Source organism: Pseudoalteromonas ruthenica, assembly GCF_008808095.1.
GTDB lineage: Bacteria > Pseudomonadota > Gammaproteobacteria > Enterobacterales > Alteromonadaceae > Pseudoalteromonas > Pseudoalteromonas ruthenica.
Genome location: NZ_CP023397.1, coordinates 519042 through 576311, shown reverse-complemented (window position 1 = coordinate 576311; position 57270 = coordinate 519042). Strand labels below are relative to the sequence as shown.

The window sequence follows — 57270 nt, the reverse complement described above, 5'->3', positions numbered from 1 at the left end:
ATCTTGACCATTGGTTTTTTCCACCGCGATATTAGCAGAGAATTGCCCTAGTGACGTCGCTTGATACAACTGCCCTGTTAATTGCTGGCGAGCATTCTCACCTATGCCAACACTCAAGGCATTGTTATCGTCACTTAGGATAATATTCATCACCCCTAAAAACGCATTGCTGCCATACAATGCAGAGCCAGGACCGCGAATAAACTCTACTCTTTCAATTAACTGCGCCGGAATATAAGGTGTGTACACTGAAGCTTTACCGAAGGAAACTTCATTTAAGCGCTCACCGTTAATCATCACTAGAATATTGCCACTGTCCAAATGCACGCCGCGCGCATGCTCTTTTGGCACGGCCCCGACCCAGTCGCCCCGAGTCAGCTGCATGCCGGGCACATAATTCATTAATTGATAAGCGTTGTGGACACCCAACTGGGCAATTTGTTGGCGGGTAAATAAGGTCACCGAAGAAGGGGCCAGAGATTGGCTTTCTGCACTTTTTGATGCGATATCCACTTGAACATCAAGCAGTTGTTCAAAGCTTAGAGAAAAGAGCTCATCGCTGCTCGCTTGTTCAGCCAAGGCTGGAAAGACAAACGAGCCTACGAGCGTAAAATAGAAACAAAAACGGAACATCGCACATACGGTGTAAATCACTCATAAATTAAATAATTACACCATATTTACATAAAAACAAATGTAGTTTCACGCCAAGGTGTGTTTATGAGGCGGAATGCGCCGCTGCAAGCTTACTGGCTTTACGCGCTTTAATGTATTTATAGATACCAATGAGTGACGCCGCTATCCAGAAAATTTCGATAACGAAGCTGGCCAAGTTAAAGTTATAACAAAGGCTTATTAGCAATAAAATGGCGCCTGATAGGTTCATTAGGTTGTAACCTAAGCCCGTTGCAGGCAGCTTATTCAACTGCAACAAAAAGAATGCACCTACCACTAAAAAGGTGCCCGACATGCCAATAACATCGAACAAAATATCCATTGTTTACTCCAGATGAAAACCAAACCGGTCGAGCTTAACAGTGGCCATTCATACACTTTAAGGACAAATGCCCGTATCTTTTGCTGGCTTATTTCATAAATACTTTTTGGCCGATCATTTTCAATGCGGGGGTGCCCCTGATCATAGTCTCTCGTGCGAAAACCTGCTGACATTGCGGACAGGTGGCGAGCTGCTCAGTGAAGTCCTCAGTTATGCGTTCGATAAAACATTTAATAAGCGCGCCCTTGCCGCCTTTGCGGTATTTGTAGAGTTTAGTGCGGCACTGCGAACAATGAATATTCACGGTGCGAACGGGGCCCTTTTTGTTCGGTTTAGCCATGCGCCCTCCCTTAAGACAACACAGCCTAGTCTACCATTGTCAGGCGCGATGCTCTAATGCCATAAGCCCAGAATAAGCCCCATCAAGGTAAACTGCACAGTATGGTATCCGGCATTAACTAAAAACAGCTTTAGAGGTCGCTGCTCGAAAACATAGCTAATCCCAAAGGACGTAGCCACCCACCCTAAACCCGCAGCAAAGCCTGCACCTACCGCAAACCCGAGCTCGGGCCGAGGGCCTAAAAATAACGCAAAGATAAAAGCAGCCAAAAGAGAGAGTATAAAGGCGATGGTAAAGACCTTTCCCATTGCCGCATTTTGCAAATCTATGTCCGTTAACCCGCACCCATCTAACCAAGCATTTTTAAACATCAGTGGTGAATACCACACGCCACCTAAGATAAACGTGGCAAGGGCTGCAATTAGCACCGCGATAAAATTAAAATCTGCAAAATTCATAGCGTGGCTCACAAATAATACACCCTACTAAGCGTAGCTTGCGAACACCGTACCAGCAAAATTCGTGCGTTGCTCACTGGAGTGCGACATATTGCCGCACTGTGGCGGTTTGTTATTGCACCTCGTCCCTAAGCAATTGAAAATTCAGACATGCTTTTCAATTCTCAGTGGATATTATGAAGATAAAATCAGCCCTTGGCGCAACCATCACCGCACTTTTCGCAGTCAATAGTCAGGCCATGGAAGTGATCACCGTGCACTCGCAACACCATGATACGGGTGCTCGTTTAATGCAAATACCGGCACAAAAGTTTGCAACCGACACAGCCGATTGGCTCGATGGTGTTGTTGGTGCGGGTGTAAACAAAAATGGCCCGATAACAGGTTTAGCGCAATACCGAGGTATGTTTGCCCAACGCATTAATGTCGCCAGCAATGGCCTCAACTTCAGTGGTGCAGGCCCCAACTCAATGGATACACCACTCAGTTACACCCCTGCCATCATCATTGCAAACATGGACATCTATCGCGGTATTGCCCCGGTCAGTGCCGGTATCGACACGCTTGGCGGGGCCATTGACGTAAACATGCGCCGCGCTGAGCTCGATAGCCCATTGACTGTTAATGGCCGCATCAATGCACAAGATAATGGCTCAGGGTTCAATGCTAGCCTCGCTGAGGGCGCTGGTAATAGCCAATTTGCTTGGCTCGCCTACGCAGATACGCGCAACAGTGATGAACAAGAGGCCAAAGAAGGTGCTATTCCGAACAGTGATTACCAGCGTCACCAGTATGGTGTGCTTACCACGTCGGCCCTAAATCAAGGGCGCCTCTTCGCCAATATTCATCGTACCGATACCAAACAAAGCGGCACAGCCGCGCTGCCTATGGATATTGATTACATCGACACCACACGATTTGAGGTATCGGGTGAGCACGAAATCAGTGACACAACGCTATTATGGGGTATGGGCTTTCAAGATGGCGAGCATGGTATGGATAACTACCAACAGCGCGCCCTCAGTACCGCGCAAAAAGCACGTTATACCCTGGCTTTAGGACGCAGTACCAGTCTCTTTGCCCACATACAAACAGGGGCTTGGCTATGGGGCTATGATGGCAGTATCAACCGTCATGATGCGGACATCACTAATCCAAACAATGACGCATTTTTCGTGGAAAACTTTAATAATGTTGCTGATGACCGCCATAGCCTATTCACCGAGTACACGTTTAGCCACCGCAAGCTCAACACAACAGTAGGCGCACGGTTGAAATACAATGTTGCCAATGCCGATAAAGTAAGCTCCACCATGGCCATGATGATGCCAGCGGTTGCAACCTTACAAACTCGTTTTAATGATGCAGACAAAAGCGTCAGTGATACCACCTTCGATGTGGTCATCAATAATCGCTATACGTTGAATTCACACTCAGACCTCAGTTACGGTGTCGCTATCAAAGAGCGGGCTGCGAGCTATCAAGCGCGTTATTTATGGCTTCCCATGCAAGCAACCGGGGGCCTTGCGGATGGTAAAACCTATGTCGGTAATATCAACCTTAAACCTGAAACGGCGTACCAAGCGAATGTGGGTTGGTCATACACCTGTGAGCGGCTCTCGATAAAGCCTCAGCTATTTTATCAACGAATTGATAATTACATTCAAGGCATCCCCAGTGAAGACAGTGTGGTGAATATGGTGGCGATGATGATGTCTGGGCAAGGCGCGCTTCGCTTTAGTAATATTGATGCTCACCTTTACGGGGCTGATATGAGCGCCGAGTATCAACTCTCTCGGCAGTGGCAAGTTAATGCTCAGATTAGTTATGTGCGCGGTAAACGCAGGGATGAGGTGAATGACGATCTCTATCGTATCAGCCCACTTAACGGCCAATTAAGTGCCCATTACTATGCCAATGATTACCAAGTGGCTGCGCGTTGGCGCTTCGCCCAGTCGCAAACGCATGTGTCGCACTATAACAACGAGCTGAGCTCACCCGGCTATGGTGTCGTTGATGTGAGTGTAGATTATGATATCAACAGCCATTGGCAGTTCAATGCAGCGGTTAACAACCTTTTTGATCATAGCTATGCGCCACATCTCAACGGCATAAACCGTGTTGATGGCCGGGAGTTAGATAAAGGACAACGTTTACAGGCACTGGGCCGTACTCTCCATCTAGGTGTTAGTTTCTCTTTGTGATAGCTACCAAAGGCCACGTTGTTATTGGCCTTTTTTCTTTTCTAAAGTCTCCTCAGCGAGGTTAATTTGCCACCGGTTTTTTCTGCAACTTACGTTGCAAGGTACGTCGGTGCATGTTGAGTTGGCGCGCTGTTTGCGAAATGTTGCCATTGTTGCGCGTCAGCACCGCTTGAATATGCTCCCACTCCAAACGCTCAGGAGACATGACCTCATCGTCGTGCGAAACGTGTGAATGCACAATATCATCCTCCAAAGTGGCTAGTAAAAGTGCCATAGACACAGGCTTAGCGAGGTAATCATCAGCGCCGAGCTTCACTGCTTTGACTGCAGTGGCAATACTGGCAAACCCAGTCAGCAATATGATGCGCGCACTCGGCAGCAAAGAGCGCAGCGGTGCAAGCAGCTGCAGTCCAGACTCATTATTTAAATTCATATCCAAAATAATGTGGCTGGGGCGTAACTGTCGTGCTTGAAACAGCGCACTTTGCACACAATCAGCATGTGCCTGCGCTTGGGTGTGCGCTTCTAGGCGCCTCATGAGTGTTCGCGCAAAGGCCAGGTCATCTTCAATCAGTAACAGCTTCATAGCGCCTCTTAGGAATAGTGATATCAATGCATGCACCGTGTTCATTGTTGGCCAATGCCAAAGTGCCACCAATGCGCTCTATCGTGGCGTTGGTTAGCCACAGCGCCACACCAAAACCATCGCTACTCGCTATCACTGCGCTGCCCAAGGAGGCCTGCATCTCAGCGCTAAACCCTCGGCCTTGGTCCTCAATTCGCCAATGAAGAGCAGAGTCAGAGTCGCGGATGGTAATCGTGATACGCTCTGCCCCAACCTCTTCGTTTGCCCGCACAGCATTGGCCAATACGTTAATCACAGCGGCACTCAACAATGGGTCACTAATAATTTCAATATGTTCACCTTGATGTGGGAGCTGACAATGCAGTTGCTGAGACGGATAATTCAGCGTGAAAGCTTGGCGGATCTCATCAACGAGCTGTAATAGCGGCTGATAATGAGGCGCTCTTTCATGAGCATCACGCAGCTGCTGTGCCCGAGCACGAAACAAATCCAACTGCCGCTGACACTGTGCCAAAGGCACCGCCATATCATCAACCACAGGCTGTAATGTCGGATTGTCGGCGCTTAGCTCCCTTGCTTCATCATGCAACAGCGCCAAATTTGCAAGCGGTGTGGCTAGTTGGTGAGTCGCTTGCGCTGCAGCGCTGCCCAAAGACACAAGCTGCTCAGCGCGAAGCTGCTCTTCTCGGCTTTGGGCAATAGCGCGCTGTTGTTTTGCCAAAGTGCGAGACAATGCGCTAACCAGAGTGGCGACCACAACGGCACTGAGTACAAAGTTTATCCACATGGCGATAAAATGGTGGCGCATTTGCATGCCCTGCTCACCTTGATGATGCAATGGCATCATCATCACTAAGGCCGAATAAGCAGCAATTGCAATAACGGTTAATAACACCGTTAAACGCCCAGGTAAGGTCACAGCAGCAATCATAACCGGCAACAGCAGCAATGACACAAAGGCATTGGTCGCCCCGCCACTGTGCATAAGCAGCAAGGTTAAAAACAGGATATCAGCTAATAATTGCCACACTACGGTGGCGGCGCCCACCGGTGCGCGACTGTGGATGCGTCGTCGTAGCAACACCACACTCAGCAGCTGAAATAGCGACTCCACGGCGATGATGCTCAACAGCGGCAAAAGTGCTAACGCAAAATCAAGTACATAGTAAGCAATGAGCACCGCCAGTAACTGCAGTGCAATGGCGACACTGCGTAGCAATAACACACGGCGAATGCTGGATTGTAATAGCAGGTCCAAAATAACAGCGCTAAGGGGTGAAGAATAATGAAAGTCTATCGTTATTCTGGCGCTGAGAAAAGCACAGAGTGGGAGACTACGGCGACGTTACCGGTTTAACTGGAAGGCCTCACAAGGCGTGCCTTGGTGGTAAACTAAACGCCAATCTTGGTTGCTATTCAGACACCATATCGACATCCTTACAGAGTAGTGCCATTGCCCTCCTTTGATGCGTCTGAGCGCACCTCGGTAAGAGAGCTGGGCGACATCATCGCACAGCATACGCCCTTCAAAATCTTGATTGTGAAAGGTGGGTTTTCGTCCCTTGGCTTGCTCTTTTGGTAGCCGAGCAAGCACATTGTCCTTATCAAAGCGCCGGCCGTCGGCCGACACCTCGATAAAACGTTCATCAAGCAACTCATTTAATCGCGAGGCATTGCTGCGCACCTCTTCGCTCATTAAAGTTCTTTCTAACTCAATTAGTTGCGCCAACGTTTGCGCTTTAATCTTGCTCATGATGTTTGATGACTTTCCCTTCTTTCATGACAAAGGTCACTGCGCTTAGTTGCGAAATATCCTTTAATGGCGACTGCGCAACAGCAATTACATCAGCGTAGTATCCGTTTTGTAATTTGCCAACTTCCTTGCTCATATTCAATAGCTTAGGTGCTTGTTCTAAACTAGTCGCCAACGCTTCACGGGGCGACATACCATACTCGACTAACAATGCAAATTCGCGGGCGTTATCTCCATGGCGGGATACCCCTGAGTCGGTACCAAACGCGATATTCACGCCTTCATCTAAAGCCCGTTGGAATGATGCTTTCACCACCGGGGCGACCTGCGTTATTTTGTCTACAATTGCCTGAGGAACCTTATCATTGTGCTTCACTTCCTCACTCACAGAGATCCCCGCTAACAATGTCGGCACTAAGTAAGCGCCCGTACTTTTAAACAGCGCCACCGTTTCGTCATTAGCATAAGAACCGTGCTCGATAGAATCGACTCCGCTGCGAAGTGCAGCTGCAACCCCCTGGGCGCTGTGTGCGTGAGCTGTCACAGGGCGACCAAGATTATGAGCGGTATCAACAATCGCCTTCATTTCCTCATCGGTCAGTTGCTGATTGAGCCCCGCTTGAGTGTTACTCAATACCCCGCCAGTGGCCGTGATTTTGATAACTTGTGCCCCGGCTTTTACAATCTCGCGCACCGCCCGTGTGCAATCATCGGCGCCATTGCACACGCCCATGCGTGGAGCAAACGCATCAAGTACCTCTTGTCTATACCCATGTAAATCACCGTGGCCGCCTGTTGGAGTCACCGCCTCACCTGCAGCAATAATACGTGGCCCCTGTATTACGCCACTTTCTACTGCTCGTTGCAGCGGAAAAATCACCTCGTTATAACTGCCCAAATCACGCACGGTAGTGAACCCCGCATTGAGGGTATTGCCAAGAAATTGCGTTGCACGTAACGCCTGATCGGCCTCGACCTCCTTCAACCACCTTTCAGGGTCAGCCTGGGGATCACGTTCAAAACTAATATGCACGTGCAAATCTATCAGCCCCGGCATTACAAATTGTTCTTTAAGGTCAATAATATGCGCGTCGGCCAAGCCTAACGTTTGAGCACTAACATAGCCTTCATGAATACCCTGGACACGTCCGTCTACTACTTCGAGGGTTTGCCGCTCGAGAACATCGGCATTGGCCGCTGGGAGTATTTTACCGGCATAAATCAATGTACTTTGCGCCCAAGCGCTTGCGCTTGATAACGCCAATAGTAAGCTTGCACATGTGGTGAGTTTCATTGTTTTTCCTTGGTTATTATTTTCTTTTACCTGAACATACTTTGCCGGTGCAAACCAGTATAACTCGACCAAAACGCTGCATTTTGGTATAAAGTTGCCATAGCAAAGAGATCGGGCCAGATGAATAAACAAACGTCCGACGCAGCAACCTTAGGAATTTTTATGCACTATGCAGAGATCACTGGCTGGGGCAAATGTATCCCACCAGCACGCATTACTAACGATGACATTGCCACCGTGGTTGATACCTCAGATGAGTGGATCAGCTCTCGCACCGGTATTAAAGCCCGCCATATTAGCCACGTAAGCACTGCCGAGCTTGCAACCGTGGCCGCTCAACGCGCGTTAGATTGTGCTGGCGTTGACGCCGAGCAGCTTGATCTCGTGCTGGTTGCCACTTGCACACCGAGTACCATGGTCGCCAACACAGCCTCGGAAGTACAACAACGCCTAGGCGCCAAAGGGGCCGCAACCTGTGACAGTAACGCCGCCTGCTCTGGTTTTTTATATGCGCTGCAAATGGCCACGGCTCAAATCCAGGCAGGCATGATTAAAACCGCTGTTGTAGTCGCCGCCGAGCGCATGCTGTGGTATGTCAATTGGGCCCTGCGTGACAGTGCGGTGTTATTTGGTGATGGCGCCGGTGCGGTGGTACTGCAAGCCAGTGAGCAACCATTAGGGTTACTCGCGAGCAAAAGTGGCTGTGACAGCAGCGACCGTTCAATTTTGCATATTAGTAACTTTGGCACCAACGTGAATAAATACCAGACCATTGGCGGGTCTGATTTAAACTTTGTTGGCCCGGAAATCTTCAAACGTGCCGTCAAAGGCATGAGTGTAGCCTGCGACGATGTGTTGAGTCAGGCACAACTTAGCCTCGATGACATCGATGTATTAGTACCACACCAAGCGAACTTACGAATTATCCAATCAATTCAACAGCGCTTAAAAGTAGACGATGACAAAGTGATGGTTAATATCGATGAATACGGCAATACCTCCGCAGCAACCATTGCCATTGCCTTGTGTGAGGCTGTCGAAAGAGGGATGGTCAAACCTGGCGCGAATATAATGTCAGCCGCCTTCGGCGCTGGCCTGACATGGGCAGCCAGTTACATAAAGTGGGGTGAGCGTGTAACTCCAGTGCGTGACAGTCAAGCGGCTTTACCTGAGTGCTCGCAAACTGGGTTAGAGCTCATTGCCGAGGCGGTAACGGCCTGCCAACAAGGGTAACGCGACTATGGGCTGCAATGGCGTCCCAATTACTTTAAAACTTTCATAAATACCGCTATGGTTACCTTGAGCGTGAGCTATATAGGAACAGTGTTATGGCTAAAGACGGTTTGAAAGTAGATATAGAGCGCCACCAGCAGCGCATCTATATCGCCTTAGTACTGACCGGTACGTTGAATCATGAGCATTATCAACTACTGACGCCATTATTCGCTTCGGCCTTGGCTGATATTGACGAGCCCATTGTCGATGTTTTCATCGACGCCAGTCAGCTAGACGGTTTTACGACACGAGCTATGTGGGATGACTTCAAGTTAGGGGTTATTCATCGTAAGCAATTTAAACGCATAGCCTTGTACGGCCATAAGCGGTGGCAAAGCTTCGCGGCAAGTGTTGCAAATTGGTTTGTTAGTGGCGAAGTTAAATATTTCGACGACCCTCGCGCGGCAATCGCCTGGTTATCTGAACATTAAAAAAGGCCGCTTACGCAGCCTTTAGTGTAACTTTTTTTGCTTAGCTACCAAAGCGCTGTTGCAACATAGTGTATGCAGCACGAATACCAAAGGCCTCACCACCTACCGGGCGGCCTGGTAGTGCGCGCACATTCCACGCCATAACATCAAAGTGTACCCAAGGTGTTTCTTTAGCAACAAACTCTTGCAGGTAAAGCGCTGCGGTAATGGCGCCGCCAAATGGCCCTTGTGAGCAGTTGCTCATATCCGCCACGTCGCTTTTCAACAAGTTTTTATACTGAGCAAACAGTGGCATACGCCATACTGGATCTTGGCTTTGATAGCCAGCCTCTGTCAACGCCTGAGCGATGCCATCATCGCTACTGAAAAAACCGGGTAACTCGGTGCCAAGAGCAATTCGCATAGCGCCGGTGAGGGTGGCGAAATCGATAATAAGATCGGGGTTATCTTGCTGCGCTTCATCAAGCGCATCGCACAACACTAAGCGACCCTCGGCATCGGTATTGTCAATTTCAACGGTAATGCCTTTACGAGTTTTAACCACATCACCTGGGCGAAACGCATTACGTGATACCGCATTTTCGACTGCAGGAATTAACACCCGTAGCTGCACGTTTAACCCAGCTGCCATAATCATATTAGCAAGGCCCAATACATGCGCCGCACCGCCCATGTCTTTTTTCATTAAACGCATGCCCGCCGCAGGCTTTAAATCTAAACCGCCGGAGTCAAAGCATACGCCCTTGCCTACCAAAATGATTTTAGGCGCTTTTTTATCGCCCCAGCGCAAATCAAGCAATCGCGGCTTGTTTTCGCTCGCACGACCGACCAAATGAATGGTCGGATAGTTTTGCTCTAATAGCTCATCACCGATCCACTGTGAAAATTGGCCATCGTAACGCTCAGCTAAGTCGCTCATGACTTCACTTAAGTGTTGAGGCATCATATCCGCCGCAGGCGTATTAACAAGATCGCGCACTAAGTTTGTCGACTCAACACTGGCTACCAGCTCATTGAACAACGCCTTATCGGTTATGAGTAAACGCGCTTTCGGTGCATTCGTTTGTTTATACCCGGTGAATTGATAGCCACCGAGCGCAAAACCCAGGGCAATATCACGTTCGTTGGCGCAGTCCGTCAGTTGATAATCGCCCTCTGGCAACTTGTTCACACTGTCTCCAGCGGCCCACACACTTTGCTCATTATCGCTGACTAAGACTGCCAGTTTAGGTTCGCCATTGTCGGTATTTGGCACAACACATAGACCTTGACCTCCACCGAGTGAACGCAATACCCAAGTTCGGGTAAAGTCATCCTGTTGCTCAGACCATGTCTCTAAGTTGTTTTGATTGATAACATAAAAAGGGATTGGCGCGTTATCCTTACGCGGCGTATTTACCAAAAGATTCATTGCAGACTCATCGTTGGTTGCTGATAATATCCAGCATATCAAGTTCGCCTTATAATTGGTATAGGATGAGTAATGGCGTCTTCACTTTCCAGCCGACGGTTGTTTTTTGCTCTGGGTTTAAGCAATGAGGCAAAGTCTTCACTCGCGCACTGGTTACAACACCATGTCATTGCCGATAAAGCCTTTACGCAACCACGAAACTGGCACTTAACCCTGTTATTTCTTGGCAGTACCTCTTTGAATACAGAGGCTGCGCTGATTAAAGAAGTGAGAGCCCTGCAGCTTAGGAAGTTTAACTTAAAGGTGGCTGACATCGATTGGTGGCCCAGTAATGGCATTTTTCACCTTCGCCCCATCTCACCACCTGATGCGTTATTCACACTGCACAATGACCTCAAAGAGATAGCACAAAAACATCATATTGAAGATCCGCACCGGCGCTATCGCCCCCACATCACCCTAGCAAGAAACTGCAAAGCGATGCCCACAGTTGCTCAACCGATGCCAGCTTTTGATATGCAAGTGCATAGTTTTACATTGTTTGAGTCGACCCGTGATGAGCAAGGCTTGGTCTATCGCCCGATTGAATATTTTACGCTGTATTAGCGTGCTTTTAAGCAAATACATTGAGACTCTGAGGATGGCACACTATGCTAAAGGTAACCGGTTCCCTACATCGCATTACCAGTCAGAACCACGACTTTGAATTATCTATTTTCAAGGATCCATCATGACGCGATTTATTTACTTTCTTTTACTTTTTTCTTTCGTTGCCCACGCAGAAAATGTGCATGTCGGCGATTTCGGCGCCACAGCCGATGATCAACAAGATGACAGCGTAGCGATACAAAGCGCCCTCGACTCACTGGCCAAAGGTGACACGCTAATCTTTGCTGAGGGCACGTACGATGTGTGCACCACCTTAGTGTTGCAACACAGTGAGCAAATCACTTTGCGCTCTTTTACACAGAGTAAATTAAAAAAGTGTGCAAACTTTTCTGGAGAATACTTGCTTTACGTTAAACCAGCGCAAGACTTCACCCTGAGCTCGTTACATTTTCAAGGGCTCCATAACGGTCACCAAGTTAGCACCTGGGGCAAACAAGGTGTGTATATCGCCTCGGCTACAAACGTAAAAATTATCGGCAATGAGTTTAGCAACTTTGGTGATGCCGCTTTGCGCGTGACCTCTGGGCCTGAAGCCGATTATTTCACCACCAATACCCGTGAAGTCATGATCGCCAGCAACCGCTTTAGTCAGTGTCGGCAAGTGACAACAACACAAGCACAGACAAACTCTTACGTGGGAGGGGTGAATGATATTGTGGTGTTGGACAATGAATTTGAGAGTTGTACCCTTAAGCTTTCAACTCGTGCGCCAGCACAAACTGCGAATGTGTTGTTCAATACCTTTAAGGATATTAACAAGACCGCATTTGAGGTGAGCTACTACTCAGATTTGTGGGTCGCTCATAATCGCTTTATGAACATTGATGGGTTTGTTATGAACTTATACCCGAACTCTCAAGCTCCCCGACAAATCCCGTGGGATAACATTATGTTTGAGAAAAACTTTATTCATAACACTCGATTTGGTCTGCGCCTAAATAGTCTTGGCAGAGAGCAACTGCGCCCTGTGTACGCGTTGACCGTGCGCGATAACCGTTTTGAGCAAGTCCACTTCGCCGAGGAAACCAACTGGCGTGATATTGTGCGAACCTACAGCTACTCTGATCACGCTTCTTTCGATGGAGTACATATTTCTGGAAACGAATATGAACTCGCCCCGGACAGCGATTTTCTTTACATTGATCCCCTTAGTCGCAATGTGTATATCGACAACAACACTGCCCTCCCCACTCAACCGGGCAGTTAGCTGAGCGCCGCCTAGTTGGGCACGCCAGTGTCTAAACTAGTCCTGAGGAGGGGAATTGTCGTCGCAGCGGGATGAATTCTTAGCTGGTGGTTTAGGGTGACTGAACGAGCTAGGTAACACCTCAACCCCTACCAGCTTGGCAATTTTAACAACAAGGGGGATGGTAATAGGTGCAAATGGCAGTATTGCAAACACGCCTAAACCCAGCCCCTTTAAAATATCCACAAACTGTTCATTCGCCACTTTGAGTTCATGCTTAGTGGCGTTACCACGCGTGTAGCGTCGGTAGATATCCAGCATCTCTTTTGTTTCTTGGCGTTCTTGCGCCAAGGCCCACTTCACCGTCACCATCGCGCGACGTAATTTCAATTTTTGTCGCCGCCGAGAAATAAGCAGCACGCGGATTGGAGCGCGATGGAATAAACGATAGATGCGCATAAGGTCTTCACTAAGTAGTTACTAAATGATTGTCACACAGATAACTCCTAGACGCTAGCACCAAGGATTTTCTCCCACTTAGGTCTAATATTTTGTAACAAAAGTTATTGTTGTGTTGAATCTATTGTAAACAACATGTATAGATACCTTATACACAATGACAACAAAGAATCATAAATCTGTATACTAACTGGGGGATACAATATGAAGTTGAAATACAGAACTCTGCAAGCAGCCGTTCGCTGCGCACTTCTTTCCACATCAACGGTAGCGCTGCTACACACCGGTAATGCACTTGCTGAAGACGAGAGCAACGCTGAAAAAACGAAAAATATTGAAAAATCGCCGTCGTAGGGTCTCGTGCTGCGCCACGCTCTATCGGCAGTTTCTCCTGTTCCGGTTGATATTATCGGCGGTGAAGAGCTCAGTAAGGTGGGTAATTCCGATATGTTAGAAGTGCTTAAAGGCACTGTTCATCATTTAATGTACATAGTAACCCTATCAGTGACGCAGCAACGCTTGTGCGCCCTGCTAACTTGCGAGGTCTCCCCTCAGATAGCACACTCGTCTTACTCAATGGTAAACGCCGCCATCGCGCCTCGGTCATCGCATTTTTAGGCGGTGGTATTAACGATGGTGCACAAGGCCCTGATATTTCAGTGATCCCAAGCATCGCGCTGAAACAAGTAGAGGTATTGCGCGATGGTGCTGCGGCGCAGTACGGGTCGGATGCAATTGCTGGGGTAATGAACTTCGTGCTGAAAGATGCCAGCGAAGGGGGTACGTTTGAAGTACGCCATGGGCAGTACTACGAAGGCGACGGTGATAGCACCCAAATTGCGGGTAACATTGGTTTACCTTTCACTGATAACGGCTTCGCTAACTTAAGCTTCCAATATAAAAATGCTGATGCGACAAGTCGCAGTACTCAGCGCGCTGACGCGATTGCGTTAACAGCGGCGGGCGTGCCGGATATTGACGACCCTGCACAAATTTGGGGTACCCAGAGATTGAAGACGACATTTCCATTTTTGGTAATGTTGGCTTAGAGCTAACCAATGATGATGAGTTCTACATGTTCGGAAACTATTCTGAGCGTGATGTTCGTGGTGGCTTCTATTATCGTAACCCGCATACACGCCCAGGTGTGTACTCCAACGATGGCGGTGAAACGCTGCTGGTGGGTGATTTAACTGGCGATATGAGCGGCAACTGCCCAACCAATATCCAAATCGACGATAACGTACTGGACAACCAGAGTACATTAATGGTGTTGCTAATAACCTGATTGCTTTGCCTTTAATGAAATTCTTCCTGGTGGTTTTACGCCAAACTTCGGCGGTAATATCGTTGACACCTCATTCACGGCAGGTGTGAAAGGTGAGTTTAGCGATGGTTGGCTCAAAGGTTGGCTCTATGATGCCAGCGGCTCAGTGGGCTATAACGCCTCACGCTACTTCCTCTATGACACCGTAAATGCCTCTTTAGGCCCGCAAACACCGCGCGATTTCTCACCAGGTAAATACGAGCAGCTAGAGAAAACATTTAACTTCGATATCACCCGAACCTTTGATTGGGGGCTTGTATTACGATGCCAACGTTGCCGGTGGTATTGAGTGGCGTGAAGAAACCTTCACCGTGATCGCTGGCGATGAAGATTCATTTGAAATCGGCCCGCTAACAGAGCAAGGCTTCAGTATTGGTTCTAATGGCTTCCCTGGCTTTAAGCCTTCACAGCCGGTGAGTTCACACGCCGCAACTATGCTGCCTATATTGATATCGAAACACCATTCACTGAGAACTTTTTAATGGGTTGGGCGCTGCGCTATGAAGATTACGACAGCTTTGGTTCAACAACTAACTACAAAGTAACGGGTCATTACACTATTAATGACATGTTCTCATTGCGTGGTTCATTAAGCACTGGTTTCCGTGCGCCTACTGTTGGGCAAGCGAACGTTAGTAACGTGCAAACGAACCTAAGCAGTGGCGTGTTGGTTGATTCGGCGCTGTTACCACCAACTAACCCGATTGCGGTTCAACTCGGTGGTGAAGAACTACAGCCGGAAGAATCTGATAGCTATACCTTCGGTGCGGTTTACCAAAACGGTGATTTCTATCTAACATGGATTACTACAACATCGATGTAGAAGACCGTATCAGCCAATCAGAAAAAATCGTGCTTAGCGATGAAGATAAAGACATTTTAAAACAAGCAGGTGTGCCGAATGTCGACCAACTTGCACAAGTCAGTTTTCTTCACCAATGACTTCGACACCACACTGAGGGTGTTGATATCGTAGCCAACTACAGCACTGATTTACTCGATGGTTTCTCAACCTTTAGCTTGGCGTACAACTGGAATGAACTGAAGTAACCAGCTTCAGTGATATTACCGGCGACTTTAAAGTACAACGCCTAGAGGAAGACCTACCTAATCATCGTGGTACAGCAACTTGGTCACAACAATGGGATTCATTCTCTGGCTTTGTGCGCGTGAATTACTTCGGTGAGTACCAAGGTGTTCATGTTGACTTCGACCAAACAGCAAAAATGGCCGATGCCGCAGTAACGGTTTGATGCGGAGGTGACTTACTACCCCACCGAAGCCATCGGTCTATCTGTGGGTGCACAAAACATCTTCGACCAAGAGGCAGAGCCTTTAGATTTCGAGGACCGTACAGGTATTCCTAATAACAATTGGGGTGGCTTGTACTATGAAACCTCGCCGTTTGGTTTCAATGGTGGCTATTACTACGTAAAAGCGACTTATAGCTTCTAATAGAAGCGCATTAACTACATCACAGGCGGGCGTAAAGCCCGCCTTTTTTATGCTTGCGTCGACACAGGCCGCACGGTATGTTGAATTAAAAAGCTTTACCGAATCACTATGACTATTTTAGAGCGTGCTATCAGCTGCTAAGTGAAAACAAACTTAAGGAAGCCGAGTTTCATTTTAAATCGGCGCTTGAGCCGACCCGAATCAAGGCGAAGCACTGTTTGGTTTGGGTCGCATTGCCATCCGCTTAGAGAAATACCCTCAGGCAGTCTATTTGTTACAAAAGCCTGCCAAAGGCTCCCTAAAGTACTCGACCTTTATTTGCGCTTGCCGATGCATTTGACGGCCTAGAGAAACGTAGTGATGCTTATGAAGTACTGCACTACTGCACCAAAATTGCTCCTCATAACGGCGAGTCCTTTTATCGCTTAGCCCTGCACCATCTTACCTATGGCTATATCAAAAAAGCTAAGCAGGCCCTGCTCAATGGCTTGGGCTGCCCCGATCACCCGGTCACCCCTTACATATACTATGAGTTAACCAACTGAAAGGTAATAGTGTTACTTCTAAACAGATTGCTCATATGCACACTTGCTTAGTGCAAGCCGCAGCACGCAAGCCAAAGTGGTGCTGCATTATAGCTTGGCAAAAAGCTATCATAACAGTGGTGACAAAACTCAGGCCTTTGCTCACTATCGTTTAGCCAATGAAATGCAATATACCTTGTGTACGCCTTTAGGCGAGGGCTTCGAGCAGTACATCAACACGCTCATAGCACAGTTTTCAACACCTTTATTGCTGACCAACAAGACACCTTAAAGGCCAGCTTTATTCCGGTGTTTATTGTTGGCATGCCACGGACGGGTTCCCCTGTTAGAGCAAATGTTGTGTCAGCACCCAAGCATAGCAAGCCTGGGTGAAAACGACGTTATTAGCGCCAAACTGATGGCTTATTTGAGCGCGGTCAATGAAGCTCCTTTCCCACATTGTATGGCCAATACGAACACCGATATTCGTAACCGACTGCGGCAGATGTACGTTGATGAACTGACCAAGCATCAACTCGCTCACCGTGTCGTGATCAATAACTCCCCGCTAACTTTCAGGCTCTCGGAGCTATTCAAGCACTGATGCCGAATGCCGTGTTTATCGATTTGAGACGTAATTTCCAGCCCATGGCTTGGTCAGTATTTTGTCATTACTTTGGCGCCAATGAGCCCTTTTTCTGCCATATGGACACCCTAGCTCGTTACTACGAAGGCTATGATAACTTGATGCAACACTGGCGGAGACACATTGGGTGAAAACCTGATCACGATACATTACGAACAATTAGTTGCAAGAACCTGAACAGTCCTTACGTAAAATATTCAGTAAACTAGAGTTAAGTTACACACAACAATGCTTGCGCTATTTTGAATCACATCACGCGGTGACAACCTTGAGTCGCCATCAATGCGTGAACCCGTCTATAAAGATGCGAACAAAGCTTCAAAGAATATGAGCAGCCTTTAGCGAGCTTTAGCCGTAGCGTGAAAACCAGGCCAGTACATCTGAAATGATCCGCTGGCTTGGGGATGAGTAAGCATGTCAATATGACCGTAGTCATGGTGATGGCCATGACTGCGCCCGTACAACTTAAATTCTTGGATGCCACAACCTGACTCTTGCATAAACTTCTTTATATCTATGGGTTGTGCCAGCGTTTATCCTTCACCCCTGCAATGTGCAACGTTGGCGGTAACGCCAAGCGTTTAATGGCATGGCCATAATCAAAACCATCGTCGCTATCAATCCAAGGCCTAACCTTTGCCCACTGCATACTTTGATAGTGTGATTTAACGGTTTCGTCATCACTGCCCCACTTCAGTTTACGCGCAGGCAAATAGCCATATTTCTTCGCTTTTTTTGGCGCCAACCAATACCACACCAATTAACCTTTAAGGATTTACTAGGGTACGGTTATACAATGAGCGCTTGGATCCAAAATATGCACAGGCGCTGACTTTCTTTTATGTACTCAGGAAAGCGAGCAAAGACACTGTTGAATAACAACCGCCCCAAGGAGTGGAGCCGACCCAAAAACGAGGAAATTCACCGGCATGCTCCGTTATATTTGCTCAAAAACGCTGGAATTTCATGACATATAGCCTCGGTTTGCCCATAACTGGCCCCAGGGCCTATTGATGGCTTACTTTCGCCACGACCACATAAGTCGGCGACATAACATCGATATCCATGTTTAGCTAAAAAAGGCGCTAATCCTTTATTCGAATGCGTATAAAAAATCTTGCCATTTTCAACAGCACCATGCATAAAAAAGATGGCTGGACCTGTGGCGTTATCTTGCGCAATATAACGTAAATGAAGGGTTTGCTGCTCACTGTAATCAATATATACCGACTGTTGAATAATATCGCTCATACTTGATACTGCTTATTCTTTTTTACTCATCGTACCAGCATCAAATGTTATCAACAAGTAACATAATTCAGTCACTATTTAGCCACAACAGCTATGCTCGCATGGTGACTAGGCCAGTGGTGTAAAGAAAAGCAATGAAACTAAAAATGAGCAATATGAACGCATGTAGCGCTCTTCGTCAGTCATAAAGCACTACAGCAACAGAGTGATTTTCTCTATAATGGTGCTTTTAGCGGAATAGAGTTTGCCCTTGCATCCGAAGAACCGTCACGCCAACGGCTATGATTTCGACGCCTTGTGTCGAAGCTTACCTAGCTTAGAGAACCACATTATTACTCGGCGCGATGGCCAGCCAAGTATCGATTTCAGCGACCCAAACGCGTTAAAAACACTCAACCAAGCACTGCTCAAGCACCATTATCACATTGATATATGGGATTTACCCAGCGGCTTTTTATGCCCCCCGGTTCCCGGGCGAGCCGATTATGTGCACCACTTACACGACCTACTTGCCAACGACAGCGGCTTAGATGTCGCGCATCATAAAGTAAGAGTGTTGGATGTGGGTACCGGCGCATCGCTCATTTACCCTATCTTAGGTCATAAACTATTTAACTGGCAGTTTGTTGCCAGTGATATCGACCCCCAGTCTGTCAAGCTCGCTAAGCAGTTAGCACAACTCAATCAATTACCTATCAAGGTACAACAACAAAAACGTCCAAGTAGTTATTTTAACGGCATAGTTAAAGCCCAAGATACCTTAGTCGCCACCCTGTGTAATCCGCCTTTTCACGACAGCGAACAAAGCGCACAGGCTGGGAGTGAGCGTAAATGGCGTAACCTTAAAGGCCAAGCAAAAGGGGCGCACCTCAACTTTGGCGGTCGTGCCAATGAGCTGTGGTGCCAAGGTGGCGAACTTGGCTTTGTGCGCGATATGATTTTAGAAAGCAGCCATTATGCCGAGCAGGTACTGTGGTTTAGCTCATTGATTTCAAAAAAAGACAACCTCAGGGCCCTCAAAAACACCTTGCGTAAGGCTGGGGCCATCAATATTGAGGTGGTGAATATGGCCCTAGGGCAAAAAGTCAGCCGCTTTCTTGCTTGGAGTTTTATGCCACAGAGTGAACGTCAAGCACGCTTAGAACAATTGCTTTGCTGAGTGGTACTCGGGTCATTGAGCGCTTGCTTATAATGTTTACGACACACGGAAACATAGCGCTCGTTACCACCAATTTGCACTTGGTCGCCACTGGCAACCACCGCTCCTTCGCTGTCATAGCGCAGTACGTGGTTGGCTTTGCGGCCGCAGTGGCATACGGTTTTTAGCTCCACCAGCTTATCGGCCCAGGCTAATAAATATTGTGAACCGACAAAGAGTTCACCAAGGAAGTCACTGCGTAGACCATAACATAAAACCGGGATGCGCAACTGATCGACAACCTCGGTGAGCTGCCACACTTGCTGCTTCGATAAAAACTGGCTTTCATCCACCAACACACAGTTTACCGGCTGGATTTGGTGCTGCTGTTGGATAAGTGCAAACACATCAGACTCACCGTCAAAGACATAGGCATCGGCCTGCAAGCCAATTCGCGAGGCAACCTTACCAACACCTGAACGGTCGTCTATCGCGGCAGTCATAATCATAGGGCGCATACCGCGCTCACGATAGTTAAAAGCCGATTGCAGTAAGGTTGTGGACTTTCCAGCATTCATCGCCGAGTAGTAGAAATAGAGTTGAGCCATAGTGATTGTTATCCATTTTTTTTCGCGCGCAAGCTTACACTAAGGCTTTATGAAGTCATATCTCCTCTCTGAGAGCTTTAAACAACACTAATCGCGAATTTGTAGCCGCGATAAAATTAAAATCTGCAAAATTCATAGCGTGGCTCACAAATAATACACCTACTAAGCGTAGCTTGCGAACACCGTACCAGCAAAATTCGTGCGTTGCTCACTGGAGTGCGACATATTGCCGCACTGTGGCGGTTTGTTATTGCACCTCGTCCCTAAGCAATTGAAAATTCAGACATGCTTTTCAATTCTCAGTGGATATTATGAAGATAAAATCAGCCCTTGGCGCAACCATCACCGCACTTTTCGCAGTCAATAGTCAGGCCATGGAAGTGATCACCGTGCACTCGCAACACCATGATACGGGTGCTCGTTTAATGCAAATACCGGCACAAAAGTTTGCAACCGACACAGCCGATTGGCTCGATGGTGTTGTTGGGCGGGTGTAAACAAAAATGGCCCGATAACAGGTTTAGCGCAATACCGAGGTATGTTTGCCCAACGCATTAATGTCGCCAGCAATGGCCTCAACTTCAGTGGTGCAGGCCCCAACTCAATGGATACACCACTCAGTTACACCCCTGCCATCATCATTGCAAACATGGACATCTATCGCGGTATTGCCCCGGTCAGTGCCGGTATCGACACGCTTGGCGGGGCCATTGACGTAAACATGCGCCGCGCTGAGCTCGATAGCCCATTGACTGTTAATGGCCGCATCAATGCACAAGATAATGGCTCAGGGTTCAATGCTAGCCTCGCTGAGGGGCGCTGGTAATAGCCAATTTGCTTGGCTCGCCTACGCAGATACGCGCAACAGTGATGACAAGAGGCCAAAGAAGGTGCTATTCCGAACAGTGATTACCAGCGTCACCAGTATGGTGTGCTTACCACGTCGGCCCTAAATCAAGGGCGCCTCTTCGCCAATATTCATCGTACCGATACCAAACAAAGCGGCACAGCCGCGCTGCCTATGGATATTGATTACATCGACACCACACGATTTGAGGTATCGGGTGAGCACGAAATCAGTGACACAACGCTATTATGGGGTATGGGCTTTCAAGATGGCGAGCATGGTATGGATAACTACCAACAGCGCGCCCTCAGTACCGCGCAAAAAGCACGTTATACCCTGGCTTTAGGACGCAGTACCAGTCTCTTTGCCCACATACAAACAGGGGCTTGGCTATGGGGCTATGATGGCAGTATCAACCGTCATGATGCGGACATCACTAATCCAAACAATGACGCATTTTTCGTGGAAAACTTTAATAATGTTGCTGATGACCGCCATAGCCTATTCACCGAGTACACGTTTAGCCACCGCAAGCTCAACACAACAGTAGGCGCACGGTTGAAATACAATGTTGCCAATGCCGATAAAGTAAGCTCCACCATGGCCATGATGATGCCAGCGGTTGCAACCTTACAAACTCGTTTTAAATGATGCAGACAAAAGCGTCAGTGATACCACCTTCGATGTGGTCATCAATAATCGCTATACGTTGAATTCACACTCAGACCTCAGTTACGGTGTCGCTATCAAAGAGCGGGCTGCGAGCTATCAAGCGCGTTATTTATGGCTTCCCATGCAAGCAACCGGGGGCCTTGCGGATGGTAAAACCTATGTCGGTAATATCAACCTTAAACCTGAAACGGCGTACCAAGCGAATGTGGGTTGGTCATACACCTGTGAGCGGCTCTCGATAAAGCCTCAGCTATTTTATCAACGAATTGATAATTACATTCAAGGCATCCCCAGTGAAGACAGTGTGGTGAATATGGTGGCGATGATGATGTCTGGGCAAGGCGCGCTTCGCTTTAGTAATATTGATGCTCACCTTTACGGGGCTGATATGAGCGCCGAGTATCAACTCTCTCGGCAGTGGCAAGTTAATGCTCAGATTAGTTATGTGCGCGGTAAACGCAGGGATGAGGTGAATGACGATCTCTATCGTATCAGCCCACTTAACGGCCAATTAAGTGCCCATTACTATGCCAATGATTACCAAGTGGCTGCGCGTTGGCGCTTCGCCCAGTCGCAAACGCATGTGTCGCACTATAACAACGAGCTGAGCTCACCCGGCTATGGTGTCGTTGATGTGAGTGTAGATTATGATATCAACAGCCATTGGCAGTTCAATGCAGCGGTTAACAACCTTTTTGATCATAGCTATGCGCCACATCTCAACGGCATAAACCGTGTTGATGGCCGGGAGTTAGATAAAGGACAACGTTTACAGGCACTGGGCCGTACTCTCCATCTAGGTGTTAGTTTCTCTTTGTGATAGCTACCAAAGGCCACGTTGTTATTGGCCTTTTTTCTTTTCTAAAGTCTCCTCAGCGAGGTTAATTTGCCACCGGTTTTTCTGCAACTTACGTTGCAAGGTACGTCGGTGCATGTTGAGTTGGCGCGCTGTTTGCGAAATGTTGCCATTGTTGCGCGTCAGCACCGCTTGAATATGCTCCCACTCCAAACGCTCAGGAGACATGACCTCATCGTCGTGCGAAACGTGTGAATGCACAATATCATCCTCCAAAGTGGCTAGTAAAAGTGCCATAGACACAGGCTTAGCGAGGTAATCATCAGCGCCGAGCTTCACTGCTTTGACTGCAGTGGCAATACTGGCAAACCCAGTCAGCAATATGATGCGCGCACTCGGCAGCAAAGAGCGCAGCGGTGCAAGCAGCTGCAGTCCAGACTCATTATTTAAATTCATATCCAAAATAATGTGGCTGGGGCGTAACTGTCGTGCTTGAAACAGCGCACTTTGCACACAATCAGCATGTGCCTGCGCTTGGGTGTGCGCTTCTAGGCGCCTCATGAGTGTTCGCGCAAAGGCCAGGTCATCTTCAATCAGTAACAGCTTCATAGCGCCTCTTAGGAATAGTGATATCAATGCATGCACCGTGTTCATTGTTGGCCAATGCCAAAGTGCCACCAATGCGCTCTATCGTGGCGTTGGTTAGCCACAGCGCCACACCAAAACCATCGCTACTCGCTATCACTGCGCTGCCCAAGGAGGCCTGCATCTCAGCGCTAAACCCTCGGCCTTGGTCCTCAATTCGCCAATGAAGAGCAGAGTCAGAGTCGCGGATGGTAATCGTGATACGCTCTGCCCCAACCTCTTCGTTTGCCCGCACAGCATTGGCCAATACGTTAATCACAGCGGCACTCAACAATGGGTCACTAATAATTTCAATATGTTCACCTTGATGTGGGAGCTGACAATGCAGTTGCTGAGACGGATAATTCAGCGTGAAAGCTTGGCGGATCTCATCAACGAGCTGTAATAGCGGCTGATAATGAGGCGCTCTTTCATGAGCATCACGCAGCTGCTGTGCCCGAGCACGAAAACAATCCAACTGCCGCTGACACTGTGCCAAAGGCACCGCCATATCATCAACCACAGGCTGTAATGTCGGATTGTCGGCGCTTAGCTCCCTTGCTTCATCATGCAACAGCGCCAAATTTGCAAGCGGTGTGGCTAGTTGGTGAGTCGCTTGCGCTGCAGCGCTGCCCAAAGACACAAGCTGCTCAGCGCGAAGCTGCTCTTCTCGGCTTTGGGCAATAGCGCGCTGTTGTTTTGCCAAAGTGCGAGACAATGCGCTAACCAGAGTGGCGACCACAACGGCACTGAGTACAAAGTTTATCCACATGGCGATAAAATGGTGGCGCATTTGCATGCCCTGCTCACCTTGATGATGCAATGGCATCATCATCACTAAGGCCGAATAAGCAGCAATTGCAATAACGGTTAATAACACCGTTAAACGCCCAGGTAAGGTCACAGCAGCAATCATAACCGGCAACAGCAGCAATGACACAAAGGCATTGGTCGCCCCGCCACTGTGCATAAGCAGCAAGGTTAAAAACAGGATATCAGCTAATAATTGCCACACTACGGTGGCGGCGCCCACCGGTGCGCGACTGTGGATGCGTCGTCGTAGCAACACCACACTCAGCAGCTGAAATAGCGACTCCACGGCGATGATGCTCAACAGCGGCAAAAGTGCTAACGCAAAATCAAGTACATAGTAAGCAATGAGCACCGCCAGTAACTGCAGTGCAATGGCGACACTGCGTAGCAATAACACACGGCGAATGCTGGATTGTAATAGCAGGTCCAAAATAACAGCGCTAAGGGGTGAAGAATAATGAAAGTCTATCGTTATTCTGGCGCTGAGAAAAGCACAGAGTGGGAGACTACGGCGACGTTACCGGTTTAACTGGAAGGCCTCACAAGGCGTGCCTTGGTGGTAAACTAAACGCCAATCTTGGTTGCTATTCAGACACCATATCGACATCCTTACAGAGTAGTGCCATTGCCCTCCTTTGATGCGTCTGAGCGCACCTCGGTAAGAGAGCTGGGCGACATCATCGCACAGCATACGCCCTTCAAAATCTTGATTGTGAAAGGTGGGTTTTCGTCCCTTGGCTTGCTCTTTTGGTAGCCGAGCAAGCACATTGTCCTTATCAAAGCGCCGGCCGTCGGCCGACACCTCGATAAAACGTTCATCAAGCAACTCATTTAATCGCGAGGCATTGCTGCGCACCTCTTCGCTCATTAAAGTTCTTTCTAACTCAATTAGTTGCGCCAACGTTTGCGCTTTAATCTTGCTCATGATGTTTGATGACTTTCCCTTCTTTCATGACAAAGGTCACTGCGCTTAGTTGCGAAATATCCTTTAATGGCGACTGCGCAACAGCAATTACATCAGCGTAGTATCCGTTTTGTAATTTGCCAACTTCCTTGCTCATATTCAATAGCTTAGGTGCTTGTTCTAAACTAGTCGCCAACGCTTCACGGGGCGACATACCATACTCGACTAACAATGCAAATTCGCGGGCGTTATCTCCATGGCGGGATACCCCTGAGTCGGTACCAAACGCGATATTCACGCCTTCATCTAAAGCCCGTTGGAATGATGCTTTCACCACCGGGGCGACCTGCGTTATTTTGTCTACAATTGCCTGAGGAACCTTATCATTGTGCTTCACTTCCTCACTCACAGAGATCCCCGCTAACAATGTCGGCACTAAGTAAGCGCCCGTACTTTTAAACAGCGCCACCGTTTCGTCATTAGCATAAGAACCGTGCTCGATAGAATCGACTCCGCTGCGAAGTGCAGCTGCAACCCCCTGGGCGCTGTGTGCGTGAGCTGTCACAGGGCGACCAAGATTATGAGCGGTATCAACAATCGCCTTCATTTCCTCATCGGTCAGTTGCTGATTGAGCCCCGCTTGAGTGTTACTCAATACCCCGCCAGTGGCCGTGATTTTGATAACTTGTGCCCCGGCTTTTACAATCTCGCGCACCGCCCGTGTGCAATCATCGGCGCCATTGCACACGCCCATGCGTGGAGCAAACGCATCAAGTACCTCTTGTCTATACCCATGTAAATCACCGTGGCCGCCTGTTGGAGTCACCGCCTCACCTGCAGCAATAATACGTGGCCCCTGTATTACGCCACTTTCTACTGCTCGTTGCAGCGGAAAAATCACCTCGTTATAACTGCCCAAATCACGCACGGTAGTGAACCCCGCATTGAGGGTATTGCCAAGAAATTGCGTTGCACGTAACGCCTGATCGGCCTCGACCTCCTTCAACCACCTTTCAGGGTCAGCCTGGGGATCACGTTCAAAACTAATATGCACGTGCAAATCTATCAGCCCCGGCATTACAAATTGTTCTTTAAGGTCAATAATATGCGCGTCGGCCAAGCCTAACGTTTGAGCACTAACATAGCCTTCATGAATACCCTGACACGTCCGTCTACTACTTCGAGGGTTTGCCGCTCGAGACATCGGCATGGCCGCTGGGAGTATTTTACCGGCATAAATCAATGTACTTTGCGCCCAAGCGCTTGCGCTTGATAACGCCAATAGTAGCTTGCACATGTGGTGAGTTTCATTGTTTTCCTTGGTTATTATTTTCTTTTACCTGAACTACTTTGCCGGTGCAAACCAGTATAACTCGACCAAACGCTGCATTTTGGTATAAAGTTGCCATAGCAAAGAGATCGGGCCAGATGAATAAACAAACGTCCGACGCAGCAACCTTAGGAATTTTTATGCACTATGCAGAGATCACTGGCTGGGGCAAATGTATCCCACAGCACGCATTACTAACGATGACATTGCCACCGTGGTTGATACCTCAGATGAGTGGATCAGCTCTCGCACCGGTATTAAAGCCCGCCATATTAGCCACGTAAGCACTGCCGAGCTTGCAACGTGGCCGCTCAACGCGCGTTAGATTGTGCTGGCGTTGACGCCGAGCAGCTTGATCTCGTGCTGGTTGCCACTTGCACACCGAGTACCATGGTCGCCAACACAGCCTCGGAAGTACAACAACGCCTAGGCGCCAAAGGGGCCGCAACCTGTGACAGTAACGCCGCCTGCTCTGGTTTTTTATATGCGCTGCAATGGCCACGGCTCAAATCCAGGCAGGCATGATTAAACCGCTGTTGTAGTCGCCGCCGAGCGCATGCTGTGGTATGTCAATTGGGCCCTGCGTGACAGTGCGGTGTTATTTGGTGATGGCGCCGGTGCGGTGGTACTGCAAGCCAGTGAGCAACCATTAGGGTTACTCGCGAGCAAAAGTGGCTGTGACAGCAGCGACCGTTCAATTTTGCATATTAGTAACTTTGGCACCAAACGTGAATAAATACCAGACCATTGGCGGGTCTGATTTAAACTTTGTTGGCCCGGAAATCTTCAACGTGCCGTCAAAGGCATGAGTGTAGCCTGCGACGATGTGTTGAGTCAGGCACAACTTAGCCTCGATGACATCGATGTATTAGTACCACACCCAAGCGAACTTACGAATTATCCAATCAATTCAACAGCGCTTAAAAGTAGACGATGACAAAGTGATGGTTAATATCGATGAATACGGCAATACCTCCGCAGCAACCATTGCCATTGCCTTGTGTGAGGCTGTCGAAAGAGGGATGGTCAAACCTGGCGCGAATATAATGTCAGCCGCCTTCGGCGCTGGCCTGACATGGGCAGCCAGTTACATAAAGTGGGGTGAGCGTGTAACTCCAGTGCGTGACAGTCAAGCGGCTTTACCTGAGTGCTCGCAAACTGGGTTAGAGCTCATTGCCGAGGCGGTAACGGCCTGCCAACAAGGGTAACGCGACTATGGGCTGCAATGGCGTCCCAATTACTTTAAAACTTTCATAAATACCGCTATGGTTACCTTGAGCGTGAGCTATATAGGAACAGTGTTATGGCTAAAGACGGTTTGAAAGTAGATATAGAGCGCCACCAGCAGCGCATCTATATCGCCTTAGTACTGACCGGTACGTTGAATCATGAGCATTATCAACTACTGACGCCATTATTCGCTTCGGCCTTGGCTGATATTGACGAGCCCATTGTCGATGTTTTCATCGACGCCAGTCAGCTAGACGGTTTTACGACACGAGCTATGTGGGATGACTTCAAGTTAGGGTTATTCATCGTAAGCAATTTAAACGCATAGCCTTGTACGGCCATAAGCGGTGGCAAAGCTTCGCGGCAAGTGTTGCAAATTGGTTTGTTAGTGGCGAAGTTAAATATTTCGACGACCCTCGCGCGGCAATCGCCTGGTTATCTGAACATTAAAAAGGCCGCTTACGCAGCCTTTAGTGTAACTTTTTTTGCTTAGCTACCAAAGCGCTGTTGCAACATAGTGTATGCAGCACGAATACCAAAGGCCTCACCACCTACCGGGCGGCCTGGTAGTGCGCGCACATTCCACGCCATAACATCAAAGTGTACCCAAGGTGTTTCTTTAGCAACAAACTCTTGCAGGTAAAGCGCTGCGGTAATGGCGCCGCCAAATGGCCCTTGTGAGCAGTTGCTCATATCCGCCACGTCGCTTTTCAACAAGTTTTTATACTGAGCAAACAGTGGCATACGCCATACTGGATCTTGGCTTTGATAGCCAGCCTCTGTCAACGCCTGAGCGATGCCATCATCGCTACTGAAAAACCGGGTAACTCGGTGCCAAGAGCAATTCGCATAGCGCCGGTGAGGGTGGCGAATCGATAATAAGATCGGGGTTATCTTGCTGCGCTTCATCAAGCGCATCGCACAACACTAAGCGACCCTCGGCATCGGTATTGTCAATTTCAACGGTAATGCCTTTACGAGTTTTAACCACATCACCTGGGCGAAACGCATTACGTGATACCGCATTTTCGACTGCAGGAATTAACACCCGTAGCTGCACGTTTAACCCAGCTGCCATAATCATATTAGCAAGGCCCAATACATGCGCCGCACCGCCCATGTCTTTTTTCATTAAACGCATGCCCGCCGCAGGCTTTAAATCTAAACCGCCGGAGTCAAAGCATACGCCCTTGCCTACCAAATGATTTTAGGCGCTTTTTTATCGCCCCAGCGCAAATCAAGCAATCGCGGCTTGTTTTCGCTCGCACGACCGACCAAATGAATGGTCGGATAGTTTTGCTCTAATAGCTCATCACCGATCCACTGTGAAAATTGGCCATCGTAACGCTCAGCTAAGTCGCTCATGACTTCACTTAAGTGTTGAGGCATCATATCCGCCGCAGGCGTATTAACAAGATCGCGCACTAAGTTTGTCGACTCAACACTGGCTACCAGCTCATTGAACAACGCCTTATCGGTTATGAGTAAACGCGCTTTCGGTGCATTCGTTGTTTATACCCGGTGAATTGATAGCCACCGAGCGCAAAACCCAGGGCAATATCACGTTCGTTGGCGCAGTCCGTCAGTTGATAATCGCCCTCTGGCAACTTGTTCACACTGTCTCCAGCGGCCCACACACTTTGCTCATTATCGCTGACTAAGACTGCCAGTTTAGGTTCGCCATTGTCGGTATTTGGCACAACACATAGACCTTGACCTCCACCGAGTGAACGCAATACCCAAGTTCGGGTAAAGTCATCCTGTTGCTCAGACCATGTCTCTAAGTTGTTTTGATTGATAACATAAAAAGGGATTGGCGCGTTATCCTTACGCGGCGTATTTACCAAAAGATTCATTGCAGACTCATCGTTGGTTGCTGATAATATCCAGCATATCAAGTTCGCCTTATAATTGGTATAGGATGAGTAATGGCGTCTTCACTTTCCAGCCGACGGTTGTTTTTTGCTCTGGGTTTAAGCAATGAGGCAAAGTCTTCACTCGCGCACTGGTTACAACACCATGTCATTGCCGATAAAGCCTTTACGCAACCACGAAACTGGCACTTAACCCTGTTATTTCTTGGCAGTACCTCTTTGAATACAGAGGCTGCGCTGATTAAAGAAGTGAGAGCCCTGCAGCTTAGGAAGTTTAACTTAAAGGTGGCTGACATCGATTGGTGGCCCAGTAATGGCATTTTTCACCTTCGCCCCATCTCACCACCTGATGCGTTATTCACACTGCACAATGACCTCAAAGAGATAGCACAAAAACATCATATTGAAGATCCGCACCGGCGCTATCGCCCCCACATCACCCTAGCAAGAAACTGCAAAGCGATGCCCACAGTTGCTCAACCGATGCCAGCTTTTGATATGCAAGTGCATAGTTTTACATTGTTTGAGTCGACCCGTGATGAGCAAGGCTTGGTCTATCGCCCGATTGAATATTTTACGCTGTATTAGCGTGCTTTTAAGCAAATACATTGAGACTCTGAGGATGGCACACTATGCTAAAGGTAACCGGTTCCCTACATCGCATTACCAGTCAGAACCACGACTTTGAATTATCTATTTTCAAGGATCCATCATGACGCGATTTATTTACTTTCTTTTACTTTTTTCTTTCGTTGCCCACGCAGAAAATGTGCATGTCGGCGATTTCGGCGCCACAGCCGATGATCAACAAGATGACAGCGTAGCGATACAAAGCGCCCTCGACTCACTGGCCAAAGGTGACACGCTAATCTTTGCTGAGGGCACGTACGATGTGTGCACCACCTTAGTGTTGCAACACAGTGAGCAAATCACTTTGCGCTCTTTTACACAGAGTAAATTAAAAAAGTGTGCAAACTTTTCTGGAGAATACTTGCTTTACGTTAAACCAGCGCAAGACTTCACCCTGAGCTCGTTACATTTTCAAGGGCTCCATAACGGTCACCAAGTTAGCACCTGGGGCAAACAAGGTGTGTATATCGCCTCGGCTACAAACGTAAAAATTATCGGCAATGAGTTTAGCAACTTTGGTGATGCCGCTTTGCGCGTGACCTCTGGGCCTGAAGCCGATTATTTCACCACCAATACCCGTGAAGTCATGATCGCCAGCAACCGCTTTAGTCAGTGTCGGCAAGTGACAACAACACAAGCACAGACAAACTCTTACGTGGGAGGGGTGAATGATATTGTGGTGTTGGACAATGAATTTGAGAGTTGTACCCTTAAGCTTTCAACTCGTGCGCCAGCACAAACTGCGAATGTGTTGTTCAATACCTTTAAGGATATTAACAAGACCGCATTTGAGGTGAGCTACTACTCAGATTTGTGGGTCGCTCATAATCGCTTTATGAACATTGATGGGTTTGTTATGAACTTATACCCGAACTCTCAAGCTCCCCGACAAATCCCGTGGGATAACATTATGTTTGAGAAAAACTTTATTCATAACACTCGATTTGGTCTGCGCCTAAATAGTCTTGGCAGAGAGCAACTGCGCCCTGTGTACGCGTTGACCGTGCGCGATAACCGTTTTGAGCAAGTCCACTTCGCCGAGGAAACCAACTGGCGTGATATTGTGCGAACCTACAGCTACTCTGATCACGCTTCTTTCGATGGAGTACATATTTCTGGAAACGAATATGAACTCGCCCCGGACAGCGATTTTCTTTACATTGATCCCCTTAGTCGCAATGTGTATATCGACAACAACACTGCCCTCCCCACTCAACCGGGCAGTTAGCTGAGCGCCGCCTAGTTGGGCACGCCAGTGTCTAAACTAGTCCTGAGGAGGGGAATTGTCGTCGCAGCGGGATGAATTCTTAGCTGGTGGTTTAGGGTGACTGAACGAGCTAGGTAACACCTCAACCCCTACCAGCTTGGCAATTTTAACAACAAGGGGGATGGTAATAGGTGCAAATGGCAGTATTGCAAACACGCCTAAACCCAGCCCCTTTAAAATATCCACAAACTGTTCATTCGCCACTTTGAGTTCATGCTTAGTGGCGTTACCACGCGTGTAGCGTCGGTAGATATCCAGCATCTCTTTTGTTTCTTGGCGTTCTTGCGCCAAGGCCCACTTCACCGTCACCATCGCGCGACGTAATTTCAATTTTTGTCGCCGCCGAGAAATAAGCAGCACGCGGATTGGAGCGCGATGGAATAAACGATAGATGCGCATAAGGTCTTCACTAAGTAGTTACTAAATGATTGTCACACAGATAACTCCTAGACGCTAGCACCAAGGATTTTCTCCCACTTAGGTCTAATATTTTGTAACAAAAGTTATTGTTGTGTTGAATCTATTGTAAACAACATGTATAGATACCTTATACACAATGACAACAAAGAATCATAAATCTGTATACTAACTGGGGGATACAATATGAAGTTGAAATACAGAACTCTGCAAGCAGCCGTTCGCTGCGCACTTCTTTCCACATCAACGGTAGCGCTGCTACACACCGGTAATGCACTTGCTGAAGACGAGAGCAACGCTGAAAAAACGAAAAATATTGAAAAAATCGCCGTCGTAGGGTCTCGTGCTGCGCCACGCTCTATCGGCAGTTCTCCTGTTCCGGTTGATATTATCGGCGGTGAAGAGCTCAGTAAGGTGGGTAATTCCGATATGTTAGAAGTGCTTAAAGGCACTGTTCCATCATTTAATGTACATAGTAACCCTATCAGTGACGCAGCAACGCTTGTGCGCCCTGCTAACTTGCGAGGTCTCCCCTCAGATAGCACACTCGTCTTACTCAATGGTAAACGCCGCCATCGCGCCTCGGTCATCGCATTTTTAGGCGGTGGTATTAACGATGGTGCACAAGGCCCTGATATTTCAGTGATCCCAAGCATCGCGCTGAAACAAGTAGAGGTATTGCGCGATGGTGCTGCGGCGCAGTACGGGTCGGATGCAATTGCTGGGGTAATGAACTTCGTGCTGAAAGATGCCAGCGAAGGGGGTACGTTTGAAGTACGCCATGGGCAGTACTACGAAGGCGACGGTGATAGCACCCAAATTGCGGGTAACATTGGTTTACCTTTCACTGATAACGGCTTCGCTAACTTAAGCTTCCAATATAAAAATGCTGATGCGACAAGTCGCAGTACTCAGCGCGCTGACGCGATTGCGTTAACAGCGGCGGGCGTGCCGGATATTGACGACCCTGCACAAATTTGGGGTACCCCAGAGATTGAAGACGACATTTCCATTTTTGGTAATGTTGGCTTAGAGCTAACCAATGATGATGAGTTCTACATGTTCGGAAACTATTCTGAGCGTGATGTTCGTGGTGGCTTCTATTATCGTAACCCGCATACACGCCCAGGTGTGTACTCCAACGATGGCGGTGAAACGCTGCTGGTGGGTGATTTAACTGGCGATATGAGCGGCAACTGCCCAACCAATATCCAAATCGACGATAACGTACTGGACAACCCAGAGTACATTAATGGTGTTGCTAATAACCCTGATTGCTTTGCCTTTAATGAAATTCTTCCTGGTGGTTTTACGCCAAACTTCGGCGGTAATATCGTTGACACCTCATTCACGGCAGGTGTGAAAGGTGAGTTTAGCGATGGTTGGCTCAAAGGTTGGCTCTATGATGCCAGCGGCTCAGTGGGCTATAACGCCTCACGCTACTTCCTCTATGACACCGTAAATGCCTCTTTAGGCCCGCAAACACCGCGCGATTTCTCACCAGGTAAATACGAGCAGCTAGAGAAAACATTTAACTTCGATATCACCCGAACCTTTGATTGGGGCTTGTATTACGATGCCAACGTTGCCGGTGGTATTGAGTGGCGTGAAGAAACCTTCACCGTGATCGCTGGCGATGAAGATTCATTTGAAATCGGCCCGCTAACAGAGCAAGGCTTCAGTATTGGTTCTAATGGCTTCCCTGGCTTTAAGCCTTCACAAGCCGGTGAGTTCACACGCCGCAACTATGCTGCCTATATTGATATCGAAACACCATTCACTGAGAACTTTTTAATGGGTTGGGCGCTGCGCTATGAAGATTACGACAGCTTTGGTTCAACAACTAACTACAAAGTAACGGGTCATTACACTATTAATGACATGTTCTCATTGCGTGGTTCATTAAGCACTGGTTTCCGTGCGCCTACTGTTGGGCAAGCGAACGTTAGTAACGTGCAAACGAACCTAAGCAGTGGCGTGTTGGTTGATTCGGCGCTGTTACCACCAACTAACCCGATTGCGGTTCAACTCGGTGGTGAAGAACTACAGCCGGAAGAATCTGATAGCTATACCTTCGGTGCGGTTTACCAAAACGGTGATTTCTATCTAACCATGGATTACTACAACATCGATGTAGAAGACCGTATCAGCCAATCAGAAAAAATCGTGCTTAGCGATGAAGATAAAGACATTTTAAAACAAGCAGGTGTGCCGAATGTCGACCAACTTGCACAAGTCAGTTTCTTCACCAATGACTTCGACACCACCACTGAGGGTGTTGATATCGTAGCCAACTACAGCACTGATTTACTCGATGGTTTCTCAACCTTTAGCTTGGCGTACAACTGGAATGAAACTGAAGTAACCAGCTTCAGTGATATTACCGGCGACTTTAAAGTACAACGCCTAGAGGAAGACCTACCTAATCATCGTGGTACAGCAACTTGGTCACAACAATGGGATTCATTCTCTGGCTTTGTGCGCGTGAATTACTTCGGTGAGTACCAAGGTGTTCATGTTGACTTCGACCAAACAGCAAAAATGGCCGATGCCGCAGTAACGGTTGATGCGGAGGTGACTTACTACCCCACCGAAGCCATCGGTCTATCTGTGGGTGCACAAAACATCTTCGACCAAGAGGCAGAGCCTTTAGATTTCGAGGACCGTACAGGTATTCCTAATAACAATTGGGGTGGCTTGTACTATGAAACCTCGCCGTTTGGTTTCAATGGTGGCTATTACTACGTAAAAGCGACTTATAGCTTCTAATAGAAGCGCATTAACTACATCACAGGCGGGCGTAAAGCCCGCCTTTTTTATGCTTGCGTCGACACAGGCCGCACGGTATGTTGAATTAAAAAGCTTTACCGAATCACTATGACTATTTTAGAGCGTGCTAATCAGCTGCTAAGTGAAAACAAACTTAAGGAAGCCGAGTTTCATTTTAAATCGGCGCTTGAAGCCGACCCGAATCAAGGCGAAGCACTGTTTGGTTTGGGTCGCATTGCCATCCGCTTAGAGAAATACCCTCAGGCAGTCTATTTGTTACAAAAAGCCTGCCAAAGGCTCCCTAAAGTACTCGACCCTTTATTTGCGCTTGCCGATGCATTTGACGGCCTAGAGAAACGTAGTGATGCTTATGAAGTACTGCACTACTGCACCAAAATTGCTCCTCATAACGGCGAGTCCTTTTATCGCTTAGCCCTGCACCATCTTACCTATGGCTATATCAAAAAAGCTAAGCAGGCCCTGCTCAATGGCTTGGGCTGCCCCGATCACCCGGTCACCCCTTACATATACTATGAGTTAAGCCAACTGAAAGGTAATAGTGTTACTTCTAAACAGATTGCTCATATGCACACTCTGCTTAGTGCAAGCCGCAGCACGCAAGCCAAAGTGGTGCTGCATTATAGCTTGGCAAAAAGCTATCATAACAGTGGTGACAAAACTCAGGCCTTTGCTCACTATCGTTTAGCCAATGAAATGCAATATACCTTGTGTACGCCTTTAGGCGAGGGCTTCGAGCAGTACATCAACACGCTCATAGCACAGTTTTCAACAACCTTTATTGCTGACCAACAAGACACCTTAAAGGCCAGCTTTATTCCGGTGTTTATTGTTGGCATGCCACGGACGGGTTCCACCCTGTTAGAGCAAATGTTGTGTCAGCACCCAAGCATAGCAAGCCTGGGTGAAAACGACGTTATTAGCGCCAAACTGATGGCTTATTTGAGCGCGGTCAATGAAGCTCCTTTCCCACATTGTATGGCCAATACGAACACCGATATTCGTAACCGACTGCGGCAGATGTACGTTGATGAACTGACCAAGCATCAACTCGCTCACCGTGTCGTGATCAATAAACTCCCCGCTAACTTTCAGGCTCTCGGAGCTATTCAAGCACTGATGCCGAATGCCGTGTTTATCGATTTGAGACGTAATTTCCAGCCCATGGCTTGGTCAGTATTTTGTCATTACTTTGGCGCCAATGAGCCCTTTTTCTGCCATATGGACACCCTAGCTCGTTACTACGAAGGCTATGATAACTTGATGCAACACTGGCGAGACACATTGGGTGAAAACCTGATCACGATACATTACGAACAATTAGTGCAAGAACCTGAACAGTCCTTACGTAAAATATTCAGTAAACTAGAGTTAAGTTACACACAACAATGCTTGCGCTATTTTGAATCACATCACGCGGTGACAACCTTGAGTCGCCATCAAGTGCGTGAACCCGTCTATAAAGATGCGAACAAAGCTTACAAAGAATATGAGCAAGCCTTTAGCGAATGCTTTAGCCGTAGCGTGAAAACCAGGCCAGTACATCCTGAAACTGATCCCGCTGCGCTTGGGGATGAGTAAGCATGTCAATATGACCGTAGTCATGGTGATGGCCATGACTGCGCCCGTACAACTTAAATTCTTGGATGCCACAACCTGACTCTTGCATAAACTTCTTTATATCTATGGGTTGTGCCAGCGCTTTATCCTTCACCCCTGCAATGTGCAACGTTGGCGGTAACGCCAAGCGTTTAATGGCATGGCCATAATCAAAACCATCGTCGCTATCAATCCAAGGCCTAACCTTTGCCCACTGCATACTTTGATAGTGTGATTTAACGGTTTCGTCATCACTGCCCCACTTCAGTTTACGCGCAGGCAAATAGCCATATTTCTTCGCTTTTTTTGGCGCCAACCAATACCACACCAAATTACCTTTAAGGAATTTACTAGGGTGACGGTTATACAATGAGCGCTTGGATCCAAAATATGCACAGGCGCTGACTTTCTTTATGTACTCAGGAAAGCGAGCAAAGACACTGTTGAATAACACACCGCCCCAAGAGTGAGCGACCCAAAAACGAGGAAATTCACCGGCATGCTCCGTTATTTTGCTCAAAAACGCTGGAATTTCATGACATATAGCCTCGGTTTGCCCATAACTGGCCCCAGGGCCTATTGATGGCTTACTTTCGCCACGACCACATAAGTCGGCGACATAACATCGATATCCATGTTTAGCTAAAAAAGGCGCTAATCCTTTATTCGAATGCGTATAAAAAATCTTGCCATTTTCAACAGCACCATGCATAAAAAAGATGGCTGGACCTGTGGCGTTATCTTGCGCAATATAACGTAAATGAAGGGTTTGCTGCTCACTGTAATCAATATATACCGACTGTTGAATAATATCGCTCATACTTGATACTGCTTATTCTTTTTTACTCATCGTACCAGCATCAAATGTTATCAACAAGTAACATAATTCAGTCACTATTTAGCCACAACAGCTATGCTCGCATGGTGACTAGGCCAGTGGTGTAAAGAAAAGCAATGAAACTAAAAATGAGCAATATGAACGCATGTAGCGCTCTTCGTCAGTCATAAAGCACTACAGCAACAGAGTGATTTTCTCTATAATGGTGCTTTTAGCGGAATAGAGTTTGCCCTTGCATCCGAAGAACCGTCACGCCAACGGCTATGATTTCGACGCCTTGTGTCGAAGCTTACCTAGCTTAGAGAACCACATTATTACTCGGCGCGATGGCCAGCCAAGTATCGATTTCAGCGACCCAAACGCGTTAAAAACACTCAACCAAGCACTGCTCAAGCACCATTATCACATTGATATATGGGATTTACCCAGCGGCTTTTTATGCCCCCCGGTTCCCGGGCGAGCCGATTATGTGCACCACTTACACGACCTACTTGCCAACGACAGCGGCTTAGATGTCGCGCATCATAAAGTAAGAGTGTTGGATGTGGGTACCGGCGCATCGCTCATTTACCCTATCTTAGGTCATAAACTATTTAACTGGCAGTTTGTTGCCAGTGATATCGACCCCCAGTCTGTCAAGCTCGCTAAGCAGTTAGCACAACTCAATCAATTACCTATCAAGGTACAACAACAAAAACGTCCAAGTAGTTATTTTAACGGCATAGTTAAAGCCCAAGATACCTTAGTCGCCACCCTGTGTAATCCGCCTTTTCACGACAGCGAACAAAGCGCACAGGCTGGGAGTGAGCGTAAATGGCGTAACCTTAAAGGCCAAGCAAAAGGGGCGCACCTCAACTTTGGCGGTCGTGCCAATGAGCTGTGGTGCCAAGGTGGCGAACTTGGCTTTGTGCGCGATATGATTTTAGAAAGCAGCCATTATGCCGAGCAGGTACTGTGGTTTAGCTCATTGATTTCAAAAAAAGACAACCTCAGGGCCCTCAAAAACACCTTGCGTAAGGCTGGGGCCATCAATATTGAGGTGGTGAATATGGCCCTAGGGCAAAAAGTCAGCCGCTTTCTTGCTTGGAGTTTTATGCCACAGAGTGAACGTCAAGCACGCTTAGAACAATTGCTTTGCTGAGTGGTACTCGGGTCATTGAGCGCTTGCTTATAATGTTTACGACACACGGAAACATAGCGCTCGTTACCACCAATTTGCACTTGGTCGCCACTGGCAACCACCGCTCCTTCGCTGTCATAGCGCAGTACGTGGTTGGCTTTGCGGCCGCAGTGGCATACGGTTTTTAGCTCCACCAGCTTATCGGCCCAGGCTAATAAATATTGTGAACCGACAAAGAGTTCACCAAGGAAGTCACTGCGTAGACCATAACATAAAACCGGGATGCGCAACTGATCGACAACCTCGGTGAGCTGCCACACTTGCTGCTTCGATAAAAACTGGCTTTCATCCACCAACACACAGTTTACCGGCTGGATTTGGTGCTGCTGTTGGATAAGTGCAAACACATCAGACTCACCGTCAAAGACATAGGCATCGGCCTGCAAGCCAATTCGCGAGGCAACCTTACCAACACCTGAACGGTCGTCTATCGCGGCAGTCATAATCATAGGGCGCATACCGCGCTCACGATAGTTAAAAGCCGATTGCAGTAAGGTTGTGGACTTTCCAGCATTCATCGCCGAGTAGTAGAAATAGAGTTGAGCCATAGTGATTGTTATCCATTTTTTTCGCGCGCCAAGCTTACACTAAGGCTTTATGAAAGTCATATCTCCTCTCTGAGAGCTTTAAACAACACTAATCGCGAATTTGTAGATAGCGTCGGTAAATAGCAGTAGTATCCAAGCCTTTTAGCGCATCCCATATACGTTCCACTCTGTGCGGATAGGCCTGGTAAAATTTTGGTGCGAATATGAGATAGCCATAGTGCACATCAAAAGGCGGATAAAGTGGGCTCACCCCTTGGATATCGGCGGGCTCAACATATAGGTTCTGATTACCAACTTGGCAAAAATCCATCACTGCGTGTACACGCCTGTTGGCCAGTAGCCGGTATGCGTCTTGCTGCGAAAAAACAAAATGCACAAAAACTGGCTGATCGTTTAAGCGCTGGGCAATAGCGTAACCATGCGGCAAGGCAATCGCCACACCTTGCTGTTGCAAATAGTGTCTTCTTGGCCAGAACTCATGAAATTCACGATTGCCAATAAAACAACTTCCCACTTTACTCAGTGCACGATCTGTATCAACGTCATCATTAATCATAGGATAACGCAGCCGAGAGAGTCGTTGCTTTCGATAGCTGCCTATTAATGCTTGCGCTTCGCCCTTTTCAACCATATCTAAACAGCGCTTCCAAGGTCTGCGAATAAATGCAAAACGCACGTTCTCTAGACGTGACTGCAATTGTTGGATCACTTCTATGTTAGCACCGGGGTTGTGGGTAGGCACCTCTCGGGTTTGTCCCATGTAAAACGGCACCACCTCTTTGTCCTCATAACAAAGGGTTATTCGCAGATTAGTGTTAGCTGCCAATGCGACGCGGCAACAAACAACTGTTATAACCATCATAAAAAGGAGGAACCGAACCATTTAAGACCACTTAGCTGAATTGATTGTGTTTTAGTTTAGTCGTCGTAATGGGCCTGTTCAAACGCTAGCAACCATTGTTTTTTGTCCACTCCACCGGCATAGCCAGTCAAGGTGCCGTTGCTGCCGATAACACGATGGCAAGGCACGATAATACTGATAGGGTTTTTGCCATTCGCTGCGCCCACGGCGCGCACTGCATTAGGGTTATTTAATAACTTGGCAATATCACCATAGCTGCATGTAGTTGCATAACCTATCGTCATCAATGCATTCCACACCTGATTTTGAAAATCAGTGCCGGCGACATCAATAGCCACATCAAATGTTTGCCGAGTACCATCAAAGTACTGCTGTAGCTGATAGAGTGCCTGATTTAGCAGGTCATTGTTGCAACTAAGGCCATTTTGGGCACGGCCCATATCAAAGCCGACATAACACAGGCCATGATCGGTGGCTTGGATTAACAAGGCGCCTATCGGCGTCTCTAGCGTTGTTTGGTACATAGTCATAATTGTTGCCATAGCTGAAAGGTTAAATAAGAACGAAACGGCGCACAGGCTTCGGGGTCTAGGCTCGGCAAATGTTGCAGCGCTTTTTTGACCCCCAAGTCCCCCCCTAAATAGATATCAGGGTCGCTCAGACCACGCATTTTCGCATAGTTTACAGTCCAAGGGCCGATACCTTTTATGGTTAACCAAGCGTCTACATCGTCAATGCCATGGCTGCTCACATGCCGGGCTAAATCAATAAGCGCCTGTTTACGCCTTGCGGGCATTTTAAAAAAGCTAAGCTCACTTTGCGCCACTTGGTGAGCACTTGGAAAATAGCGCCCTTCATCACCGAGCGATGCCACCAAAGTTTTGCTTAACTGTCTTGCAGCACTAACGCTGACTTGTTGCCCTAACACCGCCCTGATGCCCGCTTCAAACGGCTCCCAAATGCCTGGCAGCCTGAGCCCTTGTTTAAGCGGCAGAGACTCCCCGAAAGCACGATGTAGTTGCTGATTTATCACCTCGGTATCAGCATCCAAATCTAAAACACGGCGAATGTTCGCCACTACAGCCTGTAAATGAGACCAATCCGTGAGGGTAATATCAACCCAAAAGCCTTGTTTGGCCCGGTCAAAAACAGCATTAAACTGGCCCTTACAGGATGCATACTCAAAGGTGCGACCATAGCTGTTGGCGTCAACCCACTCTACAGGGTCGACCGCCCGCTTTGCTAAAAACTGTTGCATAGAAGGCCAGTCATAAGGCGGGCGAAAACTTAAAAACAAATTAATATGCTGCTGCGTAGGCGACTTTCGGCTACGAATATCACTCGGAGTGAGCTTTAGAAGCTGTTTAAATGCATCATTGAAGCGCCGGACACTGTTAAAGCCTGAAGCGAATGCAATGTCAGTAATTTTTAGCTGTGTTTGCTGCAATAGCTGTTTGGCAAACTGGCACTGGACAAACTGGGCGTATTGGCCAGGTGCGATACCATAATGTCGTTTGAATAATTGACTTATATAACTTTGCGACACCCCTAGGCGCGCCGCCAGCGCGGGTAACCCTCCCTCACGCCATTGCCCTTGATCAATTAACTTTTTGCCACGCAGTGCGGTTGTTTGCGCGCCCAGCCAAGGATAACTGCCTGGACTGGCATCGGGCCGACAGCGCAAACAGGGTCGAAAGCCGGCTAAGGCTGCCTGATGTGCATGCTGATAATACTGCACGTTATGCTCTTTTGCCGCAGGGGCTGGGCAAATAGGCCGACAATAAATGCCGGTACTACGCACTGCAACGTAAAAGAGCCCATCAAAGCGCTTGTCACGGCTCATCCGGGCTGTTTGGCAGATATCTGGGGGATACATGCTCTACACTCACTTTACTTTAAGTCTTGTGATCAGCTTATCGTAAAATGCGCGAATACCTAGCCAGATTTTACACTCAATATAAAATTAACTTAGCGCCCTGTTGCTTGATCAAAAAGCGCCTCCACCGCTTGCCAATCTATGACCTCATAAAAGGCTTCAATATATTCTGGTCGGCGATTTTGGTACTGTAAGTAGTATGCATGCTCCCATACATCCAAACCTAGAATAGGCGTTAATCCATCCATTAGTGGGCTATCTTGATTGGCACTGTTGACCACCTGAAGTCGATGGCTACTATCAACCACCAGCCATGCCCAACCACTTCCAAACTGCGTTAACGCCGCCTGCGTAAACTGCTTTTTAAATGCCTCCCAGCTCCCTATGTCACTTTTGATAGCCTGAGCTAACGCACCTTGTGGCTCAGTGCCACCTGAGGGGCTCATCACCTGCCAAAACAAACTGTGATTGGCATGCCCACCGACGTGATCACGGACCGCAGGTCTCAGTGCCTCATCTATCTTAGCGATGTTACGCAACAACCAATGTGCCCCTTTGCCTTCATATTCGCTGTCTTTCAAGGCGTCATTGGCCTTATTGATGTAGGTTTGGTGATGTAAAGTATGATGAATTTCCATGGTACGGCCATCAATATGAGGCTCCAGTTCATCATAACCATAAGCTAATTCTGGAAGTTGAAATGCCATCGTCACTCCTTATTTAGTGAAAAGTGGGGTGTGTAACACTGTGCTGATTAAGCGCGTGTTGTAGTTGCTTATGAGTTTCAGGGTTGGGGCCATAGAGCTTGGCGAAGTGCATCAGTTGCGCATAGGTTTTATCACTATGGATAGCGCCAATGTGCATGACACTTGGATCAGAGTGCTGACGCAACGCCAGCATATTGGCATGCACTTGAGTAAGCGTGTGTGCAGCGCCACTTAGGTTACCAAGGCGAATGTACGTATCTGCGAGGTTATGGGCGGCCACTACCATGGCAGGGCTACATTGCGCCAATGCTTGGCAACGCACACCCTCATCTTTTAACGTTAAAAATTGCGCCATCAAGCGATAGCTAAGTTGGTAAGCAACAGTGTATTTATCTCTGGCGAGGTGCCACTGCTTAGCGTTGAATGCGTGATTACCGGCTTGAATATCGACTTGCCAAGGGGTGAGTGCGGATTGCACCCACGGCAAGTCAGTTAATGGAGATTGGCTCATACTGATTTACATTCACGTCGCTGTGGATCATATCACTACCTTAAACACAGATAAACGTTAATGCAAATTATTTTTATTTATAATATTAATTTACTAACCTCATTGCGCAAACTGGTGCAGCTGCTCACCATCTAAGCGATAGATAATCCACTCACCTTGTGCTTGCGCGCCGATACTCTCATAGAAGTCAATCGCTGGCTTGTTCCAATCGAGCACCACCCACTCAAAACGGCCACAGTCTTTTTCAATCGCGCGACGGGCAAGAAATTGCATCAATGCCTTGCCTGCACCTCGACCTCGCTTATCTTCGCTAACATATAAGTCCTCAAGGTACAGGCCATTGCGGCCCAACCAAGTAGAATAATTGAAAAAGTACACTGCAAAGCCGATTGGCTCAGCATCAGGCGCCTCACTATCAAAGCAAATCACACTATGGGCGGTCGCTCTTTCACCGAACAATGTGCGCTCAATGTCCTGCTCCGTGGCAGTGACCGCGTCCGGCTCTTTCTCATAAATAGCGAGTTGATTGATAAAATGGTAGATAAGCGGCACATCATTGATCACCGCATCGCGGATAAACACTTGACTCATAAAGGTTCCTTGGACTGTGAATACCCTTCCATCATACAAGTGCGAGCCCACCTTGCAAGTTATACACGTGCTCAAAACCTAAGGCTTTTAAGTTACTGATAGCCTGTCCAGAGCGATTCCCTGTACGACAGATCAATACATAGTGTTTACTTTGGTCCAGCTGTTGCGTCAGCAATGCATTCGCGAGCCGACTAAGTGGGATATTAATAAGCTGTTCTGGCGCTAGCGTAAATAGGCTGCGAATATCCGTTGCTCCGTGTTCATAGGGCTCACGTACATCAAGTACTACAGTAGTGTCGCTGTGCTCATGCAGTAACTGCTGCAACTGCTGTGCGCTCAGCTGTGCCCCACTTGCCTTGACGGGGGCTAGGCTAAAGCCACATAAGGCGCCGCATTGCTCGCCTTGGCGCTGATCTAATTGATCTTTACGCAAAGCAAACTGCTCATGGTCGAGCTCCCCTTGTAATAAGGCTGCCAACAGCTCACTGGCTTGGCACTGTGCCTGCCAGGTCATGGCAAAGCACTGTTCGTAGTCGTGCGCTGGGCAAATAACCGTATTTTGTTCAAGTAATTGACTGAGTAATTTCAGCGACTGCGCCATTTGCTCGCAACTGGCATCGTCGAATTGAGTACTGCCCAGGCCACCCCAAACAAGCAAATCGCCACAGAAACAGGCTTCAATATGCTCGTTTTGAGAAAGTAAATAACTGACACTGTCACTGCTGTGCCCTGGCGTGGTAACACGGCTTAATTGGTGTGAACCAAGAGCAATAGCCTCACCATGAGACCACCCAAGCTCGCCACTTGCATCGACTTCTAAGCGCTGCGCCAACAGCGAGCGAGCAGAATCTTTATCTTGATGTCGGTGAGTCTCTAGTACGGCTTTGACCCGCAGTTGCTGCTGCTTTACTAACCGAGTCAGGCGAGGCACCAATTCAACAATGGGGTCGACTATCACTGCGTCATTATTGTCAGCGACAAATAGCCAACAACAACTGCCTTGATGGCGCAATTGTGTGAGCCCCAATGCACAGACCTCTTGCTCTGGCTGATGAGCATCAGAGACAATGAGACAATGATTCCTAAGCACTGGTTTTAACGCACAAATACGCTCACAGGCCAAAGCGATATCTGCAGCGCTGGCAGCTGGACCATAGGACATGCGAATGGCATTTTCGCTTTGCCAGTCGCTAACACCCATGGCATCAAGTACGAAACTGCGCGATGCGCCGGAGCTACAGGCTGAGCCGCCACTAACGCGGATCCCCGCAGCATCGAACAAATCCATCACCTCTTTTGAGGTCAAGCTATTCACGCAAAAGTTCAGTGTCGTCGGCACCGTTGATGCCAAAGGCGCATTAAAGGTGATATCACCAAAGGTTTGCTCTAAGGCACTAATAAGTTGGTCGCGGTATTGATGCAAGGTGCACACAGGTTTGAACACCGCTTGCTTAGAATCTAGCAGTAGTTCAAATAGTTCATACAAACCGGCGATACCGGGTAGGTTCTCTGTTCCTGAGCGCATACCACTTTCTTGACCCCCTCCGGCGATGAATGGGGTATAGGGGCTATTTTCGCGAATATACAAAAAGCCTATTCCCTTAGGTGCGTAGAGTTTATGCCCAGAAAAAGGGGCATAATCAATTGTGGTATCACTTAAGGCCAACGCCTGTTTACCAAGAGCTTGAACGCAGTCGACCATCCAAGACACTTGCGGATTATGCGCTCGGATCACTTTCTCGAGTGCACCTAAGTCTTGATATACGCCGGTTTCATTATTCACCGCCATGGTACATATCATTAATGCTTGGCCCACGTGCTCTGCAATAAATTGGCTATCTAGCAAGCCATCTTTGTCCACCGGAATCGCCAAAACTTTTGCCCCAAGCCCTAATACTTCGTTCCAGTGCTTCAGGGTATTTGGCACGGCCTTGTGCTCAGTCGCCCCATACAGCAATACACTGTGCTCGGTGGCTTTATGACGGTTTGCCAGCAGCGTGGATACCACTGCCGTTTGAATTCCTTCGGTCGCACCTGAGGTGAAAAGAATATCGCCATTTTGCGCACCTATCACCTGGCGTGCCTTATTGCGCGTTTGCTCCAATAAATATTTCGCTTGCACGCCGGTTATATGAGAGCTTGAAGGATTTCCAAAACACACTTGCATGGTATGTGACACCACATCGGCAATACACGGCAGCACCGGGGTGGTGGCATTGGCATCAAGATAAACCAGATCTTGGCTAGGCTGGGTGAAGAAACGCTGCGACATAAGACACTATATTACTATTAGCTATAACTTATAACCATTGTACACATAAGCACTCAACGCAGTAAGACTAATTTGTTCGAATAAACCGAGGTTTTATGAGTTTATCGTATAACTCGTGCGGCAACAGGGGGGCTTGTAAAGAGTAAAAGGAGATTGCTGCATAGAAGCAGCAATCTATCGATATTTTTAATCGTTGTTCATTTCCTCGACTAACGCTTTGGGCATGCTTTGATGGGGTTCATCAGCACTGCTAGACCACGCATTAATAAGCGCACGCACCAGTGACGCCAGTGGGATTGCGAAAAAGACCCCCCAAAAACCCCACAGGCCACCAAAAAACAGCACCGCGACGATAATAAAGACCGGATTCAAGTCCACTGCTTCTGAAAAGAGTAAGGGCACCAACACGTTACCATCAAGTGCTTGAATAATGCCGTAGGCCACGAGCACTGACCAAAACTCGCTACCGAGTCCAAACTGAAACAACGCAACGGCAGCCACAGGAATCGTCACCAACGCCGCACCAATAAAGGGAATAAGAACTGAAAAGCCCACTAACACACCCAGCAGCGCCGCGTACCGCAGGTCGAAAATGGTAAACACCACAAACGACACACCACCAACAATCACAATCTCAAACACTTTACCTCGGATATAGTTCATAATTTGCTGGTTCATTTCTATCCACACCTGATGGATTAGACGGCGTTGTTTGGGCAGCAGCGAACTCATGCTTTGGACCAGTTGCGCCTTATCCTTGAGCATGAAAAATATCAGTAGTGGCACTAATATCAGATAAATAAGCCATGCGGCCACATCTTTAAGTGAGGTTAAAGAAAATGACACCAAGGTTTGCCCAAGCTCCACCGCTTTAGACTCAACACTGCTGACCACCGAACGGACCTGTTCGGGCGAAATGAGAGTTGGGTAGTCTATGGGCAAGTGCAACAAATAATGTTTTCCTTGCTCAAGCATGGTTGGCGCCTCTTGTACTAGATTACTGGTTTGTTGCCACAACACGGGCCCAATCCCAAATAAGCTGCCAATAACTAACGAGCAAAATAAGGCCATCACCACCACGGTGGCCAAGAGTCGTGATAAACCCAAGCGCTGTAAGCGGGCCACTGGCCAGTCTAAAAGGTACGCCACCACCACTGCGACCAACGCAGGCATCAACAAGTTACCGAAGAAGTAGAGAATGGCAAACGCTGCAACGAGCAACAGCAATAAGGTGACAGAGTGAGGGTCAGAAAACTTTCTTTGATACCACGAACGCACGTATTCGAACACGAATTTAAATCTCCACTATGAGGCGGTAAAACGATGGTTGACGCTGCAACGCATAGCTCAGCCCTTGTTTTTTTAAGTACCGTTCAATATCGGTAAATTCTTGAGTGTTGGTATTCAACAATAATAATAAACGACGATGGTCACCCTGAGCACGCTTTAGCGCGAGTTTAAATTGCACAAACTGCTGCGGACACCGTAACGACCGTAAATCAACTTCCACCATTATATTCACATTACCTTGCTTGGCGCTTAACACTTGTTATCGATGCCAATATGTCGCTGAGATTAAGCGTAAAAAGAAATAGTTAGTAGATGATACCGATTCCTTAATCATACCGTAAAAAAGCTTAAAAGGTTTACGACATTCGTTTATGCTTAATACTATAAGGCGAAAATGAAGGAAGCGTGTCATGGCGACGTCGCATAACAAAGCTAGGCTGCCTGCCAATCCGACCTTAAAGGAAATCAATTGGTATAAAAAACAGCTTAACTGGGGTGAACTACCGCCTTTTTACCATATGGTGTCACAAAGCCTCAGTGAGTCTGAAAACCTGCTAGAGCACGGGTTTGATACAGCTATCAAGCGCTTACTCGATAAACGAAATTGGAACCTGAAGACACTCGGTGGGCAGGAAGATCATAATGGCATTATCCACTGCGATAACAAGCCGCGTATCGGTTTACATCAAAGCTTTACCGAGCGAGGCTTTGAGCTCAGTGCTTATGCTTATGCTGGCGACGAAAAAATTCGTCATTACGTGCGTGATAATGCCAAAATGGAATTCGATGTATGGGATCCGGCGACCATGGAGCATGTGATCCGTATCGGTCAGTTGCACAAATTCATCGCGTTTTTCTTTGACAGTGGAGATGATGCCGATAAAGCTCTGATTATTCACGCTCATAAAGTCGTGCATGACACGGTCGAATTATTACGTCGCGAATTGAACGTTCAAGCCTACAACGGAGTCTCAATAAAAGAATTCTATAAGGCGTGCGAAAAGCACCACAACACTGGCGGCAGTGAATTTGCGCTGGCTAGGTTGATGGAGCCAGATGATTATAACCACAAGGAATAATATGCCTTTTAAACGTATCTTGTTGTCCTGTGCCTTAGTGAGCACAACGTTTATGCCAGTAAAGGCACAAAATACCTTTGAGTTGCCAGATTTAGGCACCTCGGCTTTGCAGGTGCTGCCCATTGAAAAAGAGCGGGCTATTGGCGATGTGATGATGATGCAAATTCGCGGTTCATCGCCGGTCATCGACGACCCCGTGCTTGATGAGTACCTCACTACGCTTGGCAATAAGCTTGTCTCCCACGCCGACGATGTGCGTTTTCCATTTTCTTTTTTCTGGATAAATAACAAAGATATTAACGCATTTGCTTTCTATGGCGGGCACGTTGGCGTTCATACCGGGCTAATCGCTCAAGCAGATAACGAGAGTCAATTGGCGTCTGTACTCGGGCATGAAATTGCGCACGTGACTCAGCGCCACCTAGCAAGGCGTTTGCAGCAGCAAAAAGATAACTCTGGGGTTACTATTGCCGGGCTGATTGCCGGTATACTAGCGACCGTTGTTGCCCCCGATGCCGGCATGGCCATTATTTCCGGAACCCAGACACAAAGCGCACTGAGCCAACTAAGTCATAGCCGGGGGGCTGAGCAAGAGGCCGATCGAATCGGCATGCGTACCTTATACGAAGCTGGCTTTGACCCTCATGCTTCTGGCGAGTTTTTAACAAAACTGGCCGCGCAAATTCGTTACCGCCAAAAGCCGCCGGTATTTATTCTTACCCACCCATTACCACAAAGCCGGATCAGTGATGTCCGCTTGCGTGCACAGCAATATGAAAAGCGTCAATATGGCCAAAGCTTAGAGTTCTACCTTGCGAAAAGCCGCATTCTGGCCCGCTATGGTTATGACTCACAACAAGCGCAAGAGCAGTTTAATAAACTACTGCGGGAAAACGCCTATGGCGACAAGTCAGCATTGCACTACGGACTGGCGCTGACCTTAATCGACCAGAAAAAGTTCGACCAAGCATGGCAATACCTCGCACCCTTGTTGGAACGCGCCCCGAGTAATCTTTTTTATTTGGATACACTAACCGATTACTATGTTGGCAAGGGCGAGCCCGACAAAGCCCTTGAGCATTTGCGCCCATTTCATCAATTGCGGCCAAACAACCAAGTTATAACCTTAAACTACGCCCACGCTGCAATTGAAGCCGAGGACTATGCGCTGGCCACTGAACTGTTGCGTAGTTTTACCCTAGAAAAGCCAGACCACTTTTTGGCTAAGCAGCTGCTTACCACTACCTACCGACGCCAAGACGACAAAGCAGCCTACCATGAGGCTAATGCGGATTTAATGGCTCAGGTGGGGGCGTATATGAAAGCCGCTGATGAAGTTCAAAAAGCCCTTAATCATATTGAACCGAATGAAGCGATTAAACATAAACGACTGAAAGCATTGTTAGCGCAATACCGGCAAATGCAAAAAGAGCTCGCTCGTTTATAACGCATATGCCCACCTCGGTGGCGCAAATTGAAGCAACAAGGTGTGCGCCTCTATCAACGGGCGCACGTATCTTTTACACTATAGGTATAAATTTATCGGCCCCGCCTGCACTGCCAAGGCCAATATGGTTGTGGCCAGCTCACAGCAATCAAGGGCAAAACATCCGCAAGAGGAAGCTATGTCTATCGTTATTTATCACAATCCACGTTGTTCTAAATCACGCCAAACTTTGGCCCTAATCGAGGAAAAAGGCCTAGAGCCAGAAGTTATCAAGTATTTAGACGATACCCCCAGCGTAGAGCAACTAAACACACTGGTACAACAATTAGGCTTTAGCTCTGCCCGCGAATTAATGCGTACCAAAGAAGACACGTACAAAGAGCTTGATTTAAAAAACCAGCATGACGAACAGGCGCTGTTAAATGCCATGCATCACAATCCAAAGCTTATCGAACGTCCTATTGTTGTAAATGGCAATAAAGCCGTTCTTGGACGTCCTCCTGAAAATGTCTTGGAGCTGCTGTAAATGGCACCTATTTTAGTGCTGTACCATTCTCGCGGTGGCAGTGTTCGCGCATTGGCCGAGGAACTTGCCGACAGCATTGAAGCACAAGGCGTTGATACACTGATACGCTGCGTCAGTGAGGATGGTTCGCACCCTCAAGTAGACTTAGTCGAGCTCAGCCAATGTTCTGCCTTGGCTTTTGGCACTCCGACTCGCTTTGGCATGATGGCCTCGCAAGCAAAAGCGATGTGGGAGCAAACCAGCGAGATGTGGCTTAAAGGCGAACTCATTGATAAGCCAGCCTGTGTGTTTACTTCTTCAAGTAGCATGCACGGAGGTAATGAGGCGACCTTGCTTAACCTGGCCACGCCGCTACTGCACCATGGCATGTTATTGGTGGGGGTGCCTTATGACGTCCCGGCATTGAGTAGCACCACCTCAGGGGGCGCGCCTTACGGCGCAAGCCATGTACCTGGGGCGCACAATAACGCTCAATTGAGCAACGATGAAAAACAGATATGCCAAGCTCTGGGCAAGCGCTTAGCAACGTTAACGAGAAAGCTTAATGACTGATATTGCAAAAAAACCGATCACTAAACGCTACCAACTTTTGGCGTTGACCGGCTACATTGGCCTGCTAATTCTAATGCCGCTGTGGATGTTTGTCTTGGTACCACGCACTGACTATTCACTGGCATTTACGTTTGGTTTGTATATTCTGCCATTGTTACTGCCATTGAAAGGCATTATTCAAGACAAACCTTACACCTATGCTTGGGCCAACTTTGTGGTCATGATTTATTTTATTCATGGTTTTACCTTGTTGTGGGTCAGCCCCGACGAGCGCCTTTGGGTCATTCTTGAGTTAATACTCTCAAGCATGATGTTTGTAGGTTGTACTTACTATGCCCGACATCGCGGTCAAGAATTGGGACTAAAAGTAGGTAAGCTTAAAGATGACCTAGCCCAGGAGAAGGCCGCACAAGAATATCATCGCCAAAATCACCACAAAGATAGTTAGTAAGCTCGCAAACATGCCAGAGCACTGCGCTTCGGCATGTTTGCATAATAACGACCTAAAAGTGCCTCTACCCCGCCAGCTGGCTTAAAAACGCCAAGGCAACGACCGATAACAGGCCTAATTGGGCCACCAAGGATAATACCGAACCCATGCGAATAATCCCTAAACCAAAGGGGTGTTTTAGCTGTGGATACAACGCACAGCGCTTTAAGCTAATAGCAAAAAATATCGCCACCATGGAAAACATCGTCAACGCGATGGTGAGCTCGCTTTTATGCTCAATGCTCTCATCAAAAAAGAAAAACAACTGCAGCGGTAGCAACATCACCACCAAAGCGTGCAATACATGCACCTTGGCAACACGCATGTACTGTCCCTGTGGTGAGAGCTCTTTAATTCCAAATTCACGTTCCATTAAACGCACCAGCTCTTTGCGGTTGCGCTCTACGGCGTAACGATAACAACTGAGCCCAGCGTTATTTTTAGCATGAAAGTTAGCCCCGGCGCGCAACAACAACTTCAAGCATGCGCTGTTATCGGCTGCCACAGCATAGTGCAAAGCAGTATTGCCCTGCTCATCTTTAGCATTCATCGAGGCATCGCCGAGGATGGCTTCAAGCACCGCTACAAAGCCTTTCTCAGCGGCCAGCATCAGTGCGCTTTGTCCTTGCTCGTTATATTCGCTGCCTTTCGCACCTTGCTCAACAAAGCGCATAGCCAAGCTTTGTTTAGCATGCTCACTTTGTAAGTGTGCCAATAGCGCTTGCTCGAGCAGATGCTGCAAATTATCGTCGGTCGATAAATGCTGCAATAAGGTGAAGAAGTCTTTACCTTGCACCAATTCGGCTTTGGCGGCATCGAGCACGGTGTCTTTATCCGCTGCGCACTGTGGTAAAAACGCTGAGAACTTAGCTCGAAAGTCTACTTCCTGCCAGACCAGCATAATGTCCGCACTGGAGAGCAGCGCGCCGCGAGCCAGCAACTGCTCCAACAGCGAAAAATAGCGCTGTTCAAATAACAATTGCGCCAATGACATCGGCGACTCTAGCGCCAATTGGGCATTTACATCGGCATATTGGCTCAAACGTTCAAGCAAAAACTCGCTTATTTGCTCGTTGGTGTATTCATTATTCAGAAAATACTCTCGCGCGGCGTTAATATATTGATGGGCCTGCTCATCAAAGTCACTGATATGCTGGAAAGTACACTCGTCAAATGGGTCTCTTGGCGCTAACCATACCAAGTAATAAATAGGCGGTAACACCGTGGTGCTGACATTGTCTTCGATTTTAGTACTACACGCCGGCCACGCCTCAAGGGCGTCTAAAATAAATGCGCCGTTTTGCTCAATAAGCCCCTTGAGTAATAACGGATAGTGTTCAGGCCAAATTAGTACCTTTTCCATTGCTTGGGAAAACTCCACTAAATGTTTGTTAATGTTGCATGGCAACGGTGGTGTCAGTTATAAAGGGCACAGCCTTACCCTTCACTTAATACATGAGCGAACAGTGCAATGCAAACTTGGCAAGTTATTCTAATTATCGTCGCCGTTTTTGGCTTCGTCGGGAGCAATATAGCGCTACTCAAATACTCCGCCAAACTGGATATGAAACGCCTAAATCAAGACCCTGTTGAGAAAGCCAGACAGCGCCTGAAAGAAAAGCAGCGCAGTGCCCAAGATGAGCACTGCGACAAAGACTAAGCCACTAGCCAGTTTGCCATTAGCGTGATCACCGGTAAGGTGATCAGCGTTCGCAATATAAAAATAATAAATAGCTCAACTATATTTACCGGTATTTTACTACCCAATAGTAAGGCCCCCACCTCTGACATGTAAATCAGCTGCGTGACACTCATTGCGGCTATGATAAAACGCGTCACTTCACTGTCAATATTCGATGCCGCTAGAATCGACGGTATAAACATATCAGCAAAGCCAACAACGATGGTTTCCGATGCTTTGACGGCCTCGGGGATCCCTAATAACTCAAGGTAAGGAATAAAAGGCTTACCTAGCCACGTAAAGACTGGGGTGTATTCAGAAATGATCAAAGCAAACGTACCCACCGCCATCACCACAGGCAACACGGCAAAAACCATGTCTAATGCGTTGTGCACACCTTCTTGTACCGTGCCCTTAACCCCTTTGGCATGGCGCGCCTTGTGCAAAGCCATATCCAAAGACTGACGCCAAAGGTTTTTCTGCGCCGAGTGCGACTCATCATCTTGATTTTGAGTACTGCCGTCCACGTAGGTGTTCTTTTTCAAGCTCAGTGGTGGAATACGTGGGAGAATGAGCGCGCATACCACACCAGCGACACATACCGTCAGGTAAAACGGCGCAAATAAGTGTTCTAATCGTACCTGCCCAATCACCACAAAACAGAAGGTAATCGACACTGCTGAGAACGTAGTGCCAATAATAGCGGCCTCACGCTGGGTGTAATGCTTGTCCTCGTATTGGCGCGCAGTCATCAAAATACCGACACTGCCATCCCCTAACCAGGATGCCGCGCAGTTTACCGCGCTGCGCCCTGGCACGCCAAAGAGCGGCTGCATAATTTTCGTAAACAGCGTGCCCACCAATTCTAATAACCCAAAATTAAGTAACAATGGCAACAAAAAACCAGCCAAGATAAACACCGTGAGCAATAGCGGCAGCAGCTCATTCATAACAAATGCGCCGGTGTTCTCGGAATGAATCGCCACTGGACCTAATTCAAAATAGGTCATCACAACAAACACCATACCCAAAAGGCGTACCACTAGCCACACGGGCGTCACAACAAACAGATGCCGGATTAATGTGTTATCAAACAACGACCGAGGTTGCACGGTACTCATAAGTAAAGAGAGCAACCCGGTTCCACAGATAATTATTAGCAATAAGGTACTGGCTATTGGCGCTAACCACACACGCAGCATATCCGCCAATATTGCCACAGTGATTTTTATCTCCCCTTCCCAAGGAATAGGCACCATAAACAAAAATACCCCTATCAAAGAGGGGATAATAAAGGTCAGCAAAGTGCTGGCCATTGAACGGGGTTGGCTTGTTGTCATAATCGTTACTTGTTCATTGTTATTATTAGCCCATTTACTGGGCCCTATACATGAAAAAAGGAAAAGAGCACGACACTCTTTTCCTTCATGGCCTGCTTATCAGGCGTTATATTTGAATGCCTCGGGTTCGCAGCGCTTGCACCAACGCTTGTTGCAAATCGTTCATGGTGCCGGGTTGCAACACTTCACCCTCTTTATCCATCCAGGTAATGCTGGTGCCACCCTCGCGCGTAGTGCTCATCAAAATTTGATACTGCCCATCTTCAAGCGGTAGCTGCATGGCTTCCTCGCCCCAGATAGAGTCCCAAACGCTGGCTTCTGGCTTGGTGTAATCTGCAATGATTCGCCCTGAATCTACATCCACCTCGACAATGGTGAATTGCAGCCGCTCCAAGAAACCTGCAAAGCGTTCAAACACGACATTGTAAGCTTGCTCTGTGACCAGTGCCGCATTACCTTTGTTGTCAAAACCCATATCCAGAGAAATGATCCCTTGGCGCTGGCGCAGCTCTACTTTCAATTGACGATAGCGATAATCAAACTCCGAAATGACCGCGTTGAGCGCGCGGGTTTCAAGACGCTGTTGTAATAGTGGCGTCAGGGGTACATCGTCTGAGCGATAGTCCACCATTTCTGCGCGCAAAGCGGCAGTGCGCTGATGGTCTTTCTCCTCGATGATGAACTTGTAACGCTGCTCAGCGACTATCTCGTCATCCCATAACCACCCTTCTTCAACTCGGACTATTGAAAACCAATCGGTTTCCACGGTGCCGATTAACTTATCCGCACTTACTGCTCGCGTGTTGTAGTCAGATAAAACGCCCTCAATTGCGTGCCAAATAAATTCATCAAGATCTTCGATGCCTTCGTTTTTGTCAAAATATACACGGGCCAGCTTTTCGTTTTCATCCAGCCAACTGCCCTCAGCAAGCGGCATTATTTGCATTGGCGGCTTTGTTGCTTTTGCTTGTTCGCTATTATCGTAACGGGCAACATCCATTTTATAGGTTGGGTCTTGGCGCGGTGCATCAAGCCCTTCAGGGGCCACCACCGGTTCATTGGTACGGTAATTACGTGGATGATGTGCTTCGCTGGTAAAAATACCGCATCCGCTTAAACTGACTAAGGCACTTAACATCAATGCTTTAGGGATCCAATACTGCACGCTGTCTATCTCCTATGCTCACCTTTTTTTATTCTACGGACTTTGAGTCGGTGAGACGTAATTGGTTCAGTGTCAGGTTAAAACTTGGTGCACTTACAACTGATCCATTGACCATTGCAAGCGGTATTAAGCAGAGTATCGACACTCGCCACCGCCCATCTAAATCAGCGGTATGGCAAAAATTTTCACTATGGTACTTTTACATTGCTGTAAAAACAAGAAAGACGCCGTGCAAATGCGAATAAACTCGGTCACGGCTAAAAGTTGCGCGTAACACCGCTGGTTGTGCTAAACTGCGCGGCCATCTAAAGGTTTTCGTTTTCTCTTAGCAAGGGTCGAACAACATGGCTGAATTAGCCAAACAACAACTAGTGATCACCGCCATAGGTGAAGATCAACCCGGTGTAGTCAGCGCACTAACGCAATTAGTCAGTGACTGTAACTGTAATATCACCGATAGCCGAATCGCTATTTTAGGCAATGAGCTTACTTTCATTATGTTGCTGTGCGGCGACATGGCGGCCATCAGTCGCGTAGAGCATACCCTGCCAGCCACGGGCATGGAGCTGGGCTTATTAACAATGATGAAGCGCACTTCAAGTCATAATGCAGAGCAATATGGTGGCGGTTACAACCTCGAATATCACGGCGTTGACACCCCTGGTACGCTGAGCCAAGTCACAGGCTATTTTGCCGAATACGGTATTAGCATCTGTTCATTAAAATCAGACACCTTCGATAAAGAAGAGCAGGCATACATGCGCTGCGAGCTTGAATTTAACGTACCGCAAGAATTAGATATAGACGCGTTTAAAGTATCATTTGAGGCGTTATCGCAACGCCTTGAAATTGATTACATTTTCAGACGAATAAGATAAGGAATCACTATGAATACCTTACAAGCAGGCGATAAAGCCCCTCTTTTCAACCTTCAAGACCAAGACGGTAACTCTGTCAGCTTAGAAGCACTCCTAAAAGAGCACCAGGTGTTAGTTTATTTTTACCCTAAAGCGCTTACTCCTGGGTGTACTGTGCAAGCCGAGCAATTGCGCGATCACAAAGCGGCTCTTAGCGAGCACAATACGGTTGCTGTCGGGATCAGCCCCGATCCGGTTAAAAAGCTGAAAAACTTTGAAACAAAAAAAGAGCTAAACTTCCAGTTGCTTAGCGATGAAGACCACAAAGTTGCCGAGGATTTCGGGGTGTGGGGCTTGAAAAAGTTTATGGGTAAAGAATACGACGGCATCCATCGTATTAGCTTCCTTATTGGCCAAGATGGCAATATCAAACACGTATTCAACAAGTTTAAAACTAAAGAACATCACCAAGTGGTGCTCGATTATTTGCAAGAGCATAATGCGTAACGCAAAAAGCCCACGGTATGTGGGCTTTTTCATAACCTCAGTATGCTGCAGCGCTAAGCTCGTGAGCGAAGTTAATTAATACCAATGTATTTATGGACTTGTACTGATAAACGCCAATTTTTCTGAATGCAGGTATCAATTGCCAGCTTGGTAGCTTTCGCTTTTTGGCTAATTGGCTGTAGGTACACAAGCTTAGGTGCCACACCTGTTTGCGCAAATAGGGCCTCGAGCTCATCCACGTGTTTTTGCATCGCCACTGGGTGCTTAATTTCATCGGCGCGTTGCATGGCACTAGCCAGCACATCATACCCACCACGCATATTAATTTTCGGCGACACTGTCACCCAAGTTTGCGTCGGCGCCTTTATGGCAAAGGTACCGCTGGTTTCTATTTGCGTGGAATACCCATGTTCATGCAATAGCTCACACAGTGGGTTTAAATCAAATAAGCAAGGTTCGCCGCCAGTGATCACGACATGTTTGGCAAGATAACCGCGCTGTTGAAATAACGCGAGTACGTCTTCGGCGCTGGCATGGGCCCAATGTTGAGAATCCGCTTTTTTCTCCACTGTTTGCTCAAGGCTTACAACGTAGCTATCACTTGCATCCCATGTCTGTTTGGTATCACACCACGCACACCCTACAGGACACCCTTGCAAGCGCACAAAAATAGACGGTGTACCAGTGTAACTGGCTTCCCCTTGGATGGTTTCAAAAATCTCATTAATTTGGTACAAAAAACTTACCTACTGCTCATACTTTACATTAGCGTGTGACATTTACAGCCCCGTATTCGGGAATAATTGTGATCCACTCTCAAACCCTGTAGTATACCGCGCCCGAATGCAAACCTCTATGATAAAAGGCTAGAAGGCACCATGGCAGAAAAAGTTGTAGTTATTTATTCCGGCGGCATGGACTCATTCACTGTGCTGAATAAAGCACGCATGCAGGGGCACGAAGTGTATGCGCTCTCCTTTAACTATGGTCAGCGCCATGTTAAAGAGCTTGAGGTTGCAAAAGCAGTCTGTGAGCGCCTTGGAGTGGATCATAAAACCGTTGATATTTCTGCCATAAATCAATTGATTGGTGGCTCGTCTCTGACCGACGACATCGAGGTTCCCGAAGGCCATTATGAAGAAGAAAGCA

Annotated in this window: 60 protein-coding genes and 4 pseudogenes (2 of these 64 running past the window's edge); 31 read left to right on the top strand and 33 right to left on the bottom strand. The window is 47.8% G+C overall.

Going from position 1 to position 57270, the window contains the following annotated elements:
- The 4 genes from PRUTH_RS17800 to PRUTH_RS17785 all read right to left on the bottom strand — a co-directional run.
- Positions 1-633, bottom strand: the 5' end (the start) of a protein-coding gene (locus tag PRUTH_RS17800; RefSeq protein ID WP_151174076.1) for a TonB-dependent receptor plug domain-containing protein. 1359 nt of this gene lie to the left of the window's left edge; 633 of the gene's 1992 nt are visible here — the first part of the coding sequence; the start codon lies at positions 631-633; its stop codon lies off the left edge, out of view.
- 85 nt (positions 634-718) lie between these two features.
- Positions 719-997, bottom strand: coding sequence for a CBU_0592 family membrane protein (locus tag PRUTH_RS17795; protein ID WP_045979015.1), 279 nt, complete (start codon positions 995-997; stop codon positions 719-721).
- 88 nt (positions 998-1085) lie between these two features.
- The gene (locus PRUTH_RS17790) at positions 1086-1337 is read right to left on the bottom strand and encodes a hypothetical protein (RefSeq protein ID WP_022944456.1); all 252 of its coding nucleotides are present in this window, start codon (positions 1335-1337) and stop codon (positions 1086-1088) included.
- Positions 1338-1390: 53 nt separating this feature from the next.
- Entirely contained in the window at positions 1391-1795 is a 405-nt protein-coding gene (locus PRUTH_RS17785; protein ID WP_022944457.1) for a DUF1761 domain-containing protein, read from the bottom strand.
- Between the two features lie 176 nt (positions 1796-1971).
- Between PRUTH_RS17785 and PRUTH_RS17780 the strand changes: the two genes are divergently transcribed.
- On the top strand, positions 1972-3999 hold the full coding sequence (locus tag PRUTH_RS17780; RefSeq protein ID WP_151174075.1) for a TonB-dependent receptor: 2028 nt from the start codon (positions 1972-1974) through the stop codon (positions 3997-3999).
- A 61-nt stretch (positions 4000-4060) separates the two neighbouring features.
- Here the strand turns inward: PRUTH_RS17780 and PRUTH_RS17775 are convergent, their stop codons facing one another.
- The 4 genes from PRUTH_RS17775 to PRUTH_RS17760 all read right to left on the bottom strand — a co-directional run bounded on the left by PRUTH_RS17775 (position 4061) and on the right by PRUTH_RS17760 (position 7632).
- Positions 4061-4585 carry a response regulator transcription factor gene (locus tag PRUTH_RS17775; RefSeq protein WP_130145590.1) on the bottom strand — a complete coding sequence of 175 codons (525 nt, stop codon included), beginning with the start codon at positions 4583-4585 and terminating at the stop codon, positions 4061-4063.
- Entirely contained in the window at positions 4566-5843 is a 1278-nt protein-coding gene (locus tag PRUTH_RS17770) for a sensor histidine kinase (RefSeq protein ID WP_151174074.1), read from the bottom strand. The genes PRUTH_RS17775 and PRUTH_RS17770 overlap by 20 nt, the downstream gene beginning before the upstream one ends.
- Positions 5844-5930: 87 nt before the next feature.
- Complete coding sequence (locus tag PRUTH_RS17765; RefSeq protein WP_151174062.1) at positions 5931-6338, bottom strand: nuclear transport factor 2 family protein; 408 nt, start codon at positions 6336-6338, stop codon at positions 5931-5933.
- A complete protein-coding gene (locus PRUTH_RS17760) occupies positions 6325-7632 on the bottom strand; it encodes a metal-dependent hydrolase family protein (protein WP_151174073.1) in 1308 nt (435 codons plus the stop codon). The genes PRUTH_RS17765 and PRUTH_RS17760 overlap by 14 nt, the downstream gene beginning before the upstream one ends.
- A gap of 162 nt (positions 7633-7794) precedes the next feature.
- Here PRUTH_RS17760 and PRUTH_RS17755 point away from each other — a divergent pair, with 162 nt between their 5' ends.
- Entirely contained in the window at positions 7795-8865 is a 1071-nt protein-coding gene (locus PRUTH_RS17755; protein WP_026111037.1) for a ketoacyl-ACP synthase III, read from the top strand.
- Positions 8866-8960: 95 nt separating this feature from the next.
- Positions 8961-9338 (top strand): SpoIIAA family protein, encoded by a 378-nt coding sequence (locus PRUTH_RS17750; protein WP_053910792.1) that lies wholly within the window; start codon positions 8961-8963, stop codon positions 9336-9338.
- Between the two features lie 40 nt (positions 9339-9378).
- Here the strand turns inward: PRUTH_RS17750 and PRUTH_RS17745 are convergent, their stop codons facing one another.
- Positions 9379-10749, bottom strand: a complete 1371-nt coding sequence (locus tag PRUTH_RS17745; RefSeq protein ID WP_151174072.1) for a leucyl aminopeptidase family protein — start codon at positions 10747-10749, stop codon at positions 9379-9381.
- 72 nt (positions 10750-10821) lie between these two features.
- On the opposite strand from PRUTH_RS17745, the gene thpR (PRUTH_RS17740) reads away from it, so the two are divergent.
- Positions 10822-11355 carry an RNA 2',3'-cyclic phosphodiesterase gene (thpR, locus tag PRUTH_RS17740; protein WP_151174060.1) on the top strand — a complete coding sequence of 178 codons (534 nt, stop codon included), beginning with the start codon at positions 10822-10824 and terminating at the stop codon, positions 11353-11355.
- A 124-nt stretch (positions 11356-11479) separates the two neighbouring features.
- Positions 11480-12625 (top strand): glycosyl hydrolase family 28-related protein, encoded by a 1146-nt coding sequence (locus tag PRUTH_RS17735; protein ID WP_045979009.1) that lies wholly within the window; start codon positions 11480-11482, stop codon positions 12623-12625.
- Positions 12626-12661: 36 nt separating this feature from the next.
- On the opposite strand, the gene PRUTH_RS17730 is transcribed toward PRUTH_RS17735, so the two are convergent.
- Positions 12662-13063, bottom strand: coding sequence for a hypothetical protein (locus PRUTH_RS17730; RefSeq protein WP_239408341.1), 402 nt, complete (start codon positions 13061-13063; stop codon positions 12662-12664).
- A 204-nt stretch (positions 13064-13267) separates the two neighbouring features.
- On the opposite strand from PRUTH_RS17730, the pseudogene PRUTH_RS19355 reads away from it, so the two are divergent.
- The 4 genes and pseudogenes from PRUTH_RS19355 (at position 13268) to PRUTH_RS19405 (ending at position 17146) form a co-directional block, all read left to right on the top strand.
- Positions 13268-15845, top strand: a pseudogene (locus PRUTH_RS19355) (TonB-dependent receptor plug domain-containing protein).
- 588 nt (positions 15846-16433) lie between these two features.
- Positions 16434-16661, top strand: a complete 228-nt coding sequence (locus PRUTH_RS17720) for a hypothetical protein (protein WP_151174071.1) — start codon at positions 16434-16436, stop codon at positions 16659-16661.
- Positions 16662-16724: 63 nt separating this feature from the next.
- Complete coding sequence (locus PRUTH_RS17715; protein WP_151174070.1) at positions 16725-16973, top strand: hypothetical protein; 249 nt, start codon at positions 16725-16727, stop codon at positions 16971-16973.
- Entirely contained in the window at positions 16973-17146 is a 174-nt protein-coding gene (locus PRUTH_RS19405; protein WP_151174069.1) for a sulfotransferase, read from the top strand. Before PRUTH_RS17715 ends, PRUTH_RS19405 begins: the two co-directional genes overlap by 1 nt.
- A 217-nt stretch (positions 17147-17363) precedes the next feature.
- Here PRUTH_RS19405 and PRUTH_RS17705 read toward each other — a convergent pair.
- Positions 17364-18266: pseudogene (locus tag PRUTH_RS17705) on the bottom strand (alpha/beta fold hydrolase).
- Between the two features lie 250 nt (positions 18267-18516).
- Between PRUTH_RS17705 and rlmF (PRUTH_RS17700) the strand changes: the two are divergent.
- Entirely contained in the window at positions 18517-19425 is a 909-nt protein-coding gene (rlmF, locus tag PRUTH_RS17700) for a 23S rRNA (adenine(1618)-N(6))-methyltransferase RlmF (protein ID WP_151174058.1), read from the top strand.
- Here rlmF (PRUTH_RS17700) and PRUTH_RS17695 read toward each other — a convergent pair.
- Positions 19395-20012, bottom strand: a complete 618-nt coding sequence (locus tag PRUTH_RS17695; RefSeq protein ID WP_053910801.1) for a thymidine kinase — start codon at positions 20010-20012, stop codon at positions 19395-19397. The genes rlmF (PRUTH_RS17700) and PRUTH_RS17695 overlap by 31 nt on opposite strands.
- Positions 20013-20323: 311 nt before the next feature.
- Here PRUTH_RS17695 and PRUTH_RS17690 point away from each other — a divergent pair, with 311 nt between their 5' ends.
- The 4 genes from PRUTH_RS17690 to PRUTH_RS17675 all read left to right on the top strand — a co-directional run bounded on the left by PRUTH_RS17690 (position 20324) and on the right by PRUTH_RS17675 (position 22351).
- The gene (locus PRUTH_RS17690; protein WP_151174068.1) at positions 20324-20509 is read left to right on the top strand and encodes a hypothetical protein; all 186 of its coding nucleotides are present in this window, start codon (positions 20324-20326) and stop codon (positions 20507-20509) included.
- Complete coding sequence (locus PRUTH_RS17685; protein ID WP_257221090.1) at positions 20479-20838, top strand: TonB-dependent receptor plug domain-containing protein; 360 nt, start codon at positions 20479-20481, stop codon at positions 20836-20838. The genes PRUTH_RS17690 and PRUTH_RS17685 overlap by 31 nt, the downstream gene beginning before the upstream one ends.
- Positions 20839-20943: 105 nt before the next feature.
- Positions 20944-21510 (top strand): hypothetical protein, encoded by a 567-nt coding sequence (locus PRUTH_RS17680; protein WP_151174066.1) that lies wholly within the window; start codon positions 20944-20946, stop codon positions 21508-21510.
- A complete protein-coding gene (locus tag PRUTH_RS17675) occupies positions 21482-22351 on the top strand; it encodes a TonB-dependent receptor domain-containing protein (RefSeq protein ID WP_151174065.1) in 870 nt (289 codons plus the stop codon). The genes PRUTH_RS17680 and PRUTH_RS17675 overlap by 29 nt, the downstream gene beginning before the upstream one ends.
- A 21-nt stretch (positions 22352-22372) precedes the next feature.
- Here PRUTH_RS17675 and PRUTH_RS17670 read toward each other — a convergent pair whose 3' ends face one another.
- From PRUTH_RS17670 to PRUTH_RS17655, 4 genes are all read right to left on the bottom strand, one after another.
- Positions 22373-22936, bottom strand: coding sequence for a response regulator transcription factor (locus tag PRUTH_RS17670; protein ID WP_151174064.1), 564 nt, complete (start codon positions 22934-22936; stop codon positions 22373-22375).
- A complete protein-coding gene (locus PRUTH_RS17665; RefSeq protein ID WP_151174063.1) occupies positions 22917-24194 on the bottom strand; it encodes a sensor histidine kinase in 1278 nt (425 codons plus the stop codon). The genes PRUTH_RS17670 and PRUTH_RS17665 overlap by 20 nt, the downstream gene beginning before the upstream one ends.
- An 87-nt stretch (positions 24195-24281) precedes the next feature.
- Complete coding sequence (locus PRUTH_RS17660) at positions 24282-24689, bottom strand: nuclear transport factor 2 family protein (protein ID WP_151174062.1); 408 nt, start codon at positions 24687-24689, stop codon at positions 24282-24284.
- Positions 24676-25965, bottom strand: a complete 1290-nt coding sequence (locus tag PRUTH_RS17655) for a metal-dependent hydrolase family protein (RefSeq protein WP_151174061.1) — start codon at positions 25963-25965, stop codon at positions 24676-24678. The genes PRUTH_RS17660 and PRUTH_RS17655 overlap by 14 nt, the downstream gene beginning before the upstream one ends.
- Positions 25966-26138: 173 nt before the next feature.
- On the opposite strand from PRUTH_RS17655, the pseudogene PRUTH_RS17650 reads away from it, so the two are divergent.
- The 3 genes and pseudogenes from PRUTH_RS17650 (at position 26139) to PRUTH_RS19350 (ending at position 27678) form a co-directional block, all read left to right on the top strand.
- Positions 26139-27206: pseudogene (locus tag PRUTH_RS17650) on the top strand (ketoacyl-ACP synthase III).
- A 95-nt stretch (positions 27207-27301) separates the two neighbouring features.
- Positions 27302-27556 carry a SpoIIAA family protein gene (locus PRUTH_RS17645; RefSeq protein ID WP_257221089.1) on the top strand — a complete coding sequence of 85 codons (255 nt, stop codon included), beginning with the start codon at positions 27302-27304 and terminating at the stop codon, positions 27554-27556.
- 2 nt (positions 27557-27558) lie between these two features.
- Positions 27559-27678: a SpoIIAA family protein gene (locus PRUTH_RS19350; RefSeq protein ID WP_257221088.1), complete on the top strand. Its 120-nt coding sequence runs from the start codon at positions 27559-27561 to the stop codon at positions 27676-27678.
- Positions 27679-27717: 39 nt separating this feature from the next.
- Here the strand turns inward: PRUTH_RS19350 and PRUTH_RS17640 are convergent.
- Positions 27718-29084: pseudogene (locus tag PRUTH_RS17640) on the bottom strand (leucyl aminopeptidase family protein).
- Between the two features lie 72 nt (positions 29085-29156).
- Here PRUTH_RS17640 and thpR (PRUTH_RS17635) point away from each other — a divergent pair.
- Complete coding sequence (gene thpR, locus PRUTH_RS17635) at positions 29157-29690, top strand: RNA 2',3'-cyclic phosphodiesterase (RefSeq protein WP_151174060.1); 534 nt, start codon at positions 29157-29159, stop codon at positions 29688-29690.
- 124 nt (positions 29691-29814) lie between these two features.
- A complete protein-coding gene (locus PRUTH_RS17630; RefSeq protein WP_045979009.1) occupies positions 29815-30960 on the top strand; it encodes a glycosyl hydrolase family 28-related protein in 1146 nt (381 codons plus the stop codon).
- A 36-nt stretch (positions 30961-30996) separates the two neighbouring features.
- On the opposite strand, the gene PRUTH_RS17625 is transcribed toward PRUTH_RS17630, so the two are convergent.
- On the bottom strand, positions 30997-31398 hold the full coding sequence (locus tag PRUTH_RS17625; protein WP_239408341.1) for a hypothetical protein: 402 nt from the start codon (positions 31396-31398) through the stop codon (positions 30997-30999).
- 204 nt (positions 31399-31602) lie between these two features.
- On the opposite strand from PRUTH_RS17625, the gene PRUTH_RS17620 reads away from it, so the two are divergent.
- On the top strand, positions 31603-34185 hold the full coding sequence (locus PRUTH_RS17620) for a TonB-dependent receptor plug domain-containing protein (protein ID WP_045979007.1): 2583 nt from the start codon (positions 31603-31605) through the stop codon (positions 34183-34185).
- Between the two features lie 108 nt (positions 34186-34293).
- Positions 34294-35784 (top strand): tetratricopeptide repeat-containing sulfotransferase family protein, encoded by a 1491-nt coding sequence (locus tag PRUTH_RS17615; protein ID WP_151174059.1) that lies wholly within the window; start codon positions 34294-34296, stop codon positions 35782-35784.
- Here the strand turns inward: PRUTH_RS17615 and PRUTH_RS17610 are convergent.
- Entirely contained in the window at positions 35717-36622 is a 906-nt protein-coding gene (locus PRUTH_RS17610) for an alpha/beta fold hydrolase (RefSeq protein ID WP_022944470.1), read from the bottom strand. The genes PRUTH_RS17615 and PRUTH_RS17610 overlap by 68 nt on opposite strands.
- 250 nt (positions 36623-36872) lie before the next feature.
- On the opposite strand from PRUTH_RS17610, the gene rlmF (PRUTH_RS17605) reads away from it, so the two are divergent.
- Positions 36873-37781, top strand: coding sequence for a 23S rRNA (adenine(1618)-N(6))-methyltransferase RlmF (gene rlmF, locus PRUTH_RS17605; protein WP_151174058.1), 909 nt, complete (start codon positions 36873-36875; stop codon positions 37779-37781).
- On the opposite strand, the gene PRUTH_RS17600 is transcribed toward rlmF (PRUTH_RS17605), so the two are convergent.
- From PRUTH_RS17600 to PRUTH_RS17555, 10 genes are all read right to left on the bottom strand, one after another.
- Positions 37751-38368, bottom strand: coding sequence for a thymidine kinase (locus PRUTH_RS17600; RefSeq protein WP_053910801.1), 618 nt, complete (start codon positions 38366-38368; stop codon positions 37751-37753). The two genes, rlmF (PRUTH_RS17605) and PRUTH_RS17600, sit on opposite strands and share 31 nt — an antisense overlap.
- A gap of 88 nt (positions 38369-38456) precedes the next feature.
- The gene (locus PRUTH_RS17595; RefSeq protein WP_138542788.1) at positions 38457-39143 is read right to left on the bottom strand and encodes a hypothetical protein; all 687 of its coding nucleotides are present in this window, start codon (positions 39141-39143) and stop codon (positions 38457-38459) included.
- A 143-nt stretch (positions 39144-39286) separates the two neighbouring features.
- Entirely contained in the window at positions 39287-39754 is a 468-nt protein-coding gene (locus tag PRUTH_RS17590) for a methylated-DNA--[protein]-cysteine S-methyltransferase (protein WP_138509767.1), read from the bottom strand.
- A gap of 2 nt (positions 39755-39756) precedes the next feature.
- Positions 39757-41106 (bottom strand): DNA-3-methyladenine glycosylase 2 family protein, encoded by a 1350-nt coding sequence (locus PRUTH_RS17585; protein ID WP_151174057.1) that lies wholly within the window; start codon positions 41104-41106, stop codon positions 39757-39759.
- Between the two features lie 92 nt (positions 41107-41198).
- The gene (locus PRUTH_RS17580; protein WP_151174056.1) at positions 41199-41813 is read right to left on the bottom strand and encodes a superoxide dismutase; all 615 of its coding nucleotides are present in this window, start codon (positions 41811-41813) and stop codon (positions 41199-41201) included.
- Between the two features lie 13 nt (positions 41814-41826).
- Positions 41827-42324, bottom strand: coding sequence for a DUF2753 family protein (locus PRUTH_RS17575; protein WP_040643068.1), 498 nt, complete (start codon positions 42322-42324; stop codon positions 41827-41829).
- Between the two features lie 99 nt (positions 42325-42423).
- Complete coding sequence (locus PRUTH_RS17570; RefSeq protein ID WP_151174055.1) at positions 42424-42915, bottom strand: GNAT family N-acetyltransferase; 492 nt, start codon at positions 42913-42915, stop codon at positions 42424-42426.
- 31 nt (positions 42916-42946) lie between these two features.
- Positions 42947-45187 carry an aminotransferase class V-fold PLP-dependent enzyme gene (locus tag PRUTH_RS17565; protein WP_151174054.1) on the bottom strand — a complete coding sequence of 747 codons (2241 nt, stop codon included), beginning with the start codon at positions 45185-45187 and terminating at the stop codon, positions 42947-42949.
- A gap of 186 nt (positions 45188-45373) precedes the next feature.
- Positions 45374-46477, bottom strand: a complete 1104-nt coding sequence (locus PRUTH_RS17560; protein ID WP_022944479.1) for an AI-2E family transporter — start codon at positions 46475-46477, stop codon at positions 45374-45376.
- Positions 46478-46481: 4 nt separating this feature from the next.
- The gene (locus PRUTH_RS17555; RefSeq protein WP_026111040.1) at positions 46482-46700 is read right to left on the bottom strand and encodes a sulfurtransferase TusA family protein; all 219 of its coding nucleotides are present in this window, start codon (positions 46698-46700) and stop codon (positions 46482-46484) included.
- Positions 46701-46887: 187 nt separating this feature from the next.
- On the opposite strand from PRUTH_RS17555, the gene PRUTH_RS17550 reads away from it, so the two are divergent.
- The 5 genes from PRUTH_RS17550 (at position 46888) to PRUTH_RS17530 (ending at position 50529) form a co-directional block, all read left to right on the top strand.
- Positions 46888-47556 (top strand): hypothetical protein, encoded by a 669-nt coding sequence (locus PRUTH_RS17550; protein WP_138509672.1) that lies wholly within the window; start codon positions 46888-46890, stop codon positions 47554-47556.
- 1 nt (position 47557) lies between these two features.
- Positions 47558-49003, top strand: coding sequence for a beta-barrel assembly-enhancing protease (gene bepA, locus PRUTH_RS17545; protein ID WP_138548334.1), 1446 nt, complete (start codon positions 47558-47560; stop codon positions 49001-49003).
- A gap of 178 nt (positions 49004-49181) precedes the next feature.
- On the top strand, positions 49182-49529 hold the full coding sequence (arsC, locus tag PRUTH_RS17540) for an arsenate reductase (glutaredoxin) (protein ID WP_151174053.1): 348 nt from the start codon (positions 49182-49184) through the stop codon (positions 49527-49529).
- Positions 49530-50081 (top strand): NAD(P)H:quinone oxidoreductase, encoded by a 552-nt coding sequence (gene wrbA / locus PRUTH_RS17535; RefSeq protein ID WP_151174052.1) that lies wholly within the window; start codon positions 49530-49532, stop codon positions 50079-50081.
- Positions 50074-50529, top strand: a complete 456-nt coding sequence (locus PRUTH_RS17530) for a DUF2069 domain-containing protein (RefSeq protein WP_045978995.1) — start codon at positions 50074-50076, stop codon at positions 50527-50529. Before wrbA ends, PRUTH_RS17530 begins: the two co-directional genes overlap by 8 nt.
- Positions 50530-50596: 67 nt before the next feature.
- On the opposite strand, the gene PRUTH_RS17525 is transcribed toward PRUTH_RS17530, so the two are convergent.
- On the bottom strand, positions 50597-51934 hold the full coding sequence (locus PRUTH_RS17525) for an ankyrin repeat domain-containing protein (RefSeq protein ID WP_151174051.1): 1338 nt from the start codon (positions 51932-51934) through the stop codon (positions 50597-50599).
- A 108-nt stretch (positions 51935-52042) separates the two neighbouring features.
- On the opposite strand from PRUTH_RS17525, the gene PRUTH_RS17520 reads away from it, so the two are divergent.
- On the top strand, positions 52043-52231 hold the full coding sequence (locus tag PRUTH_RS17520; RefSeq protein WP_022944486.1) for a DUF2897 family protein: 189 nt from the start codon (positions 52043-52045) through the stop codon (positions 52229-52231).
- Here PRUTH_RS17520 and PRUTH_RS17515 read toward each other — a convergent pair.
- Together PRUTH_RS17515 and bamC are read right to left on the bottom strand one after the other, a co-directional pair.
- Positions 52228-53592, bottom strand: coding sequence for a YjiH family protein (locus tag PRUTH_RS17515; RefSeq protein WP_151174050.1), 1365 nt, complete (start codon positions 53590-53592; stop codon positions 52228-52230). The genes PRUTH_RS17520 and PRUTH_RS17515 overlap by 4 nt on opposite strands.
- Positions 53593-53698: 106 nt before the next feature.
- Positions 53699-54757 carry an NlpB/DapX family lipoprotein gene (gene bamC, locus PRUTH_RS17510; protein ID WP_022944488.1) on the bottom strand — a complete coding sequence of 353 codons (1059 nt, stop codon included), beginning with the start codon at positions 54755-54757 and terminating at the stop codon, positions 53699-53701.
- 344 nt (positions 54758-55101) lie between these two features.
- On the opposite strand from bamC, the gene PRUTH_RS17505 reads away from it, so the two are divergent.
- Positions 55102-55635, top strand: coding sequence for a glycine cleavage system transcriptional repressor (locus tag PRUTH_RS17505; protein WP_045978992.1), 534 nt, complete (start codon positions 55102-55104; stop codon positions 55633-55635).
- Between the two features lie 9 nt (positions 55636-55644).
- A complete protein-coding gene (gene bcp, locus PRUTH_RS17500; RefSeq protein WP_151174049.1) occupies positions 55645-56121 on the top strand; it encodes a thioredoxin-dependent thiol peroxidase in 477 nt (158 codons plus the stop codon).
- Positions 56122-56192: 71 nt separating this feature from the next.
- Here the strand turns inward: bcp and queE are convergent, their stop codons facing one another.
- Positions 56193-56858, bottom strand: a complete 666-nt coding sequence (queE, locus tag PRUTH_RS17495) for a 7-carboxy-7-deazaguanine synthase QueE (RefSeq protein WP_151174048.1) — start codon at positions 56856-56858, stop codon at positions 56193-56195.
- A gap of 93 nt (positions 56859-56951) precedes the next feature.
- Here queE and queC point away from each other — a divergent pair, with 93 nt between their 5' ends.
- Positions 56952-57270: the 5' portion of a 7-cyano-7-deazaguanine synthase QueC gene (gene queC / locus PRUTH_RS17490; RefSeq protein ID WP_257221110.1), read on the top strand. 389 nt of this gene lie beyond the right edge of the window; 319 of the gene's 708 nt are visible here — the first part of the coding sequence; it begins with the start codon at positions 56952-56954; its stop codon lies off the right edge, out of view.

Coding starts and splice junctions, on each gene's coding strand:
- PRUTH_RS17795 (WP_045979015.1), bottom strand. CDS start 997: ATGGATATTTTGTTCGATGTTATTGGCATGTCGGGCACCTTTTTAGTG.
- PRUTH_RS17790 (WP_022944456.1), bottom strand. CDS start 1,337: ATGGCTAAACCGAACAAAAAGGGCCCCGTTCGCACCGTGAATATTCAT.
- PRUTH_RS17785 (WP_022944457.1), bottom strand. CDS start 1,795: ATGAATTTTGCAGATTTTAATTTTATCGCGGTGCTAATTGCAGCCCTT.
- PRUTH_RS17780 (WP_151174075.1), top strand. CDS start 1,972: ATGAAGATAAAATCAGCCCTTGGCGCAACCATCACCGCACTTTTCGCA.
- PRUTH_RS17775 (WP_130145590.1), bottom strand. CDS start 4,585: ATGAAGCTGTTACTGATTGAAGATGACCTGGCCTTTGCGCGAACACTC.
- PRUTH_RS17765 (WP_151174062.1), bottom strand. CDS start 6,338: ATGAGCAAGATTAAAGCGCAAACGTTGGCGCAACTAATTGAGTTAGAA.
- PRUTH_RS17760 (WP_151174073.1), bottom strand. CDS start 7,632: ATGAAACTCACCACATGTGCAAGCTTACTATTGGCGTTATCAAGCGCA.
- PRUTH_RS17755 (WP_026111037.1), top strand. CDS start 7,795: ATGCACTATGCAGAGATCACTGGCTGGGGCAAATGTATCCCACCAGCA.
- PRUTH_RS17750 (WP_053910792.1), top strand. CDS start 8,961: ATGGCTAAAGACGGTTTGAAAGTAGATATAGAGCGCCACCAGCAGCGC.
- PRUTH_RS17745 (WP_151174072.1), bottom strand. CDS start 10,749: ATGAATCTTTTGGTAAATACGCCGCGTAAGGATAACGCGCCAATCCCT.
- thpR (WP_151174060.1), top strand. CDS start 10,822: ATGGCGTCTTCACTTTCCAGCCGACGGTTGTTTTTTGCTCTGGGTTTA.
- PRUTH_RS17735 (WP_045979009.1), top strand. CDS start 11,480: ATGACGCGATTTATTTACTTTCTTTTACTTTTTTCTTTCGTTGCCCAC.
- PRUTH_RS17730 (WP_239408341.1), bottom strand. CDS start 13,063: ATGCGCATCTATCGTTTATTCCATCGCGCTCCAATCCGCGTGCTGCTT.
- PRUTH_RS17715 (WP_151174070.1), top strand. CDS start 16,725: ATGTTGTGTCAGCACCCAAGCATAGCAAGCCTGGGTGAAAACGACGTT.
- PRUTH_RS19405 (WP_151174069.1), top strand. CDS start 16,973: ATGCCGAATGCCGTGTTTATCGATTTGAGACGTAATTTCCAGCCCATG.
- PRUTH_RS17695 (WP_053910801.1), bottom strand. CDS start 20,012: ATGGCTCAACTCTATTTCTACTACTCGGCGATGAATGCTGGAAAGTCC.
- PRUTH_RS17690 (WP_151174068.1), top strand. CDS start 20,324: ATGAAGATAAAATCAGCCCTTGGCGCAACCATCACCGCACTTTTCGCA.
- PRUTH_RS17670 (WP_151174064.1), bottom strand. CDS start 22,936: ATGAAGCTGTTACTGATTGAAGATGACCTGGCCTTTGCGCGAACACTC.
- PRUTH_RS17660 (WP_151174062.1), bottom strand. CDS start 24,689: ATGAGCAAGATTAAAGCGCAAACGTTGGCGCAACTAATTGAGTTAGAA.
- PRUTH_RS17655 (WP_151174061.1), bottom strand. CDS start 25,965: ATGTGCAAGCTACTATTGGCGTTATCAAGCGCAAGCGCTTGGGCGCAA.
- PRUTH_RS17645 (WP_257221089.1), top strand. CDS start 27,302: ATGGCTAAAGACGGTTTGAAAGTAGATATAGAGCGCCACCAGCAGCGC.
- thpR (WP_151174060.1), top strand. CDS start 29,157: ATGGCGTCTTCACTTTCCAGCCGACGGTTGTTTTTTGCTCTGGGTTTA.
- PRUTH_RS17630 (WP_045979009.1), top strand. CDS start 29,815: ATGACGCGATTTATTTACTTTCTTTTACTTTTTTCTTTCGTTGCCCAC.
- PRUTH_RS17625 (WP_239408341.1), bottom strand. CDS start 31,398: ATGCGCATCTATCGTTTATTCCATCGCGCTCCAATCCGCGTGCTGCTT.
- PRUTH_RS17620 (WP_045979007.1), top strand. CDS start 31,603: ATGAAGTTGAAATACAGAACTCTGCAAGCAGCCGTTCGCTGCGCACTT.
- PRUTH_RS17615 (WP_151174059.1), top strand. CDS start 34,294: ATGACTATTTTAGAGCGTGCTAATCAGCTGCTAAGTGAAAACAAACTT.
- PRUTH_RS17610 (WP_022944470.1), bottom strand. CDS start 36,622: ATGAGCGATATTATTCAACAGTCGGTATATATTGATTACAGTGAGCAG.
- PRUTH_RS17600 (WP_053910801.1), bottom strand. CDS start 38,368: ATGGCTCAACTCTATTTCTACTACTCGGCGATGAATGCTGGAAAGTCC.
- PRUTH_RS17590 (WP_138509767.1), bottom strand. CDS start 39,754: ATGTACCAAACAACGCTAGAGACGCCGATAGGCGCCTTGTTAATCCAA.
- PRUTH_RS17585 (WP_151174057.1), bottom strand. CDS start 41,106: ATGTATCCCCCAGATATCTGCCAAACAGCCCGGATGAGCCGTGACAAG.
- PRUTH_RS17580 (WP_151174056.1), bottom strand. CDS start 41,813: ATGGCATTTCAACTTCCAGAATTAGCTTATGGTTATGATGAACTGGAG.
- PRUTH_RS17575 (WP_040643068.1), bottom strand. CDS start 42,324: ATGAGCCAATCTCCATTAACTGACTTGCCGTGGGTGCAATCCGCACTC.
- PRUTH_RS17570 (WP_151174055.1), bottom strand. CDS start 42,915: ATGAGTCAAGTGTTTATCCGCGATGCGGTGATCAATGATGTGCCGCTT.
- PRUTH_RS17565 (WP_151174054.1), bottom strand. CDS start 45,187: ATGTCGCAGCGTTTCTTCACCCAGCCTAGCCAAGATCTGGTTTATCTT.
- PRUTH_RS17555 (WP_026111040.1), bottom strand. CDS start 46,700: ATGGTGGAAGTTGATTTACGGTCGTTACGGTGTCCGCAGCAGTTTGTG.
- PRUTH_RS17550 (WP_138509672.1), top strand. CDS start 46,888: ATGGCGACGTCGCATAACAAAGCTAGGCTGCCTGCCAATCCGACCTTA.
- bepA (WP_138548334.1), top strand. CDS start 47,558: ATGCCTTTTAAACGTATCTTGTTGTCCTGTGCCTTAGTGAGCACAACG.
- arsC (WP_151174053.1), top strand. CDS start 49,182: ATGTCTATCGTTATTTATCACAATCCACGTTGTTCTAAATCACGCCAA.
- wrbA (WP_151174052.1), top strand. CDS start 49,530: ATGGCACCTATTTTAGTGCTGTACCATTCTCGCGGTGGCAGTGTTCGC.
- PRUTH_RS17530 (WP_045978995.1), top strand. CDS start 50,074: ATGACTGATATTGCAAAAAAACCGATCACTAAACGCTACCAACTTTTG.
- PRUTH_RS17525 (WP_151174051.1), bottom strand. CDS start 51,934: ATGGAAAAGGTACTAATTTGGCCTGAACACTATCCGTTATTACTCAAG.
- PRUTH_RS17520 (WP_022944486.1), top strand. CDS start 52,043: ATGCAAACTTGGCAAGTTATTCTAATTATCGTCGCCGTTTTTGGCTTC.
- PRUTH_RS17515 (WP_151174050.1), bottom strand. CDS start 53,592: ATGACAACAAGCCAACCCCGTTCAATGGCCAGCACTTTGCTGACCTTT.
- PRUTH_RS17505 (WP_045978992.1), top strand. CDS start 55,102: ATGGCTGAATTAGCCAAACAACAACTAGTGATCACCGCCATAGGTGAA.
- bcp (WP_151174049.1), top strand. CDS start 55,645: ATGAATACCTTACAAGCAGGCGATAAAGCCCCTCTTTTCAACCTTCAA.